Raw genomic sequence first — 55,953 nt, 5'->3', positions numbered from 1 at the left:
GACGCAGGAAATGTACGACGCCCTCGCCGACGCCCTGCTGGCGGCGGCCGGGGACGACGAGGCCCGCGTCGTGCTGCTGGCCGGCACCGACGGCTGTTTCACTAGCGGCAACGACATCGCCAGTTTCCTCAGCGCGCCGCCCCTGAGCGGCGAGGACAACCCCGTGCGCCGCTTCATGCTGGCGCTCGCCGAGTGCCCGAAGCCGGTGCTGGCGGCGGTCACCGGCCCGGCGATCGGCGTCGGCGCCACCCTGCTGTTGCATTGCGACCTGGTCTACGCCGGCGACAGCGCGCGTATCCAGTTCCCGTTCGTGAACCTGGGCATCTGCCCCGAGTTCGCCTCCAGCTTCATCCTGCCGCGCCTGATGGGCCACCAGCGCGCCGCCGAGCTGATCCTGTTCGGCGAGCCGTTCGGCGCCGACCGCGCGGTGGAGCTGGGTATCGCCAACGAAGTGCTGGTGGACGCGGACGTCGAGCGCCGCGCCATGGAACGCGCCCGCACCCTGGCGGCGGGACCGCCCCAGACCCTGCGTACCGCCAAGTCCCTGCTCAAGCGCTGGGACGGCGACCGCACCACCGAGATCATCGACGCCGAGGGCGAAGAGCTCAACACGCTCCTCAACGGCCCCGAGGCGCGCGAGGCCATCACCGCGTTCTCCGAGAAGCGCAAGCCCGACTTCTCTTCGTTCTAGGATGGTCACGGCGGTCGCGGCGGGCGTTTGGGTTACAATGGCGCCCGCTGCGAGCCGCCGTGGTGGAATTGGTAGACACGCCAGGTTTAGGTCCTGGTGCCCGACAGGGCATGGGGGTTCAAGTCCCTCCGGCGGCACCAAGCCACTTTTCCCGCGGGCTCTGGTAGAATTGCGGCCGCTGCGCCGGTGGCGGAACTGGTAGACGCGCTAGGTTGAGGGCCTAGTGGGCCTTGCGGCCCTTGGGAGTTCGAGTCTCCCCCGGCGCACCAATCCCTCGTGATCCCCCGTATGCCCCATACCCGCAATGCAGACCGCTGGCCGCCCGGAATCCGATCCGCGGGCCTGCTGCTGATCGTCTGCGGCATGGCATTGGGCCCCGCCCACGCCGACGAAGGCGAGGAGGAAGCGCCCGCGCCCGTGGCAGAGCCGCCGGCCGTGGCGGCGCCGGCGACGCCCGGACCCGACGCCGAGGTGCCGGATGCCGGCCCGGCCCCCTTCCGGCTGCTCGACGCCGAGGTGCCGCCCGGCGAGACGCGGCGCCTGTCCTGGGTCGCGAGCGAATCCTTCGCGGGCATCGCGGTGCCGACGCCGGTGCTCGTCGCCCACGGCGCCGAGCCGGGCCCGGTGCTGTGCCTGACCGCCGCGGTGCACGGCGACGAGCTCAACGGCATCGAGATGGTGCGGCGCGTGCTCTACGGCCTGGCGCCCGGCAAGCTCGTCGGCACGGTCGTGGGCGTGCCCATCGTGAACCTGTTCGGTTTCCGCCGCAGCTCCCGCTATCTGCCCGACCGCCGCGACCTCAACCGGTATTTCCCCGGCAATCCGGACGGCAGCTCGGCCTCGCGCATCGCCCACGCCTTCTTCAACGACGTGGTCCGGCACTGCGATTACCTGGTGGACCTGCACACCGGTTCCTTCCACCGTACCAACCTGCCGCAATTGCGCGCCGACCTGGACGACCCCGCCGTGCTGGAGCTGACCCGCGGCTTCGGCGCCACGGCGGTGCTGCAGAGCCGCGGGTCGCGCGGCACCCTGCGCCGCGCCGCCACCGAGGCCGGCATCCCGGCGGTGACCCTGGAGGCCGGCGAGCCGATGCGCTTCCAGCCCGAGGAAGTGGAGCACGGGGTCAAGGGCATACGCACCCTGCTCAACAAGCTGGGCATGGTCACCCGGATCAGCCTCTGGGGCGAGCCGCAACCGGTGTACTACGAATCCGTCTGGGTACGGGCGGACACCGGCGGCATCCTGTTCAGCAAGGTGGCACTGGGCGAGCGCGTCACCGAGGGCGACGCGCTGGGCACCGTCACCGACCCGATCACCAACAAGCGGGCGACGCTGACGGCTCCGGCGGGCGGCCGCATCCTGGGCATGGCCCTGAATCAGGTGGTGATCCCGGGATTCGCCGCCTATCGCATCGGCATCGAGAAGAGCAGCGATCAGATCGAGCGCGAGGCCGGCACGATCCGGCAGCGGGACGACGACGCACCCGCGGCGCACGCGGAGGACGACGACAACGGCGACCGGCCCGTGGTCGATCCGCCGCCCGGCGACAACCCGCCGGAGGACGGCGAGCGGCCGGACTGAGGAGGCGCGCCTAGCGCTCGATGACCGCGGTGGTCAGACGGGCGACGCAGACCAGGCGTTCGTTCTCGTCGCTGATGCGGATGTCCCAGACCTGGTTGCGGCGCCCCACGCGCAGCGGCCGCGCCTCCGCGTACACGTATCCCTGGCTGGCGGAACGCAGGTGGCTGGCGTTGATGTCCACGCCCACGCAGTAATGGGTTTCGGGATCCACGCACAACGCCGAGCCCACGCTGCCCATGGATTCCGCCACCACGCAGGAGACACCGCCGTGAAGGAGCCCGTACGGCTGCCGGGTCCGCTGATCCACGGGCAGGCGCGCGCGCAGGTAGTCGTCCCCGATCTCGGTGTATTCCATGCCCAGGTGACTGACCATGTCGCGTTCCAGGAGCGCGTTCAGGCCGTCGACGGTGGGCCGTTGGTGCCATATGGCCATGCGCGGCGGTCTCCGGCTTCGGGCCGCGCCTGCGGCGGCGCCGGGCGCGGCGGGAAAAGGGGATGGCTTGGTGGGCCGTGTAGGATTCGAACCTACGACCAATGGATTAAAAGTCCACTGCTCTACCAGCTGAGCTAACGGCCCCGCCAGGCGCGGAATGATACCGGATCACGGCGCCGATTACAGCGCCGCGCGGTGTTATCGGCGCGCGTAACGGGTGGGATCGGGGATGCCGGCCCCGGCGAAGCCCTCGCGGCGCAGGCGGCAGGCGTCGCAGGTACCGCAGGCCCGCCCTTCCGGATCCGCGCGATAGCAGGACACGGTGGCCGCGTAGTCCACGCCCAGGTCGACGCCCCGGCGGATGATCTCGGCCTTGCTCAGATCGATCAGCGGGGTGTGCACCCGGAACTCGGCGCCCTCTTCCACGCCCGCCTTGGTCGCCAGGCGGGCCAGGCGCTCGAAGGCCTCGATGAAGGCCGGCCGGCAATCCGGGTAGCCGGAGTAGTCCACGGCGTTGACGCCGATGAAGATATCGCGCGCCGCCAGCACCTCGGCCCAGCCCAGGGCCACCGACAGGAAAGTGGTATTGCGGGCCGGCACGTAGGTCACGGGGATGCCCTCGCCGCCGGCATCGGGGACGTCGATGGCGGCGTCGGTCAGGGCCGAACCGCCGATATGACCCAACTCGATGCCGACCCGCTTGAAGGCCACGGCGCCCAGACGCGAGGCCAACGCCTCGGCGGCGGCCAGCTCGGCGTCGTGACGCTGGCCGTAGGCGACGTTCAGGGCGTGGCAACGGTACCCCTGCGCCACCGCCTCGGCCAGGCAGGTGGCGGAATCCAGCCCCCCGGAGAGGAGCACGACCGCGCGACGCTCGCCGCCCATCTCAGCGGCCCGGCTCGTCGCCCCAGAGCAGCTTGTGGAGCTGGAGCTGGAGCCGCACCGGCAGCGCCTCGGCCATCAGCCATTCGGCGAGCGTGGCCGGCGGCAGGGTCTCGTGGCTGGGCGAAAACCACACGGGACAACGGGCCGTCAGGTCGTGCTCGCGCACACGGGCGCAGGCCCAGTCGAAGTCCGCGCGGTCGCAGATCACGAACTTGATCTGGTCGTTGTCGGTCAGCGCCGCCAGATTGTCCCAGCGATTGCGGTCGACCTCGCCGGAACCCGGCGTCTTGAGATCGACGACGCGGCTGGCGCGACGGTCGATCGGACGGATATCCAGCGCGCCGCTGGTTTCCACCGAAACGATATGCCCGGCGTCGCACAGGCGGCGCACGAGGTCCGCGCACCCCGGCTGCGCCAGGGGTTCGCCGCCGGTGACGCAGACGTGCGGTACGCCGTGTGCCGCCACGCGGGACAGGATGTCATCCAGCGTCAGCCGCTCGCCGCCGGTGAAGGCATAGGCGGTGTCGCAATAGCGGCAACGCAGCGGGCAACCGGTAAGCCGCACGAACACCGTGGGATAACCCGCGTCCCGGGCCTCGCCCTGCAGCGAGTAGAAGATTTCGGTGATCCGCAGGCTGTCGGCGCCGCCCGTCCGGCGGCGCCGCGCGGCCGGGGCGACGCGCGCGTCGGCGGTCATTGCCCGCCGCTCTCCTTCAGGGCCTCCAGGCGCTTGCGGGCGAGGCCGGCCGCATCCGAGTCCGGATGCTCGTCGACCACGCCCTGCAGGGTCTTGCGCGCGGCCGCGTATTGTCCCTGCTCGTCCTGGATGACCCCGATCTTGTAGCCCGCGTCCGGGACCTTGTTGCTGTCCGGGAAGTCCTGGATGACGCGCCGGAACGCCGTCAGGGCCTTGTCGTAGGCGCGACCGACGTAGTGCGCCTCGCCCAGCCAATACCAGGCGTTGTCCGTGTAATCGCTGTCCGGATGCGCCTTGACGAAGGCCTGAAAGTCGGCGATCGCGGCTTGCTGGTCACCCTGCTTGAGCTTCTCGAAGGCCGCGAGATAGGCCTTCTCGGCCGCCGCGGGATCACCGCCGCCGGCGCCGCCCCGGTCATCGCCGGCGGCGTCCTGCGAGCCGTCTCCGGCGCTCGTGCCGGGGCCGATCCCGGCGTTTTTCTCCAACGCCTGCAGCCGCGAGTCCAGGTCCTGGTACAGATCGCGCTGACGCTGCTCGCGCTGGCGCGCCCGGTATTGCAGTTCCTCGATCTGGCCGCGCAGCTCGCGGACCTCCTGCTGCAACGCCTGGATGTCCTGGTACAGGGACACCGTGCCCGTTCCCCCGCCGCCGGACTGGGCGACCTGCACGGCCTCGCCCGAGGACAGGGCCGCGACCTTACGCTCGAGGCTCTCGAGCCGATCGACGTCGGGCAGGCGCGCCTCGATCGAGCGCAGGCGCATCTCCAGCGCGGTGCGGTCCTGCTGTGCCGGCAGGGCGGCCGGGAAGGCCGCCGCCACCAGCACCGCGGTTGTCGCTAACAGTCGCATGGCGGTTCCCTGCGGCTCAGTTTTCCACGTAGATCAGCTCGACCCGCCGATTCTTGGCGTAGGCGGACTCGGTCGAGCCCAGCTCGGCCGGGCGCTCCTCGCCGAACGACAGGGTCGTGAGCTGACCGGAATCGGCGCCGTTGAGCACCAGGATCTTCTCCACCGACTCGGCGCGGCGCTCGCCCAGGGCGACGTTGTATTCGCGCGTGCCGCGCTCGTCGGTGTGCCCCTCCAACCGCAGCGTCACTTCCGGATGCTCGGACAGGTAGTTGGCGTGGGCCTTGAGGGCCTCGTTGAACTTGCCCTGGATGCGGCTGCTGTCGAACTCGAAGTAGATGGTCCGGGTGGACAGCGGGTTGGCGGGATCCAGGAACTTGGCCCGGTCTTCCTTCTTGATGCCCAGCAGGCCCCGCTGGTTGAGCTGCTCGGCGGTGAAGCGCGGCTCGCCGTCCCGCTCGCCGCCGGACGTGCCGCCGGCGTAATCGCCGCCCGAGTCCGAGGGCCGCGTGGCCTGCTGACCGCCGGCGCAGGCACTCAGGGTGAGCACCAGCAGCGCGGCGACGAGACCCGTCGTGCGGCGTGGGCGGTTGCAGGGATTATAGGTCGACATTGTTCAACTCCTTCGGGTTGTTACAAGCCGGCGGGCATGCCGGCGCTTTCCGGCATCGCGTCTGGCGACGCCGGGCCCGTCGGTCCCCCCTCATTCAGTACCCGGCCGGCGACCAGGCGGGTTCGCGGACCTCGCCCTGCTGCCGCAGCCGGGTGCGGACCTTGCCGTCGATGGAAACGGTGGCGAGTTCGGCGTCCCCGCCCTGCCGCGCATAGATGATGGTCTGCCCATTGGGTGCGAAGCTCGGACTTTCGTCCAGCGGACCCTTGCTGACGACCCGCACATTATTGGTCTTGAGGTCCAAAACCGCAATACGGAAGCCGTTGGGACCGCCCTGCACCATCGCCATGTGGCGGCCGTTCGGCGAATAGGCGGGGCGTTGGTTGCTCTCGCCGCTGAAGGTCAGCCGTTCCACCCCGCCGCCGTCGCGATCCATGCGATAGATCTGCGGCTTGCCGCCGCGGTCAGACGTGAACGCGATGTGCTTGCCGTCCGGGGACCAGGCGGGCTCGGTATCGATGGCGCCGTTGCGGGTCAGGCGGTCGGTGCGACCGGTGTCCAGGTCATGGACGTAGATTTCGGGATCGCCGGTGTGCGACAGGGTCATCGCCAGTTTGCCGCCGTCCGGGGACCACGCCGGTGCGCCGTTAATGCCGGGACGCGAGGAGATCTCGCGCACCTGCCCCGTAGTCAGGTCGTGCACGCGCAGGCTGGTGCGGCCGCGGGCGACGTCGAAGGCCACGTAGGCCAGCTTCTCGCCGTCCGGGGACCAGGCCGGCGACATCAGCGGGTCGCGCGAGGAGGCCACCGTCTGCGGGTTCTTGCCGTCGTAGTCCGAGACGACCATGCGGTAGCGCAGGTTCCCGCCCTCCTTCTGGGCCGTGACGTAGGCGATGCGCGACAGGAAATAGCCCTTCTCGCCGATGAAATGCTCGTAGATCAGGTTGGCGATGGAATGCGCGGCGCTGCGCAGATTGTCGCTGTCCGCGGTGATCTGGTAACCGGTGAGTACCCGCTCGCGGTAGACATCCAGGATGTTGAAGCTGATGCGGTAGCCGCCGCGCCCGTTCGGGGCCGCGGAACCGACCACCAGGTTGTCCACCTCCACCATGCGCCAGTTGGTGTAGTTCACCTGCTCGCGGCGCGCGGGCGTGGCGATCATGTCCTCGCGCGGGAAGACCTCGAACAGGCCCGTGCCCTGCAGGTCGGATTCCACGATCGCGGCCAGGTCCACCGGCAGGGCGGCCTCGCCCTCGCCGCGGATGGGCGAGATCGCGATCGGCAGCGCGCCGGCCACGCCCTCGGTGATCTCGATGCGCAGGGCCCCCTGGGCCGGCGCGGCGAACAGCGACAGGACGGTCAACGCGGCTAGCAATCGGCGCATGATCGGCTCCGTTACGACTGGGGTTCGAAAGTGAAAATGAGCTCGCGCTCGAAGACGCTACGGTCGGGCGGACGCGGCAACGGGTCGGACTTGATGATCGCCTGCTCCACGGAGCGGTCGACGGCATCGTTGCCGCAGGACTCCAGCAATTCGTAGGACACGACCTGACCGCCCGGCAATTGCTCGACGCGCACCTCGCAGCGGATATCCTCGGCGCCCGGCGGCCGCAGCCAGTTGGCCTCGACGTGGGCCTTGATCGCGGCCACGTAGCGGCGCCGCGCCTCGGAACGCTGTGCCTCGGCGCGGGCGGCACTCTCGGCGGCCATGGCCTCGGCCAACGCCTTGCGACGGGCCTCCTCCGCCTCGCGGGCCTTGCGCGCGGCCTCTTCCCGGGCCCGGCGCTCGGCCTCCGCCTTCGCCTTGCGTTCCGCCTCGGCCTTGCGCTCCGCCTCCTCACGCGCTTTGCGTTCGGCTTCCGCCTTCGCCTTGCGCTCGGCCTCTTCCCTCGCCTTGCGTTCCGCCTCTTCCCGGGCCTTGCGCTCGGCCGCCTCTCTCGCCTTGCGCTCGGCCTCCTGGCGGGCCTCGCGTTCGGCGGCGAGCCGCTCCGCGGCCGCCTCGGAGGCCGACTGATCGATCTGCGGTTCAGGCTCCGGCTTAGGCTCGGGCTCGGGTTCCGGCTCAGGCTGAGGCGCCGGCTCCGGCTCCGGCTCCGGCTCGGGTTCCGGTTGCGGTTCGGGCTGCGGCGCCGGGGCCGGTTCCGGCACCGGCTCCGGCTCCGGCGGCATGTCCTGCGGCGTCACCACCACCGCCTCCACGGCCTCGCCGGGCGCGCCGCCGCTGGGCACGATGCCGCCGAACTGGATGCTGACCACCAGCATGCCGATGATCACGGCATGCAGCAGGCCGGCGCCGAGCAGCGACCGCCAGTTCTCCCGGAGACGCTGCCACACGTCAGCCGTCCTCGTCCTCGGGCCGGTTCTCCGTCAGCAGGCCCACGCGGCCCGCCCCGGCCGCCTGCAGCAGCACCATGCCCCGCACGACATTGCCGTAGGCGCCCTCGGTGGCGCCGCGAACGGCGACGGGCGCATCCGGCCGGCGCTTGAGCACCGACGCGGTCAGGCGCCGTACCTGCTCGCCGCTGATCGGCTGGTCGGGGGTCGGACCGATGTTGAGATACATACTGCCGTCGCGCTTCACCGTGAGGATCACGGGCTCGTTCTCCTCGGCGAAGTCCATGGGCTCCGCGGGCGCCCGCGGCAGGTTGACCTCGACGCCGGTGGTCAACAACGGCGCCGTGACCATGAAGATGATCAGCAGCACCAGCATGACGTCGATGTAGGGGACGACGTTGATCTCGTGGGCCAGGCGCCGCTTGCCGCCGCGTCCGTTCATGTCGGGACCTCTTGCCGGGGATTCATCGTTTGACCTTGTCGGCGTGGACCCCCCGCTCCACGATGCCCGCGAATTCGTCCATGAAGGTCTGGAAACGGCTCTCCAGGCCGTCCACACGGCTGGTGAACAGGTTGTAGGCGATCACCGCCGGGATCGCCGCGAACAGGCCCATGGCCGTGGCGATCAGGGCCTCGGCGATGCCGGGCGCGACCATCGCCAGGGTCGCCTGCTTGACGTTCCCCAGGGCGATGAAGGCGTTCATGATGCCCCAGACGGTGCCGAAGAGGCCGACGTAGGGGCTGGTGGAGCCGACCGTCGCCAGCAGCGGCAGCCCGCGCTCGAGCTGCTCGACCTCGCGCGCCATGGCCACCCGCATCGCCCGCTGTACCGAGGCGACCACCTCGTCGGCCTTGGCGCGGCCGTCGGCGCGCTGGCGGCGGAGTTCCTCGAAGCCGGACTTGAACAGGGCCGCGGCACCGCGCCGGTGGCCGTCGCCCTCGCGCACGACCTCGTTGTAGATGTCGTGCAGGTTGCCGCCGGACCAGAACAGATCCTCGAACCATTCGGCCTCGTCGCGGGTGACCCGTAGCAGCCGGCGCTTGTTGAAGATCACGGCCCAGGAGGCGATGGACGCCGTCAGCAGGCCCAGCATGACCAACTGCACCAGCAGGCTGGCCTCGCTGACCAGGCTCCAGAGCGACATGTCGGTTCCGAGGTTCATGCGGTCCTTTCCTCCAATGCCTTGATGATCGCCGCCGGCAGACGCCGCGGGCGGAAACGTTCGGCGTCCACGCAGACGACGCGGAAGCTCGCGCGTGTCAGACACTCGCCGTCGCGCTCGATCGTCTGACTGAAGACCAGGGTCACGCGCGAGTGTTCCGCGACCGTGGTGACGACCTCCAGGTGATCATCCAACCGTGCCGGCCCCAGGTAGTCGATCGCGGTCGACGCCAGCGTGAACGCGGCGCCCTCCTCCGCGGCGAGCTGGTACTGATCGAAGCCCAGGCACCGCAGCCATTCCGTGCGACCGCGCTCGAAATACTTGAGGTAGTTGGCGTGGTAGACCACGCCGGTGGCGTCGGTGTCCTCGTAGTAGACCCGGACGGGCCAGCGGAAGTTGCTGAGTGTGCTGTTATCCACGGCGCAGGAGTCTACCGTGGCGGCCGCGCAGCGTCATCCGCGCGGGTCACCGGTCGTCGCGGAACAGGTCCGGCGTCGCGTCGGGATCGCCGCGCCGGGGCGCGGGCAGGCCGCAATAGGTGAAGGCCCGGCCGGTGGCCATGCGGCCGCGCGGGGTCCGCATCATGAAGCCCTGCTGGATCAGGTAGGGCTCGATCACGTCCTCCAGGGTCTCGCGGGCCTCGCCAACCGCCGCCGCCAGGCTCTCGACGCCGGTGGGGCCGCCCTCGAACTTGGTGACCAGGGCCTGCAGCAGCTTGCGGTCAAGCACGTCGAAACCGTGCTCGTCCACGTCCAGCATGTCCATGGCGGCGGCGGCCACCTCGCCGCTGATGCGGCCGTCCGCCCGGACCTCGGCGTAGTCCCGCACCCGGCGCAGCAGGCGGTTGCCCACGCGCGGGGTCCCGCGCGAGCGGCGCGCGATCTCGGCGCTACCCTCGCGGTCGATGGCGACCTCCATGATCCCCGCGGAGCGGGTCACGATCGAGCGCAGGTCGTCCTCGTCGTAGAACTCCAGCCGCTGCACGATGCCGAAGCGGTCGCGCAGCGGCGAGGTCAGCGATCCCGCCCGGGTGGTCGCGCCCACCAGCGTGAACGGCGGCAGGTCGAGCTTGATCGAGCGCGCCGCCGGCCCCTCGCCGATGACGATGTCGATCTGGTAGTCCTCCAGCGCCGGGTACAGCACCTCCTCGACCACCGGGCTCAGGCGGTGGATCTCGTCCACGAACAGGACATCATTGGGTTCGAGATTGGTGAGCAGCGCCGCCAGGTCGCCCGGACGCTCCAGCACCGGGCCCGAGGTCTGGCGCAGGTTGACCCCCATCTCGTTGGCGATCACGTGCGCGAGCGTGGTCTTGCCGAGACCGGGCGGTCCGAAGATCAGGACATGGTCCAGGGCCTCGGCACGCCGCCGCGCCGCGGTGACGAAGATATCGAGCTGCTCGCGCACCGGCGCCTGGCCCACGTACTCGGCCAGACGGCGCGGCCGCAGGGCGCGGTCGAAGGCCTCCTCCTCGGGCGCGGCCCGGGCGGTGATCACGCGGTCGGATGCGTGCTCCATCGGCTCCTCCCCCGTCACCGCACGGCCTTCCTGAGGGCCTGGCGGATCAGGCTCTCACTGTCGCCGTCGGGCTCGTCGAGGTCCTTGAGCAGGCGCGTGGCCTCGGCGGGCTTGTAGCCGAGCGCGGTCAGGGCGCGGTGGGCCTCGCCGACCGCGTCCGCGGGCCCGCCTCCCGCCGACGGCGCGGCGCCGCCGGCGGCGGGAGGCGCCGCGCCGATGCGGTCGCGCATCTCCACGATTAGGCGGGCCGCGGTCTTCTTGCCGACGCCCGGCAGACCGGTCAGCTTGTCGGCGTCGCCCTCCTGGACGGTGGTGACGAACTCGTCCACGCCGGTACCCGAGAGGATGGTCAGGGCCATCTTGGCGCCCACGCCGCTGACCTTGATCAGGTCGCGGAACAGGTCCTTCTCGGCGCGGGTGGCGAAGCCGAACAGCAACAGCGCGTCCTCGCGCACCGCGAGATGGGTGTGCAGGGTCGCGGTCTCGCCCGCCGCCGGCAGCGCGAAGAAGGTGGACATCGGCGCCTCCAGCTCGTAGCCGACGCCGCCCACGTCCAGCAACAGGTATGGCGGCCGCTTGTCGGCGACCACGCCGCGCAGCAGCCCGATCACGACGACACCCCGCGGGCCGCCATGCGCGTGGCGGTCTGCCGGTGATGCAGATGGCAGAGCGCGACGGCCACGGCATCGGCGGCGTCGGCCTGCAGGGGCTCGCGCACGTTCAGGAGCATGCGCACCATGTGCTGGACCTGCCGCTTGTCGGCGGCGCCACGCCCGACGATGGCCTGCTTGATCTTGGCCGGGCTGTATTCGGCGATGGGCAGGCCCGCCGCCGCCCCGGCGCAGATTGCGGCACCGCGCGCCTGCCCCAGTTTCAGGGCGCTGGCGGGATTGCGCGATACGAATACGTCCTCCACGGCCATCTCCTCGGGCGACCATTCCCGGATCACGGCCCGCAGGCCGTCGAAAATCCGCGCCAGCCGCTCCGGGAACGGCGCGTCCGGCAACCGCAGGCAGCCGGCCTCGCACAGGCTGGCCCCGCCCTCGGTCTCGATCACGCCATAGCCCGTGATCACGGAGCCGGGATCGATGCCGAGAATCCGGCTCACTTTGCGGACCTGTCGAGCGCGGGACAAAACCACAGAGGCGCACAGAGGCGCACAGAGGGAAATGGATTGTTGTCATCCCGGAAACGTGGCAGCGCTATCCGGGATCCATGGACTCCTTTGCCGCCACGATAAACAAAAAACCTCCGTGCGCCTCTGTGCGCCTCTGTGGTTAATTGCTTGCCGTCGAACATGCCGAGGCGCTCGAGATTGCTCATCCGGCCGCGAGGACCGATTCCGGGAACTCGGCGTTGGAGTAGACGTCCTGCACGTCGTCCAGGTCCTCCAGGGCGTCGAGCAGTTTGAGGCAGGTCTCGGCGTGGTCGCCGTCCACCTCGGCATTGGTCTCCGGCCGCATGGTGACATCGGCGTGGGCGGGCTCGAAGCCGGCCTCGACCAGGGCCGCGCGCACGTCGCTGAAGTCCTCCGGGGCGGTGAGCACGTCGAAGGAGCCGTCGTCGTACTCGGCCATATCCTCGGCGCCCGCCTCCAGGGCGATCTCCAGGACCCGCTCGTCGTCGATATCCGGGCCGAAACTGATCACGCCCTTGCGCTCGAACAGGTAGCCCACGGACCCGTCCGCGCCGAGGTTGCCGCCGTGCTTGGAGAAGGCGTGCCGGACCTCGGAGACGGTGCGGTTGCGGTTGTCGGTCATGCAGTCGACCATGATCGCCACCCCGCCGGGCCCGTAGCCCTCGTAACGGATCTCCTCGTAGCTCTCGCCCTCGGCGTCGCCCGAGCCGCGCTTGATGGCGCGCTCGATGTTGTCCTTGGGCATGTTGTTGGACAGCGCCTTGTCGATCGCCAGGCGCAGCCGGGGATTGGCGTCCGGGTCGCCCCCGCCCATGCGCGCGGCCACCGTGATCTCCCGGATCAACCGGGTGAATATCTTGGCGCGCTTCTTGTCCTGGGCGCTCTTGCGGTACTGGATGTTCGCCCACTTGCTGTGGCCGGCCATAGGGAACGTCTTCGGTGGAGAGTGTGGCTAGATTCTAACGGAAACCGCCGGTCTTTCGGGGTCCGAACTCTAACCACAGAGGCGCATAGAGGCGCACGGAGGCAAGACAGTGGTTATTCGGGCCGGGCGCATTGGGTCCGGAGATATGAGCCGGCCCTCCGAAAACGCTTATTGGCTTATTGATCTCTGTGCGCCTCTGCGCGCCTCTGTGGTTTCTTTTTCCGGCTGCGGCCGGGGCGCGACGGCCGGACTTCCTCCAGGAAGGGCCGGATGCCGCGCCAGAGGCGTTCCGGGCGGGTGCGCAGTTCGAGGATGGAATTGGCTTCCAGCAGGCGCGCGTTCGGCATCTCCGAGGCCAGCGAGCGCGCGTCGCGCTGTTCGTGGAGGGGATCGCGCCCGTGACCGATGATCAGGGTCGGCACGCGCACGCTCCGGCGGTCGCGGGCGGCGGGCACGATCGGCCCGACGACGTAGCCGTGGAGCACGGCCTTGACCATCTCCGGCTCGGTCGAGAGGGCATTGAGCACGCTCGCCGCGGACTCCCAGTCCGGCCGGGGCAGACGCCGGATGCCGCGCGCGAACGGCCGCATCAGCCAGCCGAAGTAGTTGGCCGCCGACAGCGTCGGCAGGAACAGCACGCCCGCGAAGGTGGCGGACCATTCCATCACCGGCATCTCCAGGAACAGCGCGTGACAGCGCTCGGGCGCGAGCACGCCGACGTGCAGGGCGGCATTGGCGCCCAACGAGCAACCGCCGACCAGGGCCTTGTCGATACCGAGATGATCGAGGCAGGCCACGGCCTGGTCGGCCAGGAAATCGATGCGGTGCTCGCGCGGATCCTCCGGCTTGTCGCTGCCGCCATGGCCCAGCAGGTCGAGCAGGATCACGCGGTAACCCTCGCCCGCGAAGCGCCGGGCGAGGTCGCGGTTCATCAGGGAATCCAGCAACAGGCCGTGCATCAGCAGGCACGGCGTGCCGTCCTCACCCCAGATCTCGTAGGTCAGGCGGTGTCCGTGCCAGTCGAAACCGCCGCTTTGGACCGTCGTCGCGGTCACGGCCGGACCCCGGCTCAGGACTTCGCCTTCCGTCGGCGCCGCATGGCGACGTGGATGGGTCGCTCGTCGACCGCCAGCGCGGCCTCGTGCACGGTCTCCGACAGCGTCGGATGCCCGTGGATGATGCGGGCGATGTCTTCGCTGGAGGCGCGGAACTCCATGGCCACCACCATCTCCTGGATCAACTCGGACACGAACGGCCCCAGCATGTGCGCGCCCAGGATCTCGTCGGTCTCCTCGTGGGCGATCAGCTTGACCATGCCGGCCTGCTGCCCCAGCGCCTTGGCGCGGCCGTTCGCGGCGAACGGGATGGTGCCGGTGCGATAGGGCGTGCCCTCCGACTTGACCTGCTCCTCGGTCTTGCCGACCCAGGCGATTTCCGGCGCGGTGTAGACCACCGAGGGCACGGTCAGGTAGTTGATGTGGGGCTTCTGGCCGGCGAGTATCTCGGCCAGCACGCTGCCCTCCTCCATGCCCTTGTGGGCGAGCATGGGGCCGCCGATCACGTCGCCGATGGCGTACACGCCCGGCAGGCTCGTGCGGAAGGCGTCGTTGACCGAGATGAAGCCCTTGTCGTCCAGTTCCACGCGGGCGCCGCTGGCCAGCAGCCCGTCGGTGCAGGGACGGCGGCCGACCGCCACGATCAGCCGGTCGAACTCGGCGGTCTGCTTGTCCTGGCCTTCCTCGTACTCGACCACCACGGTCTTGTTCTTGCCGCGGCCCTTGGTCTTGGCGCTGAGCACGCGCGCGCCGAGGCGGATATCCAGGTCCTGCTTGCGGAACTGCTTGAGGGCCTCGCGCGCGATCTGGCGGTCGGCGATCGGCAGGAAGTCCTCGACCGCCTCCAGCAGCACCGTCTCGCTGCCGAGACGCGACCAGACGCTGCCCAGCTCCACGCCGATGTAGCCGGCGCCGATGATGCCCAGGCGCCCGGGCACCTCGTCGAAGGCCAGCGCGCCGGAGGAATCCACGATGTATTCGCCGTCGAAAGGCGCGATGTCCAGGGCGACCGGCTCGGAACCGCTGGCGATGACGATGTTGTCCGCCTCCAGGGTCTGCTTCTTGCCGCCCTTGTGGGGCTTGAAGGCGACCTTGCCGCTGTCCTGGACCTGCCCGTGCCCCTGCAGCCACTCGATACCGTTGGCCTTGAACAGGGACGCGATGCCGCCGGTCAGCTCGCCGGTGATCTTGGCCTTGCGCTTCTGCATGCGCGGCACGTCGATGCCCAGGTCGCCGATCTCGACGCCGTGCTCGGCGTACTCGTGCTGCGCCCGGTGGAAAATCTCCGAGGACTCCAGCAGGGCCTTGGAGGGAATGCAGCCGACGTTGAGGCAGGTGCCGCCCAGGGACGGCTTGTCGTCCGGGTCCAGCCACTTGTCGATGCAGGCCACCTGCATGCCGAGCTGGGCGGCACGGATGGCGGCCACGTAGCCCGCGGGCCCGCCGCCGATCACCAATACGTCGTACTTGTCACTCATAGGTTGGTCTCTTTTGATTGCTTAACCACAGAGACACAGAGGACACAGAGGCTATAAAAATTAATAAGTTATTTATTTTTCTTAATGTAACTTAAAATTCTCTGTGCGCTCTGTGACTCTGTGGTTAAAACTCAAATCTGGAGCAGCACGCGGGCCGGGTCCTCGATCATTTCCTTGATGGTACGCAGGAAGAGCACCGCGTCGCGACCGTCGATCAGGCGGTGGTCGTAGGACAGGGCCACCATCATGATCGGGCGGATCTTGATCTCGCCGTCGACCACCACCGGCCGCTCGTTGACCGCGTGCATGCCCAGGATCGCGCTCTGCGGCGGATTGAGGATGGGCGTGGACAGCAGCGACCCGAACACGCCGCCGTTGGTGATGGTGAACGTGCCGCCGGTGAGCTCGTCCATGGTGATCTTGCTCTCCTGGGCGCGCTTGCCCAGGTCGCGGATGGTGGACTCCACGTCGGCGTAGCTCATCTGGTCGGCGTCGCGCAGGATCGGCACCAGCAGGCCGCGCGGCGAGGACACGGCGATGCCGATGTCGTAGTACCCGTGGTAGACGATGTCGCCGGCGTCGATGGAGGCGTTGACCACGGGATAGCGCTTCAGCGCCTCGACCGCGGCCTTGACGAAGAACGACATGAAACCAAGGCGAACGTCGTGCTTCTTCTCGAAGCGATCCTTGTAACGGTCCCGCACGTCGTACAGGGCCTGCATGTCGATCTCGTTGAAGGTCGTGAGCATCGCCGTGCTCTGGGTCGCCTCCAGCAGGCGCTCGGCGATGCGGGCACGGATACGGGTCATCGGCACGCGCTGCTCGACGCGCTCGCCCTCGGCGCCCGACAGGGCTTCCCGGTCGGCCGACTCGGGCGATATGGCGGCCTCGGACTTGGCCGTGCTCTCGGGTGCCGGCTCGGGTTTCGTCTCGTCCCCGGCGGGCGCCGCCTTGGCGGCGTCGCCTCCGGACTCGACGGCCTGTTGCACGTCGGCCTTGGTGATGCGCCCGTCCTTGCCGGTGCCCTTCACGTCCGCCGCCTTCAGGTCGTGTTCGTCCATCAGCTTGCGCGCCGCCGGGCTCGCGGCCGGCGCCTCGCCGCCCGCTTCCTCGGTCTCGGCCCCGGCGGGTTCGGACTCGGCCTTGCCGCCGCTCTCGCCGACGGCGGTACTCTCGTCGCCGCCCGACTCGGGCTCGCCGCCGCCCTCGCCTTCCTCAAGGATGGCGATGACATCGCCGGCGGTCACGGTGTCGCCGGCCTGGACCTTGATCTCCTTGAGCACGCCGGCGGCGGTCGCCGGCACCTCCAGCATGACCTTGTCGGTCTCCAGGTCCACCAGATTCTCGTCGCGCTCGACGCGATCGCCCTTGTTTTTCTGCCACTCGCCGACGGTGGCCTCGGCCACGGACTCGGGTAGCTCGGGGACTTTGACTTCTATGGCCATGCTCTCGTCCTGGTTGTTCGGTCTCGTCTCGGGGCGGACGCCCCGCGTGAATTCACTTGCGCCGCTTGCCGCGACGCGACTTGGTCTTGTTGCCGCCGCCGCGCGCCCGGTCGCTGCCCTTCTCGATCAGCTCCAGGCCGCCGGTCAGGCCGGCCTCCACGACTTCTTCCTGCTGCTTCACGTGCAGCTTGTGATAGCCGACGGCCGTGGTGGCCGCGCCCGGCCGCGTGGCGTAAAGCAGCGTGTGGTCGTCGCTCAGCGGCACCTGCAGGCGGTGCTTGATCTGGTACCAGGCGCCCTGGTTCTCGGGCTCTTCCTGGCACCACACCACCTCGGTGGCGTTCGGATAGCGCGCCAGCGTCGCGGCGTACTCGTCCGCCGGGAACGGATAGAGCTGCTCGATCCGGACCAGCGCGACATGATTCAGCTCGCGGTCGGCGCGCGCCTGGTACAGGTCGTAGTAGACCTTGCCGCTGCAGAACACGACCCGGGTAATCGCCTCGTCGTCGATGTCCTCCGGCTCGTCGATCAGGAAGCGGAAACGCCCCTGTGCCAGGTCTTCCAGCGAGGACACCGACAGCCGGTGCCGCAACAGGCTCTTGGGCGTGAGCACCACCAGCGGCATGCGCAGGTCGCGGATCATCTGCTGGCGCAGGAGGTGGAACCACTGGGCCGGGGTCGACGGCACCACGACCTGCATGTGGCGCTCCGCGCACAGTTGCAGGAAGCGCTCCAGACGCGCCGAGGAATGCTCGGGACCCTGGCCCTCGTAGCCGTGCGGCAGGAACATGGTCAGCCCGCACAGCCGGCCCCACTTGGCGCGACCGCTGGCGATGAACTGATCGATGATGACCTGGGCGCCGTTGACGAAGTCGCCGAACTGCGCCTCCCAGATCACCAGCACTTCGGGATCGGCGGTGGCGTAACCGTACTCGAAGCCCAGCACGCCTTCCTCGGAGAGCAGCGTGTCGTTCACGGTGAAGCGCACGCGATCGCTGCCGATGTTCGTCAGCGGCACGTAGGGTTCGCCGTTCTGCTGGTTGTGCAGGACCGCGTGGCGATGGAAGAAGGTGCCGCGGCCCGAATCCTGGCCGGACAGGCGCACGCTGAAGCCGTCGTCGAGCAGGCTGGCGTAGGCCATGGTCTCGGCGAAGCCCCAGTCGATCGGGATCGCGCCCGCGGCCATCTTGGCGCGGTCGTTGACGATCCGCTGCACGCGCTTGTGCAGCTCGAAGCCGTCCGGGATGGTCAGCAGATCCTCGGACAGGCGGCGGATGGTCTTGAGGGGCACCGTGGTATCCACACCCTCGGACCAGTGCTGACGCGTATAGCGGGCCCAGTCCACCGTGTGCTCGTTGCCCACCATGCCCAGCGTGGTGCGGGCGATGTTCTTGCCTTCGTCGAGGCCGTCGCGGTAGGCGTCGGCCAGTTTCTGGGGCTCGTCCTTGTCGACCACGCCCTCCTTGATCAGGCGCTCGGCGTACTGCGCGCGGGTCGTGGCCAGCTCCCGCACCTTGCGGTACATCAACGGCTGCGTGACCGCGGGCTCGTCGGCCTCGTTGTGGCCGTGGCGGCGGTAGCAGATCAGGTCGATGAACACGTCCTTGTCGAAGGTGGCGCGGAAATCCATCGCCAGACGGCTGACGAACACCACCGCCTCGGGGTCGTCGGCGTTCACGTGAAACACCGGTGCCTCGAGCATCTTGGCGATGTCGGTGCAGTACTGCGAGGTACGCGAGAACTCGCCTATCTCGGCGGTGATCGGGTTCTGCATGGTGAACCCGAGCTGGTTGTTCACGATCAGATGCACCGTGCCGCCGGTCGAGTAGCCGCGGGCCTCGGCGAGTTGCAGGGTCTCCATGACCACGCCCTGGCCGGCGAACGAGGCGTCGCCGTGGATCAGCAGCGGCAGCACGCTGTCGCCGTTGACGTCGCGCCGCCGCTCCTGGCGCGCCTTGACCGAACCCTGGACCACGGGGTTGACCGCCTCCAGGTGCGAGGGGTTGAACGCCAGCACCAAGTGCACGCGCTCGTCCTCGATCTCGATGTCGGTGGAAAAGCCGAGGTGGTACTTGACGTCGCCGGACATATCCAGCTCGTCCAGGTTGTACTTGCCCTCGAACTCGGCGAACAGTTCCTGCGGCGACTTGCCCAGGATGTTGACCAGGACGTTGAGGCGGCCGCGGTGGGCCATGCCGATCACGATCTCGTCCATGCGGTGGCGGGCGCCGGTGCGGATGATCTCGTCGATCAGCGGGATCATGCTGTCGGCGCCCTCCAGGGAGAAGCGCTTCTGGCCGACGTACTTGGTGTGCAGGTAGCGTTCGATGCCCTCGGCCGCGGTGAGCTGCCGCAGCACCTCGATCTTGGCCTTGTCGTCCAGGCGCGGCTGGCCGACGCTCGCCTCCAGCCGCTGCTGGATCCAGCGCTTCTGGCGGGTGTCCGTGATGTACATGTACTCGGCACCGATGGTGCTGGTGTACACCCGCTTGCAGATATCGATGATGTCGCGCAGCGGCAGCTCGTCCTCGGCGAACAGGGAGCCGGTGTTGAACACCGTGTCCATGTCGGCCTCGCCGAGCCCGTGGAAGGCCGGGTCCAGGTCGGGCACGGGCGGCGGCTGGTACAGGCCCAGCGGGTCGAGGTCGGCGGCCTGGTGGCCACGCACCCGGTAGTAGTTGATCAGGCGCAGCACGCCGGCCTGTTTCTGGGCCGCCTCGGGCGCCATGCCGGTGCGCGGTCGGGCGCCCTGGCCGGCGCTGGCGGAATGGTCGACGAAGGAGTCCCGGATCGGGCTGTGCGCGATGTCCTGCGCGCTGCCGTCGCCGTTGAGCTTGCGGAAGTAGTCGCGCCAGCTCGGCTCGACGGACTCCGGATCCTTCAGGTACTGCTCGTAGTAGGCTTCGATGTATGCGCCGTTGGCGCCGAAAAGCGGGGAATTCGCGAGGAACTTCTCGTTGAGTTCACTCTTCATCGATGTTTGGCCATGTCAGTGGGACATACGCCCCGTTCGTTTGACGCCACCACGGGTCCGGGTTGCGCCGCTCGTCTTGAATGATAACAAATCCGGGGCGCATGTCTCGACAATTGTAGGACAATTCAGCCGGCCTTTTCCGACTTCGCGGAGGCCGCCGCCCCGCCCGCTTCCCAGTCGTGGGTCAGTTCCGCGAGGTAATCGCGGAACTCCGCGCCGATCTCGGGGTGCTGCAGACCCATCTCGACGTTCGCCTTGAGGTAGCCGAACTTGCTGCCGCAGTCGTAGCGGGTGCCCTCGAACTCGTAGGCCAGGACGGTCTGCTCGCCCATCAGCGCCTCGATCGCGTCGGTGAGCTGGATCTCGCCGCCGGCGCCCGGGTTGGTGCGATCCAGGAGCTTGAAGATGCGCGGGGTGAGGATGTAGCGACCGACCACCGCCAGGTTGGACGGCGCCTTGTCCGGATCGGGCTTCTCGACGATATTCTTGATCTCGGACAGACCCGGACCGATCGGCTCGACCTCGACGATGCCGTACTTGTGCGTCTCCTCCGGCGGCACCCGCTGCACCGCCAGGACGCTGGCGCCGTATTCCTGGTAGACCCGCTGCATCTGCGCCAGGCAGGGCTGGAAGCTGCCGGCGATCAGGTCGTCGGCGAGGAGCACGGCGAAATCCTGGTCGCCCACCGCGGGCAGGGCGCAGGAGATGGCATGGCCGAGGCCCAGGGCCTCGGGCTGGCGGATATAGACGCAGGTGATGCCGGGGGGCAGGACGTCGCGCACGGCGTTGAGCAATTCCTCCTTGCCCTTGCGCTCCAGGGTGGCCTCCAGCTCATAGTCCCGATCGAAGTGATCCATGATCGAGTTCTTGGTATGGCTCGTGATGAACACCATCTCCTCGGCGCCCGCCGCGATCGCCTCCTTCACGGCGTACTGCACCAGGGGCTTGTCGACCACCGGCAGGATTTCCTTGGCGCTGGCCTTCGTGGCCGGGAGGAAACGGGTCCCGAGGCCCGCCACCGGGAATACCGCTTTGCGTATCCGCATGATCCGTCCTTTCGATTTCAAACCGGAGTGGGAAAAACGATCCCCCCGGGGGCCGTCACAGGTAGGTGGCGGCGCCCTGCATATGTGTCGTGTTGCCGTCCGGGTCCGTCAGGACGAACGGGATGCCCTCCCCGCCCGGGCGATACTTGAGCATCAGCGATCCCGGCAACAGGACCGGTCGGCGGAAGGCCACCTCCAGGCGGTAGGCATCCGAATTCAGCTCGTCCTCGATCTCGGCGGCGGTGCGCGCCTTGGACCACATGCCGTGCGCGATCGCGCGCGGGAAGCCGAACAGTTTCGCCGACAACGCCGACAGGTGGATGGGATTGTAGTCGCCGGCCGCGTGGGCGTAGCGCCGTCCGATATCCGCCGGCGCCTCCCAGGTGGCGTAACGGGCATTCTCGACGGCGGATTCGTCATCGCCGCCCTTCTTGCGGCGCTTGCCGGTACCGCCGCCGCGCGACAGCATGGTGCTGGCCGATTCCCAGGCCAACTCGCCGCGCTCGTCGCGCACCCGCGTGACGAGGTCGAACTCGATGCCGTTGTGTACCTGGCGATGACCGCCGACGGCGACATTCAGATCCAGGCGCTCGTCAGCGCCGATACGGCGGTACTGGGTGATCGCGTTGCGCATGTGCACCAGGCCCAGCAGCTTGAGCGGGAACCGCCCGTGCGTGAGCACCGCCATGTGCATCGGAAAGGCCAGGATGTGCGGATAGGTGACGGGCAACGCATCACCCTGCGCGAAGCCGCAGACCCGACGGTACTCTGCTAGGTTCGCCGGGTCCGCGGTCACACCGCCGACCTCCGCCTCGATATCCGGGATGGTGCCGCCCTCGGGCAGCCGGCCGCCGCGCTTGATCAGCGCGCGTACGTACGCCGGCGCCACGGCCGGCAGACGATCGAACTGCAGTCGCGTGTCAACGCTCATCGTGGTCGCTTCTCCCCAAATCCATTCGGTCGGCCCATGCCGCCGTCGGCCGCGGCGACGTTAATCGCTTTCGGCGACGCCGGCAACCGCCGCCGGGCGCCCTGTCCGAGCGCGTCCGGAGGCTCGACGCCCTACCGGGCACCGGCCGGCGGATTGTCGGGCCGCGGCGGCCGTTTCCGCTGGCGCCGCGACCTCCCGTCATGCCGCGCCCGCGGGCGCCGAAACCAGCATACCAAAGGGCCCGACCGCCAGCCGGACCGGTCGCGGCCTTTCCCGCGCCCCGCGCCGTAGGCCGTCCGACGGCAGCCGGGCTCCGCCGGGCGCACCATGTTGGCGCAAGCCGTGCGGCTCCGCCCCGGCATGGATCGGACATCGCATCGCTCCGGCCCGCGGCGGACCGGGCAACGCGGCGCCGGCGGGGCGCCGCCGCTCCGGCCGCCGGATACCGTCAGGCAAGTACGATGCCAGCGCGTGGCCGCAGGGCCGGGGCCGGCGTCCGCCGCCCCGGCGCGGGGATCACATCGTGCCCATTCCCGCGGGCATGCAGGACTGGCCGTCCTCGGTCTGCAACGAGTCGGCGACCTCCTTGGGCATGTAGTTCTCGTCGTGCTTGGCCAGGACCTCGTCGGCGATAAAGCGGCCCTCGCCGTCGAGTCGTCCGTAGGCGACGATCCCCTGTCCCTCGCGGAACAGGTCGGGCAGGATGCCCTTGTAGCGCACCGGCACGCCCGCGGTGCAATCCTCGAGCACGAAGCGTACGGTCAGGCCGTCCTCCGCGCGGCTGACGCTGCCGGACTTGACGATGCCGCCCACGCGGAAGCGGGTATCGGGCGGCACCTCGCCCGCGGCCACCTCGCTGGGGGCGTAGAAATACAGCAAGTTCTCGCTGAAGGCCGTGAGCATCAGGGCGGTGGCGGCACTCAGGCCGACCAGCAGCAGCCCCACCAGCATCAGGCGTCGGCGACGCGTGGGCGTCATGTGTCCTCCCGGGCCGTCTCTCGCGCGATGCGGCGCTCGGTTCGCCGCAGCCGCCAGTAGGGTTCGACCGTGTTCAATAACAATATTACGAGGGCGATGCCGTAGCTGGACCAGACGTAGGCCCCGTAGCCGCCCATATCCCAGAATTCAGCCATTGCCTGCCTCCTCGCCCGCCAGGTAGCGCCGGACCCAGCGGCTGCGGCGCTCGCGCCAGAGCAGTTCGGCGCGCATGCGGACCAGTACCAACCAGCCGAACAGCAGCGTGGCGCCCAAGGCCACGGTCAACAGCGGCCACAGCATCGACCATTCCATCGCCGGCTTGTCGAAGCGCGTCACCGTCGGCCCCTGGTGCAGCGTGTTCCACCACTCCACCGAGTAATGGATGATGGGGACGTTCACCACGCCCACCAGCGCCAGCAACGAGCAGGCTCGCGCCGCGCTGCGGGGCTGCTCGATCGCGTTGTTGAGCGCAATCACGCCCAGATAGAGGAACAACAGGATCAGCTCGGAAGTCAGGCGCGCATCCCAGACCCACCAGGTACCCCACATGGGCTTGCCCCAGACCGAGCCGGTGACCAGTGCCAGGAAGGTGAAGCTGGCGCCCAGGGAGGCGGCCGTGACCACGTAAATCTCGGCCAGCTTCATGCGCCAGATCAGGGCGATCGCGCCCGCCACCGCCATGGAGGTATACACGAACAGCGACAGCCAGGCGGCCGGCACGTGGATGTAGATGATCCGGAAGGCGTCGCCCTGCTGATAGTCGGCCGGCGCCCATACCAGCCCGGCATAGGCGCCCAGCAGGCACAGCGCCACCGCGGGGACCGCCAGGAACGGCTCCAGCCGGCGACTGATCGCCATGAAGTGCGGGGGCGAGCCGAGTTGATGGAACCAGCGCATCATGGGTTTTGCGGACTCGTGCCGGCCGGCCGGTCGAGCACCCCGGCGACTAAAAGTGACATATGTAGCATTTATGCTCGTCCCGCGAAACGTCCGCGCCCCTACTCCAGGCTGATCCGCAGTGCGGCCGCCGCGGCCAGCGGCGCCAGCGTCAGCGCCAGCACCAGCAACGCCGCCAGGAGATAGAGCGGCCCCGCCGTGGGCAGGCCGGTGATCGCCGCGTGCATCGCACCGGCGCCGAAGATCAGCACCGGCACGTACAGCGGGAAGATGAGCAGGCTGAGCAGCAGACCGGCGCGCGGCAGCCCGAGGGTCAATGCCACTCCGATCGCGCCCACCAGACCCAGGACCGGCGTGCCCAACAACAGGGTCAACATGATAACCGGAATCGCGTCCGCGGGCACGCCCAGCGGCACCGCCAGCAGCGGCCCCACGAGCACGAAAACGAGCCCGCTGCCGAGCCAGTAGGCGCCCACCTTGGCGAGCACCAGGGCCGCGAGCGGCCGCGGCGAGATCAGGAGCTGTTCGAGGGTGCCGTCCTCCAGGTCCGGGCGGAACAGACGCTGCAGCGACAGCAGCGCCGACAGCAGCGCCGACACCCAGAGCAGCGCCGGCGTCACCGCCAGCAACAGATCCGGCGCCGGCCGCGTGCCGAGCGGAAACAGGCAGACCACGAGCAGGAAGAACAACACGTGGTGCATGACCTCGCCGCGTTGCCGCAGCAACAGCAACAGATCGCGCTTGAGCAGCGCCCAGAACCCGCTCACGCCGGCAACTCCACGATACGCAGCCCGATCCCCGGCAGGGTCAGGGGCTCGTGCGTGGTGAACAGCACGGTGCCGCCGGCGCCGACGTGATCGCCGATGCAATCCGCGAGCAGACCGCGGGCATCGGTATCCAGGGCGGCCGCCGGCTCGTCGAGCAGCCACAGGGGCGCGCGCGACAGCCGCAGCCGGGCCAGCGCGCTGCGCCGACGCTGTCCGGCGGACAGGCTGCGGCAAGGCAGGTCCGCCCAGGCGTCGGCGCCCATGTCGGCCAGGGCCCGGTCGATCGCCGCCGCGTCCGACCTGTCGCCCATCACCCGTGTCAGGGCGGCGAGGTTCTCGCGCGCGGTCAGGTCGGGATTCAGGGCGTTCTCGTGGGCCAGGTAAAGGCAATTGCCGGCGAAGGCATCCGGATCGCGGCGGATGTCGCGGCCACGCCAGTGGACCGCGCCCGTTTCGGGCCGCTGGAGACCGCATACGGTGCGCAACAGCGTGGTCTTGCCGCGACCGTTGGCGCCGGCGACCTGGACCGCCTCGCCCGCGGCCAGGGTCAGGTCGAGGCCACGGAACAGGAGGCGCTCGCCGCGGCGGCAGGACAGGGATTCGATGTGCAGGAGCACGTCGCTGTTTCGTGTTGCATGTTTCGTGTTGGAAGTCGGCTCGGTCACTAGCGGTGCATCTTTCTGATCACGAAACCTGAAACACGAAACCCGCCACCTGCGCACCGGCGGCGCGCGGATGGTGCCCGGGGCCGGACTCGAACCGGCACGGCCTATGGCCAGGGGATTTTCTTACCCTCTACGGCTTTCGCCGCTGCGTCGCGCACGACGCATTTGTGGTCTGGACTTTCTCTTTGCCGTACCGTGGCGCTCAGCGAACCGCGGCTTAGGCAGGAGCCGTCAAGTCTCTACACTTTCGCCGACGCATGAAGCTACGCAAGTACTCCGAGGCCCAACTGCGGGAAGCGGTCGAACGATCCACCTCCATGCGGCAAGTCCTCCAGAGGCTCGATGTCGCCGCCTACGGAGGCAACTATGATGTGCTGCGCAAGGCTATCGCACACTTTCGCCTGGACACATCACACTTCACGGGCCGGGCCTGGAATCGAGGCCGAAGGTTGCCGCCCAAGCGGCCAATCGACGCCTACCTGAGCAACCAGGTACCGATCCAGTCCCACAAACTGCGTAACCGCCTATTGCGGGAGGGTCTGTTCGAGCAACGGTGCTCGAGATGCGAGAGAACCGAATGGCTTGGTTTCCCCATGCCATTGGAACTCGACCACATCAACGGGGACAACAAGGACAACAGGCTCGCGAACCTGCGCCTCCTGTGTCCCAATTGCCACGCCCTGACCCCCACTTATCGAAACAGAAAACGGCACGTCGGCGCTTAGCTCGGGATTGCCACCACCCTGAGTGCTGAGGTTCCCCCGAATTTGACTCCATTCACATCAGCCGTTTCCGGTCTGAGTGCTCAAAGAACTCAAGTCCCCAGTGTCTACCAATTCCACCACCCGGGCACGGATGGAGCGGTGATCATACTACGTCGGGCGGGACTCTAGAAATCGGGAGCGGCAAAGAAAGAATGGAGGCCCGGGCCGGAATCGAACCGACGTACGCGGCTTTGCAGGCCGCTGCATCACCACTCTGCCACCGGGCCCGGAACGAAAAAAACCTCGACCGTGCCGGCGACCGAGGTTTCGCGCAGACCGGATACCAGCTCCGGCGCTGCTTGACGATCCGAATTTGGAGCGGGAAACGAGATTCGAACTCGCGACCCCAACCTTGGCAAGGTTGTGCTCTACCACTGAGCTATTCCCGCTCGGCAGGTGCGTATTGTAGGCGCCGCCCGCGCTCTGTCAAGGCGGCCCGCCCCCGCCGGGGCCTCCGCCCCGCAGCAACGGCCAGGCCGCGCGCAGGTACATGACCATGGACCAGACCGTCAGGACCGCCGCGATCGCCAGCAGCGTCACCCCGAAGCCGTACAACCGTCCCTGGGTGGGCAGCGCATAGAGCATCACCAGGATGGCGATCATCTGGATGCTGGTCTTGTATTTGCCCGCGGCCCCCACGGCCACCAGACCGCGCTGGCCGATCTCGGCCATCCATTCGCGCAACGCGGATACCGCGATCTCGCGGCCGATGATCAGCGTGGCCGGCAGGGCCACGACGATATGCGGGTCGCGGTAGACCAGGAGCACCAGGACCGCGCAGACGATCAGCTTGTCCGCCACCGGATCGAGGAAGGCGCCGAACCCGGACGTCTGGCCCCAGCGGCGCGCGAGCCAGCCGTCCAGCCAGTCGGTCGCCAGCGCCAGCCCGAAGATCGCGGTGGAGAGGATATTCTGTCCCGGGAAGAACGGCATCATCAGGAGCAGGACCAGCAGGGGCACCAGCACCAGGCGGAACAGGGTCAACCAGGTCGGCAGGTTCAGTTGCATCGCTTTGCGGTCCCTTCCCAGGAAATGTCCCGGCCCGCCGGGACGGCACCGGTCAGGCCCGCTCGTGGAAATGATCGTAGATCCGTTGCGCCATCTCGGCGCTGATCCCCTCCACGCGGGCTAGATCCCGCACGCCGGCCCGGGCCACCTGCCGGGCGCCGCCGAAGGCGCGGAGCAGCCGCTTGCGCCGGACCGGCCCCAGGCCGTCGATCTCGTCCAGCAGCGAACCGCTGCGTGCCTTGGCGCGACGCCCGCGATGGCCGCCGATCGCGAAACGGTGGGCTTCGTCGCGAATCTGCTGGATGAGATGCAGCGCCCCCGAGTCGGGCGGCAGTATAAGCGGCGACCGCCGCCCCGGCAAAAACAACTGTTCCTGTCCGGGTTTGCGGCTCGCGCCCTTGGCCACGCCCACCACCGGCACGTCCGCCACCCCCAGTTCGCGCAGGACCTCGAGGGCCGCGCCGAGCTGGCCACGGCCGCCGTCGATCAACAGCAGGTCCGGCAAGGGCACCTCGCCGCGCCGCACCCGCTTGAAACGCCGCGCCAGGGCCTGGGCGATGGCCGCGTAGTCGTCGCCGGGCTCGATACCCTCGATGTTGAAGCGACGATAATCGCTCTTGTGCGCGGCGCCGCCCTGGAACACCACGCAGGAAGCCACCGGCCGCTCGCCGCGGGTATGGCTGATATCGAAGCATTCCATGCGCATGGGCGGTGCCGGCAGATCGAGCGCCTTCTGCAGGTCCGACAGCCGGGATTCGACCCCCGCGCGGCTGGCCAGATGCGAATCCAGGGACTGGCGCAGGGTGGCGCGGGCGTTCTCCAGCCACTGCGCGCGGTAGCCGCGCACCCGATGCTTGAGTGCGACCCGCCGCCCCGCACGCCGCGCCAGGCTCTCGGCCAGCCATTCCCGCTCCGCCGGCTCGGGGTCGACGACCACCTCGGCGGGCGGCTTGCGCTCCAGGTAGTACTGGCCCAGGAAGGCCTCGATCAACTCCGCCTCGCCGGTGCCCGGCGGCATCGTCGGGAAGTAGCTGCGATGCCCCAGGTGCATGCCGCCCCGAACCGAGATCACGACCACCGCCGCCGCACCGCCCGTGACCGTGCCGCAGACGATGTCGCAATCCGCGCGGCCGCCGCTGGCCTGCGTCTGCTCCTGCAGGCGGCGCACCGCGGCGATCTTCTCGCGGATGCGGGCCGCCTGCTCGAATTCCAGGCGCCCGGCCGCCGCCTCCATCTCCCGGACCAGACGATCGACCAGGCGTTCGTTACGGCCTTCGAGAAGGTCCACCGCGTCGGCCACGTCGCGGGCATAGTCCTCGCGGCTGATGTAACCCACGCAGGGCGCCGAGCAGCGCTTGATCTGGTACTGCAGGCAGGGACGCGAACGGTTGGCGAAATAGCTGTCGTCGCAGTTGCGCAACCGGAACAGCTTGTGGATAGCGTTCTGCGTCTGGCGCACCGCGCCCACGCTGGGGAACGGCCCGAAATAGCGGCCCGGGCGCTTGCGCGCACCCCGATGATAGCCCACGCGCGGATAGTCGTGGTCGCCGGAAAGGAACAGGTAGGGATAACTCTTGTCGTCGCGCAGATAGACGTTGTAGCGGGGCCGCAGCTTCTTGATCAGCGTCGATTCCAGGACCAGGGCTTCGTCCTCGGTCTGGGTCACCGAGACCTCGATGCCGGCGATCTGGTCGACCATGGCCTCGGTCTTGGGATCGCCGCTGGCGCGCAGGAAGTAGCTGGAGACCCGCTTCTTCAGGTTCTTCGCCTTGCCCACGTAGAGCACGTCGCCGGCGGCGTCGAGCATGCGGTACACACCCGGCCGCGAGGTGAGCTGCCGGATATAGGCCCTGGGATCGAACTCGTTGCTCGTCATAGCGGACGATCGGTGTCGGGACGGCCCGTGCGGACCGCGCTCAAGCGGCGAGCAGGCTCCGCGCGCGCTCGAAGACCCGCTCGAACATGGCGGGCGTCAACCGCCGGGTCTGGGTGTTGTAGCGGCTGCAATGATAGCTGTCCAGCAGCGTGCGGCCATCGGCCAGCGGATGCTCGGCGGCATGGCCGAAGGGCCAGTCGCGCTGGCGCAGGCCGAGGGCCTTGACCGTGGCCCGGTGCGCGACACCGCCGAGGGCCAGGATCACCCGCGGCGCGGCCAGTTCCTCGCGCAGGAAGCCGTTGCACTCGTTGACCTCGGCGCCCGTGGGCTTGTTCGCCGGCGGCAGGCAGCGCACGGCGTTGGTGATGCGGCAGTCGTGCAGCCGGAGCCCGTCGTCCGCGTGCCGCGAGACGGGCGCCGAGGCGAAGCCGAAGCGATGCAGGGTCGCGTACAGCAATTCGCCGGCATAGTCACCGGTGAAGGGGCGGCCGGTGGCGTTGGCACCGTGCATGCCGGGCGCCAGACCGACCACCAGCAGGCCGGCGTCGCCGGGGCCGAAGGACGGCACCGGCGCGGCGTGGTAGTCCGGGAAGTCCCGTCGGACCCGTTGCCGCAACTCGACCAGACGCGGACAACGCGTACAGGTCATCCGGTTTCCCGGTGACGTTCCTCCAGGAGACCGTATCGCATGGCCAAGCGGGTCAGCTCGACGTCGTTGTGCACGTCCAGCTTCTCGAAAACGCGGTAGCGGTAGGTGCTGACGGTCTTGGGCGACAGGCACAGGGTATCGGAGATCGCCTGCGTGCCCTGCCCCTGCGTGACCATCAGGGCCACCTGCATCTCGCGCTGGGAAAGCTGGTCGAACGGCGAGCCGCCGCTGCCCTTGATCAGCGAGACCGCCAGGCGGCTGGCAATGCTCGGCGCCACGAAGCTCTTGCCGGCAGCGACCTGGTGGACCGCGGCCACGACTTCCTCGGCGGCGCTGTCCTTGGACAGGTAACCCGCGGCGCCGGCCTCCAGGAGACGGCTCGGGTACGGCTCCTCGTCGTACATGGACACCGCGATGACCTTGACGTTGCGATGCGCGCTGAGCAGGCGCCGGGTGGCTTCGAGACCGCCCATGCCGGGCATGTTCACATCCATGAGGACCACGTCCGGCTCCAGTTCACGCACCAGGCGAAGGGCGTCCTCGCCGCTCGCGGCCTCGGCCACGACCTCGAGATCGTCCTCCTCGTCCAGCAGCCGTTTCAGGCCGCTGCGCACCAGGTGGTGATCGTCAACCAAAAGCAATCGGATCATGCGTACATTCCTGCGTTCTGGTCCGCGCCCGTGTGGCCCCGCGGGCCCACGGCGCGGCGGTATGAATACATTCTAACGGAACCGGCACGCCGCTGGCGTCACGGCCGTCAGCGGGTACAATCCCGGTTATGCGTATTGTTATCGCCCTCTTCGCGCATTTCCTGATAGCCGGGGCCGTAATCGCCGCGAACGGGGACGATGTCGCGCCCGCGCCGGCGGACGATAGCTACCGGGCGGACGTCGATCTGCGGCTGACCCTGGTCTATCAGGGCACCGCCGAGGGCGGTTTCTCCCGCACACTGCGTTTCTTCGGCGGCGGCGGACGCTGCGAGGCCTGGTACGACATCGCCGAGGTCATGACCGCGCCGCCTGGCCACGGTATCGCCGCCGGCGACAGGCTGCGCCTGCAGTACGGCTGCGGCGACGACCGCGCCTTCCGGCCCGGTCCCGGCGGCACCGTGACCTGGGGCCGGCCGGGTCCCCGCCCCCAGGACGCCGTGGCCTGGTTGCGCGCCCGCGACATCGAGCGTGACCGCCACGGCACCTGGCTGGTGCCCAATCCCCACGACTGGTTCGCACCGCTCGCGGTCGACGACGACTGAAGCCGGGGTTAGCCGCACTTGCCGAGACTTGTCGCATCCTTGCTCACGCGTCCGCTCATGTTCAAGGTGAATCCGCGCCGCTCCACCTCGCCGCTACCATCGCAGAGAGTGAAGGTACTTTGATAGCCCGTGGCAAAACCATGGGAATCGTAGATCACGACGCCGCCTTTGGGATTGCCGTTGGCCGATAGCTCCAGGTCGGCGTCGGCACCCTCCGCTCGGTGCAGGATGGTTCCCCCGCCCTTGCAGTCGCCGCTGCCGTCGTCCTGGCAATCGCCGTCCTCGTCGGGATCGGTGAACACCAGCAGGCCCTCGTGCCAGTCGTTGTCGCCCGCGCATTTCTCGGCGTCCGCGCTGGCGCAGACGGCAACGGGCAGCTTGCGCGTCACCGCCTCGTTGCGGGCCAGTCGCAGGGCGTAGACCAGGTCGTTGACGGCGGCGCCGGCCTGGCTCTCCCGCATCAGCCGGGTCATGCCGGGCACCGCCAGGGTGACCAGGATGGCAGCCACCGACAGTCCTATCAGGAGCTCTAGCAGGGTGAACCCCCTGGCTTGTCGGGCCGGATTCAGCATGTGCGCTTCCAGCAGTTCTCGTCCGTGCCGAAGCTGCCGTCGTCGTCGCGGTCCCAGCGGCGCGTGCCGTCGGCCTCGAGCTGCAGGACGCCGTCGTCGGCCTGATGATTCTTGGGCTGGGCCTGGATCGTGTAGTCGTCGACCGACGCCGAGGTCACACGCAGGTCGTAGTATTTGGCGTCGCCGTCCAGGGGGGCCTCGTCGGCGAAGATCTGCGGGACACCCTTCTTGTCCGCGGCGCCCGCGTAGCTCAGGTTCTGGCTGTGGTACCGCTCCATTGCTGCCGCCAGCGACAGCAGTGCCTGCTGGGCGTCCGCCCGCCGGGCCGAGCGGACCTGCTCGAGATACGCCGGGTAGGCGACGGCCGCCAGGATCGCGACGATCACGATCGCGATCAGCAACTCGATCAGCGTAAAGCCCGTTTGCCGGTTGCGGGACATGACCGGGGCGCCATTCATCGTATTTGCTGCCAGGACGCACGGCCCGGCCGCAGGAAGCCTTTCTCGCCCATGACGTCGGTGTTCAGGGTGGAGCCGATGGTCAGCTTCGACTGGTTCCCGTCCTCCTTGTTCAGGATATAGGGGTTCGTCGCCAGGCCGATATCCAGCTCCACGATGCCCGGATACACGCGCGTGTCCCCGCCGTCATCGCCGAAGTCGGCGGTCGTGCTGTCCTCGTCGTCGAACTCGCCGTCGTCGTTGAGGTCCAGGATCGGCTCCTCGAACTGGGTGCCGGTCAGCGGATTGATCTCGAACAACGCGCTGTCGCCGCCGAAACTGCAGGAATCGGCCTGCGGGATGGTCGAGACGAAGATGGCCTTGCCGTCGAATATGTCGACTTCCCGCGTGAGGCGTTCGCGGTCGCGCGCGAAATCGAACGTCCAGCCCCGCTTCCGGCCGCCGTCCTCGTCGTTGTAATTGACACCCTTCCTGCTCAGGACGCGGATCGTGCGATCGCCGACGGTGGTATCCATCAGGATGGTTTCCTGCTCGACGAGATCGCCGGCGGATGCCGCCGTGTCCGGCTGCGAGCTCCCTTGGCGGTCCCAGATGCCGTACATGCTCTGCTCGTCGGCCTGGTCCATGTCGTCCTGCGCGAGATAGCGTCCGGTCCCGAATACGACCATCACGCCCCCGAGCGGGTGCGCTATCGCATCGGGCCGGGCGGTGATCGGCTGACCATCGCCGCTGTCGGCGGTCGCCCGGAACAGCGGATCGCCCCCGTAGGCGACATGCCAACTGGCGCTCGCATTGCCGGACAGGTCGAACTTCCAGAGATTGCCTTTCAGGTCGCCGGCGTAGACCGTGTCGACCGAGCCGTTACGGTCACGATCGATCGCCACCGGTGTGGCGAGTCCGTTGTCATTGCCCGCGCCCGTATCCAACGTCTTGAGGACGTCGCCGGTTTCCAGATCGACGACGACCAGTGCGGCTCGGCCACCCGAGCTGTTGTAGCCGTTGCCCAGGATCGCGACCCAATCGCCGTTCTCCAGGCGCACGATCGCGGCCTGTCCCATGGCATCGCCCAGGTAGCCCGAATCGTTCGCGTCGATCTCCCACAGGACGTCATCGGGGCCGAAATTGGCCGGGTCGGTCACGTCCAGGGCGAACGCACCGCGGCCGCCGCGTCCCAGGGTGGTCACCGCGACCGTGTGCCAGGCGCCGTCCAGGTAGGCATCGGCCACCGCCGGAGAGCCGTCCACATAGTACCTGTGACCGTAATCCTGCTCGGTCAGCTCGCTCACATGGGCGAGAAGCTGGCGCGGCACGTAGCCGAAAAGTTCCGAACCGTCCGCCGCGTCGAAGGCATGCAGCATGCCGTCGTTCGCGCCCAGGAGCACGGCGTCCCGCTTTGACGATTTGCCGTTGACATAACCGGCATAGGCGGCACCCGCGGCCGACGGCAGGATGCTGTAGCCATAGCTCTGATCGCCGACGAAAGCCGGCGCCGAGTAGACGATATCGCCCAGGACGCTGTTCCGCTCGCGGAAGTCGTCGTCGTCCGTGCCTTCCGAGGTCTGGCTGCCCCGGATGTACTCCAGGACCCGGCTGTCGCCACCCAGCGCCTGCCGCGCATCGCTGTCGATTTGCGACCACTGGAACTCGACACCGTCACCGCCCGAGTCGGCGGTATAGATGTCGCGCTGCGACGGTATGGGGAGCTGCTCCGAGGCCCGCCATTCAATCGCACTCTCGTTGCCGACCGCGGTATACGGGTACGAAATCAGCTCGCCGGACCAGTCATCGGTCCTGAAGGAGGCACGGAATACACTGGTCTCGCCCGAAGCCTGAGTCGACGTCGCCGCCAGCGATGCCGCCGTCGTGATCACCCGCTCGATCATTTCGTCCAGGCCCGCCGACAGGTCGCTGGCGAATTCTTCCGGATTCGCCGCGCTGAAGAATCCGCCGCGGCTGTTCAAGCCGGCGTGCAGCAAGTCGTCTATCTTCGCCGCATCCGAGTAGGCGGGGTTGTCCCAATCGATATCCGCACCGGTGTCGATGGCCGCAAAGGCCGCCTCGGGGTCCACGTTGCCGGTCACGCCGAGACCGATGCCATAGGTCACCATGTGCTGCCAAAAGGCCGGATCGCGGTTGGAGGTCGGCACGGTATTGTCCAGGTCGGTGCGCAGGTCGCGCTTCCAGTAGTACATGGCCACGTCGGCGAGCGTGTCCGAATGCCCGTCCTGGAAGGGATCGGAAGCCGTATACCGGTAATCGGCGCCATCCGGCCTCTCGATATTCGGTCCGGCGGTATTGTCGGCATTGCCGATGTCGTCGGGATTGCCGCCACTCCAGTAGCCGTCCGTCATCAGCACCGTGAAGCTCTGGCGACACGGGCTGTGATCGGCGGGATCCTGATACCCGTCATCGCCGTCATCCGCGTCGTCGTCGTCATCCTGACACCACGGCGGGGTCCAGGGCAGGAACGAACAGATGAAATCGAAATCGTTGTCGTCGCCGTTGCCCGGGGCGCCGCCGGCACCAGCCGCCGGCGAATCCGCCCAGGGGCTGCCCTCGTCGTCGCGGCCGAAGTACTCGCCGGCCCCCTGCAGGCCCCGGCGCAACGGCGTTCCCTCGGGATCGATGGTCTGCTTGTAAAGCGTCTCGAAGAAGGCCTCGCGGTCCGAGCCCTTGAACGGCCGGATGCCCCGGATAACCGTGTCGGAGTCCGCACCGTCGATGTCCCGCTCGCCGGCATTGATGGCGCCGAAGCCGACGCGGAGGCTGTCGGGTTGGTCGGAGAACGCCCGGCCGATGCCGGCACGGGCCGCGAAGATACGACTCCGGTAATAGACGTACCAGTTCGCGAAGTTCTGGATTTCCTGCTCGTAGGTGCAGGTGCCGTTGTTGCAATCGGATCGATTGCTGCGCCCGCCTCCGGTATAGCTCTGCCGGGACGACCGGATGACCACGCGGTCGTAGTTGTTCAAGTTCCAGACGGCACTGTTCCCGTCCTCTATCGCCTCCCGGACATTGTCGACTTCCGGCCCGGTGTACTGGAAATAGGTCGCCGGGTAGTAGTTGCGGGATTCCCGGTCCTCGTCGTTGTCGCGATCATCCATCCACTCGGCGTAGGCTTCGTCCACCGCCGTCAGATCGCGGGTGCCGCGATCGGGGAAGGCCGGATTATGGTAAGCGTTCTCGGGGTCCGCGGCCGGCATGAGGCTGCCGTCGGCCCGGGACCAGGGACGGTACGTCACGGCGGGATCGTAGTAGAGCTTGTTGGTATGCGGCGAGCGGTAGACAGCCGCCATCACGCTGCTTGCGCTGAACGACGGTACGCGCCGCGTCGAATAGCTGTCACCGCCGTGCACCCCGCTGACGAACGGGAACATCCACATGATGTAGTCGTCGCAACACGACCGGTTGAACAGGTTGGTGAGTTCGTCCGGCATGCTCTCGAACTGCATGGAACCGGAATCGTCGAGCACGAACAATACGTTCGGTGCCGAGGAATAGCTGACGAACAGGGGTGTCTGGGAGATCGACACCGCGAGGGCGGGCACCGAGACCAGTGCCGCGATCAGGCCCAGCCCGAATGCCGGGCAGTATCGCCGCAATGCAGCGTTCATGCGGTCCATCATCGCGTCGTCTCCAGAGTCATTTCCACAGCACCAAGTCGCTTTGCAGAATCACCGTGGGCCGCGCCGTGCCGGAGTGTCCCTTCGGCACGCGCGACCCGGCCGCCGTCACCCGGTAGCCCACCAAGGCCCCGGCGGCACCGGGCCGGCGCAGGCTGCCGCCGGTTCGGGCCGGGTCGACCGGCCCCGTGAACTCGATCAGACAGCGCAGCTGGTACCCGGTCTCGCCGAGGGCGGTGAGCGCGCTGCCCGGTGTCGGCGTGACACGCTCGGCCCGGTCCGGCGATTCGCTCTCGTCGCCCATCTTGAAGTCCGTCATCTCGTCGGCATCGGCCTCGCCCACCGCATCGCTGTCGCCGGCCATGACCCGGTTGCCGCAGAGCCGCAGCGCCGATTCCACCGCCTCGAACACCTGGGCACTGTCCTGGACGTTGCCGGCCATGCGTTCCTGCAGCACCGTGGCGCTCATCCCGGCGATGCCGACCACGGTCAACACCAGCAGCAGCACCAGCGTCACGATCAACGCCGAGCCGGTGTGCGGGCGTCGGTGCACGCCGATCCGCGTCGCCGCCGGGTGCATGGTCACGGCACCCGGTTGCGCAGGGCGACGGTCGTGGTGAACACCTGGCGAAGCCGGCCATCGTCCGGCACCGTGATCTCGTCGCCGAACATGGTGAGCCCGCCCTGCCCCCCGGCGTCGCCGACCCGGGTCTCGGAGCCGACCACGAAGCCGATGCGCACCGAGACGACATCGTCCCAGGCCGCCCCCGTGTCGACGGTGTCCTCCGTCTCGTACGCGTCCGGCATCTGGTCACCGTCCGCGTCCACGCCGTAACGCACGGTGAGATGGGTCAGGTCGGACACCATCTCGTCCGTCGGCGGCCGCTTCGCGGTCTCGGCGAAATAGCGCCGCCGGAGCAGACCGCCGTCGTCGCCGTCGACGTAATAGACCACCGCGTATGGCTGCAGCACCCGCGCGCCCTCGTCGTAGATCTTGCTCAGCTTGTTGCTCGAATTGGCGCTGTTGGCGTGAGCGATATTGATCCAGGGACCGCCGGTGGATTTGCTCACGCTCGTGGCGTCGAACAGGTCGGCCTGGCGGCAGTCGGTCACAAGCAGGGTATCGCCCGCTTCCCAGCCGGCCGGGTTGCCGGTGACCTTCAGGTTGGCGTTGAGCGAGGCCGCCGGTCCCGTGACCCGCACCCCGTAATCGCGCATGTACGCAAGCCGGATGGCGTCGCTGTCGCCGTCGGCGCTCGCGGGCAACTCGTCGTCGGGCGCAGTGAGGCTGTCGGCGAGCAGATTGGCGGCGGTGACGCCGGTCGCGGCGGCGCTGTTGGAGATCACCCGCACATCCCCGAACGGTGACCTCGATGCCACCGAGGGGGCGTCGCTCTGCGGAGCGGGGCAACCCGTGTAGCCGGCCAGGCGCAGATCGTGGGTGAGCACGTGCATGGCGAAGCGGGCGCCGTCCTGGACCTCGGCGAGCGCCTGGTTGTAGCGGTACGAGGCCCGCGTGCTCAGGAAGACCTGGATCGCCGCGGCCACCAGCAGCAAACCCAGCACCATGGCGATCATCATCTCGACGAGGCCGAAGCCCCGCTGCCGTCGGCGGTTGCGGGATACGGGGCTCATAGGACGGTCTGCAGCTCGAAGACCTGGCGGTCCTCGGCATCATCGGCGGCGGTGCTGCACTTGTCCACCGCTATCTCCTGGGCGCGCTTGGGCTCGGCCCAGCGCACGCAGACCGTGGCGATGCCGGAGGCGGAATCCACCTGCACGCTGCCGGCGCCGTCGGGCAGCGAGGCGGCCAGGGCCTGTTCCCAGGCACACAGGTCGCTTTGGACGGCGGTGGGATCCTCGATGTCGCAGTAACTGCCGGCCTGCTCGTCGTAATCGTCGGCGTAGTCGCCGTCGCGGGCGCTCTCGCGGTTGGCCCGCATGGCGTCGACGATCTGGTAGGCGCGGCTCACGGCCTGGCTCTTGAGATAGGCGCCCTGGGTGTCGCGGATGCTCGCGACCTGCAGGGCCGCGATGCCGAGCAGCCCGAGCGACAGCACCAGCACCGTGACCAGCACTTCGAGCAGCGTGAAGCCGCGGGCACGGCGGATTGTCCGGCACCCGTCCCTGGGTCCTGCTGTGTTCTCGGCGCTCGCGCGACGGATTCGGTTCACCGTATCCCCTCGCTGTCCTTCCCTGGCACTGCCCGCCGATCTCAGACGGCGAAGGTCGTGCCCCCTCGGCGTCATACTATGGAATCGGCGGACACATGCAAGCCCTTAGGCCGGTATCGGCGATCATCCCGGAATACGAACGAAAAAGGCCCGGCGGGGAATATCCCGCCGGGCCCGGTTCCGGAACGCGGATGGCGCGTTTAGAACTGCGCCTCCTCGGTCGAACCGGTCAGCGCGGTCACGCTGGAGGTGCCGCCCTGGATGACGTTGGTGACGTCGTCGAAGTAGCCGGTGCCGACCTCTTGCTGATGGCTGGAGAAGGTGTAGCCGCGATCCTTGGCGGCGAACTCCGGCTCCTGGACCATCTCGACGTAGGCGGTCATGCCCTTCTTCACGTACTCCTGCGCCAGATCGAACATGTTGTACCACATGTTGTGGATGCCGGCGAGGGTGATGAACTGGTACTTGTAGCCCATCGCGCCCAGCTCGCGCTGGAACTTGGCGATCGTGGCGTCGTCCAGGTTCTTCTTCCAGTTGAAGCTGGGCGAGCAGTTGTAGGCCAGGAGCTGACCCGGGTGCTCGGCGCGGATCGACTCGGCGAACTTCTTGGCCTCGTCCAGGTCCGGCACCGCGGTCTCGCACCACAGCAGATCCGCGAACGGCGCATAGGCCAGACCGCGGCTGATCGCCTGATCGATGCCGGCGCGGGTGCGATAGAAGCCCTCGGCGGTACGCTCACCGGTGATGAAGTCCTTGTCGTAGGGATCGACGTCGGACGTCAGCAGGTCGGCGGCGTTGGCGTCGGTGCGGGCCAGCACGATGGTGGGCACGCCCATGACATCGGTGGCCAGGCGCGCGGCGACCAGCTTCTGGACCGCCTCCTGCGTCGGCACCAGCACCTTGCCGCCCATGTGGCCGCACTTCTTGACCGAGGCGAGCTGATCCTCGAAGTGCACGCCGGCGGCGCCCGCCTCGATCATGCCCTTCATCAGCTCGAAGGCGTTGAGCACGCCGCCGAAGCCGGCCTCGGCGTCGGCCACGATCGGGGCGAAGTAGTCGACCCAGTCGGCGTCGCCCGGGTTGCTGCCCTTCTCCCACTGGATCTGGTCGGCGCGGGCGAAGGAGTTGTTGATGCGATTGACCACGTGCGGCACGGAGTTGGCCGGGTACAGCGACTGGTCCGGGTACATGGTCTCGCCGAGGTTGGCGTCGGCGGCGACCTGCCAGCCGGACAGGTAGATGGCCTTGATGCCGGCCTTCACCTGCTGCATCGCCTGACCGCCGGTCAGGGCGCCGAGGCAGTTGACGTAGTCCTCCTCGTTGACCAGCTTCCAGAGCTTCTCGGCGCCGTTGCGCGCATAGGTCGCCTCGGGCACCACCGAGCCGCGCAGGCGGACGACGTCTTCCGCACTGTACGGACGCGTCACGTTCTTCCAGCGCGGGTTCTCGGCCCAATCCTTCTCGATCGCCTTGATCTGCTCGTCTCTCGTCGTCATTTGCGGTCACATCCTCTTGGAACGGGTCGTTTCGGAGGGGGTCCGGAACCTGGGCGCCAAGCCCCTCCCCCTTGCCGCTGGAAGCGCGATTTCCACTCCAGGGCGCAGCACCTTGTCGGAAAAGACGAAATGCGCGGCCGGAGCGCGCGCATCGGGTCTATGTGCACTGCAACAACAGGTGCAGAGGGCGCGTATTATACCGGTTGATTCGTGTTTTAACAGACCCCGATGCCGCATTCGTCCGGAAAGCCCGGCGGAACGGGGTGAAAATGCCTTCGCACGCGGCCGCGGCGGGCGGGAGACGGCGGCGCGGAGCGGCACCCCGCCCCGGCGCCGCGTGGGCCGGACTCAGAGATCGAGTTCGCGGCCCGCGACCACGATGCCGTCGGCGTCGGCGTAGAGCCAGGCGCCCGGCTCGAAGCTGACCCCGGCGAAGCGCACCGACACATCACGCTCGCCGATCCCCTGCTTGTTGGACTTGCGGGGATGGGTCGCCAGCGCCTTGACCGCCACCGGCATCTCCGCGATCTCGGCGCTGTCGCGGATACAGCCGTAGACCACGACGCCGGCCCAATCGTTGTCGATCGCCAGTTGCGCCAGGTTGTCGCCGAGCAGCGCGCAGCGATCCGAGCCGCCGCCGTCGACCACCAGCACCCGGCCCTTGCCGGGCTCCTCCAGCGCTTCGCGTACCTTGGAATTGTCCTCGAAGCACTTGATCGTGCTGATCGGCCCGGCGAAATCGAGCTTGCCGCCGAGGTCGGCGAACATCGGGTCGGCGATCTGGAGCTCGTCGGCGTACTTGTCGCAGAGATCGGTCGTCGGGTAACTCATCGGTTTATTCCTTAATTGACTAACCACAGAGGCACAGAGGACACAGAGAGCGAATCAAGGAAGCGATGGCACGGCTTTGGCAACGCGCGTCGGCCGATTGGCTGTCGCCGAAGTCTCGCAAACAATAGCTGTCTTAGCTCTGTGTCCTCTGTGCCTCTGTGGTTGGCAAGAACAATACCGCGATCGCCCAGAGGGCGAGCGCGACGAAGGCGACCAGGGTCCAGGCCGGCAGGCTCAGGCCCAGGAAGCTGGCGTCGATGTCGGCGCAGGCGGCATCGCCGCGCAGGATGCGGGCCAGGACATCCTGCCAGGGCATGACGTCCAGCAGATAGTCCAGGCCGGGGCCGCAGGCGGGCACCTCGTCCTCGGGCAGGGACTGCAGCCAGACATGGCGGCCGGCGATCGCCGCCCCGGCGCCGGCGGCGAGGGCGGCGAGGGCCGCGTACACGCGCCGCCCGAAGCCGGCGGGCCCGTGCAGGGCCGCAACCAGGAACACCGCCCCGGTCGCCGCCATCGCCACCCGCTGGAAGATGCACAGCGGACAGGGCTCCAGCCCGTGCACGAACTGCAGGTAATAGGCGAAGGCCAGCCCCGCCGCCGAGGCGGCGAAGCCGAGTCCGAATGCCAGGCGTGCGTTCACCGCGCGAATACTCACACAGGGCTACTTGTTGATACCACCCTGGGTGAGCTGTGCCGGGTCCAGCAGCCGGTCGAGCTCGGCCTCGTCCAGATCGGTCTCGGCCAGGGCGACTTCCTTGATCGGCCGGCCCTCGGCGTACGCCTTCTTGGCGATGGCGGCGCCCTTCTCGTAGCCGATCACGGCATTGAGCGCGGTCACCAGGATCGGGTTCTTGGCCAGGGCCTTCTCCAGGTTGCCCTCGTTGACGGTGAAACCCGCCACCGCCTTGTCGGCCAGCACCTGCGAGGTATTCGCCAGCAGCTCGATGCTCTGCAGCAGGTTGTAGGCCACCACCGGCAGCATCACGTTGAGCTGGAAATTGCCGGACTGGCCCGCGACGGTGATGGTGCTGTCGTTGCCGATCACCTGGGCCGAGACCATGGCCGCGGCCTCCGGGATCACCGGATTCACCTTGCCCGGCATGATGCTGGAACCGGGCTGCAGCGCGGTCAGCGCGATCTCGCCCAGGCCGGCAAGCGGCCCGCTGTTCATCCAGCGCAGGTCGTTGGCGATCTTCATGATCGAGACCGCCACCGTCTTGAGCTGGCCGGACAACTCGACCGCCGCGTCCTGCGACGACAGGCTCTCGAAGTAGTCGGGGCTGGGCTCGAAGGCGACGTCCGTGCGCTCGGCCAGGGCCTCGGCGAAGCGGCGGCCGAACTCGGGATGGGCGTTGATGCCGGTGCCGACCGCCGTACCGCCCTGCGCCAGCCGCCGGATGCGCGGCAGGGCCGCCTCGACGCGAGCGATGCCGTTGTCGATCTGGGTCGCCCAGCCGCCCAGCTCCTGGCCGAAGCGCACGGGCATGGCGTCCATCAGGTGAGTACGGCCGGTCTTGGTGACGCCGTTCAGCTCGTCCGCCTTGCCGCGGATGGTGTCGCGGAGGTGTCGCAGGGCCGGCAGCAGACGTTTCTCGACGCCCATCGCCGCGCTCACGTGGATCGCCGTGGGGATGACGTCGTTGGAGCTCTGCCCCATGTTGACGTGATCGTTGGGATGCACCTTATCGCCCGCGGCCTCGCTGGCGAGGTGCGCCACGACCTCGTTGGTGTTCATGTTGCTGGACGTGCCGGAACCGGTCTGGAAGATGTCCACCGGGAATTGGTCGTCGTGGTCGCCCGCGGCCACCGCGTCGGCCGCCCCGACGATGGCGTCGGCGATGCCGCGATCGAGCAGGCCGAGATCGGCGTTGACGGCGGCGGCGCTCGCCTTGATCAGGCCCAGGGCCTCGATGAAGGCCCGCGGCGCGCGCAGGTCCGAGATCGGGAAATTATCCACCGCGCGCTGCGTCTGCGCGCCCCAGAGAGCGTCGGCGGGCACCTGCAGCTCGCCCATGCTGTCCTTTTCGACCCGGTATTGCATCGTCGTGACTCGTGATTGGTGATTGGTGATTCGTGGACGGCGACCCGTCGCTTTGCGGGCCGAAGGATACCGAATCGGGCACGCCGAGGCATGCGTCGTCGCCTCCCGACGGCGGCCAATCACCAATCACGAATCACTAATCACACCCCACTTTCGGTATCATGCGCGCTCCCGAACCCCTGGACACCCGACCCTGGACAACGGCATGGCGATGCAACTGACCGCGCTTTCGGCGATCTCGCCCATCGACGGGCGCTACGCGGACAAGACCTGGGACCTGCGCGAAATCTGCAGCGAGTACGGCCTGATCCGCTACCGGCTGATGGTCGAGATCCGCTGGCTGCAGGCGCTGGCGGCCGAGCCCGCGGTGCCGGAGGTGCCGGCGCTGTCCGCGGACGCATCCGCCACGCTGGATGCGCTGATCGAGGAATTCGGCACCAGCGAAGGGCAGCGGGTCAAGGCGATCGAGGACACCACCAACCACGACGTCAAGGCGGTCGAGTACTACCTCAAGGAGAAGATCCGCAACAACGAGGAGCTGGCCGCGGTCAGCGAGTTCATCCACTTCGGTTGCACCTCCGAGGACATCAACAACCTGGCGTACGCCCTGATGCTCCGCGACGCCCGCCGGCGCAACATCCTGCCGGCGGTGGACGCCATCCTGGAGGCGATCCAGGGACTCGCCCACGCCTACGCCGACCTGCCGATGCTATCCCGCACGCACGGCCAGGCCGCGTCGCCGACCACCGTCGGTAAGGAAATGGCGGTATTCGCGCACCGGCTCAAGCGCCAGCGGGACCGGCTCGCCGAGGTCGAGATCCTGGGCAAGATGAACGGCGCCGTGGGCAACTTCAACGCCCACCTGGCCGCCTATCCGGATGCCGACTGGCCGGGCATCAGCGAGCGCTTCATCCGCTCGCTGGACGTCGCCCCGTGCCCGGCCACCACCCAGATCGAGCCGCACGACTACATCGCCGAGTATTTCCACGCCCTGATGCGGCTCAACACCATCCTGATCGACTTCTGCCGCGACGTCTGGGGCTACATCTCGCTGGGCTATTTCAAGCAGCGCGCGGTGGAGACCGAGGTCGGTTCCTCGACCATGCCGCACAAGGTCAACCCGATCGACTTCGAGAACGCCGAGGGCAATCTCGGGCTCGCCAACGCGATCATGGACCACCTCGCCGCCAAGCTGCCCATCTCGCGCTGGCAGCGCGACCTGTCCGATTCCACCGTCCTGCGCAACCTCGGCGTGGGCCTGGCCCACGGCGCGGTGTCCTACCAGTCGCTGCAGCGCGGCCTGGGCAAGCTGGAGGCCGACCCCGCCCGTCTGCGCGCCGACCTGGAGGACAACTGGATCGTGCTCGCCGAGGCGGTGCAGACGGTCATGCGGGTGCGCGGCATCGAAGGCGCCTACGAGCAGCTCAAGGCCCTGACCCGGGGCAAGGTGCTGGACGCCGACGCCATGCGCGGGTTCATCGACGGGCTGGACATCCCCAAGGCCGACAAGAAGCGGCTCCTGGCGATGCGGCCGGAGGACTACGTCGGCAATGCCGCCGACCAGGCAAGAAAAGCCTGAGCCGCGCCTCGTCGACAGCCGCGCGGCCTACGCCGAGGCGGCGGCCGACATCGCCGGCCGCGCCCGGCGTCGGATCGACCTGCTGTCGTACGATCTCGCGGACTGGGCCTACGGCACGCCCGGATTCTGCGACGCCGTGCGCGACCTGGTCCTGGGGCATCAGCGGGCCCGCGTGCGGGTTCTGGTGCACGACGTGCGCTCCGTGGCGACGCAGGAACATCGGCTGCTGCACCTGCTGCGGCACGTCAGCAGCTTTACCGAGATACGGGTGCTGGCCGAGCACCAGGGCGACAACCGCGACGAGAGCCTGATCGCGGACGAGCGCCACCTGCTCGAACGCGACACGCCCGACTCGCCCACGGCCCGGCTCTGCCTGGACATGCCGGTACGCGCCCGGGCCGCCCGCCACCGCTTCGACGGTCTCTGGGACGCGGCCGGACCCGCGACCGAACTGCGCCGTCTTTACATTTAGCCAATCCAGACAGAGGGTTGAGGCAACCTTTCAACCCTCTGCATCGAATCTCGAAAACCACGCAATGCACGTCTTCGAAGCCATAGAGCAGCGCCGGTCGATCAAGCACTTCGACCCGGACCACGAGATGCCGGAAGACGAGATACGCCGGCTGCGCGAGGCCTGCCTGCTCTCCCCCACCGCCTTCAATATCCAGAACTGGCGCTTCGTGGCGGTGCGCGATCCCGCGATCCGGCGCGGCATCCGGGAGGCGGCCTGGGACCAGCCGCAGGTCACCGAGGCCTCGCTACTGGTGGTGCTCTGCCTGGATCTCAATAGCTGGGATCGCGATCCCGCGCGCTACTGGCGACACGCGCCGCCCGAGGTGGCGGCGCAGTTGGTGCCGGAAATCCGCGCCTTCTATCGCGGCGATCCGCAGCTACAGCGCGACGAGGGCATGCGCTCCTGCGGCATCGCCGCCCAGACCCTGATGCTGGCGGCCAAGGCCTTGGGCTACGACACCTGCGCCATGGACGGCTTCGACTTCGGCCGCGTCGGCGAGCTGATCAACCTGCCCGAGGACCACGAGATCGCGCTCATGATCGCCGTGGGCAAGGCCGTGCGCGGCGCCCACGCCCGCGCCGGGCAATTGCCGCCGGAGGAAGTCTGGTTCCGCGATCGCTTCCCTAGCGGCTATTGACAACTAACCACAGAGGCACAGAGAACACAGAGAGAAGATCTAGATAAAAGCACTTGGGAAAAAGAGCGCCAAGTTGATTGCTGCTTTGGTCTTCTTGCTCTTCCAGCCTCTGTGTGCTCTGTGTCTCTGTGGTTAATTCAGGTCTTTATTCCTCAGGCGCTACGACTTCGACCTCGCGGATGCGCGCCCGCACGTCGTCGGGCACCGGCGCGCTCTTCTGCGCCGCGTAATCGAACCAGACCACGACCGCGTCGTAGGTGGCGACCGGCGTGTCCTCGCCCACCCGGAACAGGGCCTGCTCGACGCGCAGGCTGCTGCGGCCGATGGCGCGGGTCCGGGTGGCGATCTCCACCGAGGCCGGGAAACGAAGCTGCTGCAGGAAACTGCAGCGCAGGTCGGCGAGGATCGGGCCGCTGCCGGAGGTCGTCGGCCCGTCGCCGGCGACACGGCCGATGTAATCCAGGCGGCCGTCCTCGGAGTACCGGTAGTAGACCGTATTGTTGACGTGGCCCAGGGCGTCCATCTCGCCCCAGCGCACCGTGATCGGCATAAAATGCCCGAACTGGTCGCGCGTGATTCCGCTCATCGACTGTCTCGCTCCTCTCGATTACCCGCATCCGCCCGCCATACGCAGGCGTATTGACATAACGGTGACGATGCCGGATAGTACGTCAATACGGTAGCGTATGGAAGAATCTATGGCACCCAGCACAGCGCCCGACCGGACCAGTCTCACCGCCGACGCGTGGGCGGCGGCGGCCCTGGACGCGATCTCGCATCGCGGTCTCGAAGGCGTGGCCGTGGAGCCGCTGGCGCGCGAGCTCGGTGTCACCAAGGGCAGTTTCTACTGGCACTTTTCCAGCCGGGAGGCCCTGCTCCAGCGGGCCCTCGCGCTGTGGGAGCAGCAGGAGACCGACGATGTCCTGCGTCAGGTGGCCCACGAGACCGATCCCCGGCGTCGCATTGAGAGCCTGATCGGCCGGATCAACGCCTCCAAGCGGGCCAGCCGCATCTACCAGGCCCTGTCCTCGGCCGCCCACGACCCCGTCATCGCCGCCTGCGTGCGCCGGGTCTCGGAGCGCCGCATGCGTTTCCTGCTCGATTGCTACCGCGCCCTGGGCCTGAGCGATCATGATGCCCGACTCTGGGCGCGCATGACCTATTCGGTCTATCTGGGCACGCTGCAGATCCGGCGCGACCTGCCCGACGAATGGCCCGCCGCCGACGAGCCGGCGTTCGCGGACTACGTGCAATTCCTGATGGGCGCCCTGATCCCGCCGGAGTCGGCGGACGACGGGGCCCCGGAACGAGACAACCATAACGGCGGGCCGGGTGCGGAGGAGCCGGCACCGACCGCCAACCGGGCCGCGCGCGCGGCCCCCGATAGCTGATCCGGTCACGGAGGCAATACCATGACGATCCTCATCTCCCTTCTCGTCGCGCTCGCCGCGGTTTGGACGCTGGCCTATGTCGGCGCGCCGCTGATCGCCTGGACCGTCGCGGCGGCCGTCTACGTCGGCGGCCTGTACGCCCTCGGCGCCATCGGTCCCACCGGCGCATTGATCGCCGCCGGCATCGGCGTGCCCCTGGCGCTGCTGTTCAACGTCCCGGCCCTGCGCCGCGCGATCGTGAGCAAGCCCATCTTCAAGGGCTTCAAGGCGGTGCTGCCGCCGATGTCCGACACCGAGCGCGAGGCCCTGGAGGCCGGCGACGTCTGGTGGGAAGCCGAGATGTTCCGCGGCAAGCCGGACTGGCAATACCTGCTGGACTTCCAGCGCACCCGGCTGACCGACGAGGAGCAAGGCTTCCTCGAGAACGAGACCGAGCGCCTCTGCGAGATGCTGGACGAATGGCAGATCACGCAGGAACTCAACGACCTGCCCGAGGAGGTCTGGCAATACATCCGCGATAACCGTTTCTTCGCCATGCTCATCCCCAAGGAGCACGGCGGCCTCGGCTTCTCCGCGGTGGCCCAGTCCACCATCGTGTCCAAGATCGCCACGCGCTCGCTGACCGCGGCCGTGACCGTCATGGTCCCGAACTCCCTCGGCCCGGGCGAGCTGCTGGTGCACTACGGCACCGAGGAACAGCAGAAGCGCTGGCTGCCGGGTCTCGCCGACGGCAGCGAGATCCCCTGCTTCGGCCTGACCGGGCCGGAAGCCGGCTCCGACGCCGGCTCCATTCCGGACGTGGGTATCGTCTGCAAGGGCGAGCACGAGGGCAAGGAAACCCTGGGCATCCGCCTGTCCTTCGCCAAGCGCTGGATCACCCTGGCCCCGGTGGCCACGGTGGTGGGCCTGGCGTTCAAGCTGTACGACCCCGACGGCCTGCTGGGCAATAACGAGGAGCTGGGCATCACCTGCGCCCTGATCCCCGCCGACCACCCGGGTGTCGAGATCGGCCGCCGGCACTTCCCCGGCGCCTTCATGAACGGCCCGATCAACGGCCGGGACGTGTTCATCCCGATCGACTGGATCATCGGCGGCCCCGAGAAGGCCGGCGGCGGCTGGCGCATGCTGGTCGAGTGCCTGTCCGCGGGCCGCGGCATCTCCCTGCCCGCCCTGGCCTCGGCGGCGTCCAAGACCTCGTACCGCATGACCGGCGCCTTCGGCCGCCTCCGGCGCCAGTTCAAGACGCCGGTGGGCAAGTTCGAGGGTGTGCAGGAGGCCTCGGCCCGCATCGCCGGCCTCAACTACAAGATGGAGGCCGCGCGCCTGCTGACCGCCTCCGGCGTGGACCATTGCGCGCCGTCGGTGGTCACGGCCATGGCCAAGTACCACATGACCGAGTGGATGCGCGAGATCGTCAACCACGCCATGGACATCCACGGCGGTCGCGGCATCCAGCACGGCCCGCGCAACTACCTGGTCGCCCCCTACCAGTCGATCCCGATCGCGATCACCGTGGAGGGCGCCAACATCCTCACGCGCAGCCTGATGATCTTCGGCCAGGGCGCGATCCGCTGCCATCCCTACGTGTTCCCGGAGATGGAGGCCGCGCGCAACGACGACCTCAAGGCCTTCGACCGCCTGCTCTGGTCGCACGTGGGCTACTCGGTCAACCGCGGCGCCCGCGCCCTGACCCTGGGCCTGACCGGCGCCCGCCTGGCCAAGGCCCCGGTGGACGGCCCGGCCGCGCCCTATTTCCGCGAGCTCACCCGCATGAGCGCGGCCCTGGCCTTCGCGTCCGACGTGACCATGGGCATGCTCGGCGGCGAGCTGAAGCGCAAGGAGCGCCTGTCGGCGCGCCTGGGCGACGTGCTCTCCAACCTGTACTTCGCCTCGGCCACCCTCAAGTATTTCGAGGACGAGGGCCGGCAGGCGGCGGACGTGCCGCACATGGAGTGGGTGCTGCAGGACTGCCTGCACAACATCGACGTGGCGTTCGACAAGTTCTTCCGCAACTTCCCGAACCGCGTCGTCGGCCGCTTCCTGCGGTTCATGGTGTTCCCCACCGGTCGCAGCTACGTCGAGCCCTCCGACAAGCTGGCCAGCGTCATCGCCGACGCCATGTTGGAGCCGGGGGCCTTCCGCGACCGCATGACCGCGGACGCCTACTTCGGCAAGGCCGCGGACGACGTCACCGGCCGCATGGAGGTCGCCTTCGACACCCTGGTCAAGGTGGAACCGCTGTACAACAAGTTCGCCAAGGCCGTCGCCAAGGGCCAGGCCAAGGGCTTCACCGTGGCCGAGCAGCTCGCGAGCTGCGTGGACGCGGGCATCCTCTCGCGCGAGGAGGCCAAGCAGGTCGAGGACTTCGACGCTTTGCGCTACGACGCCATCCTCACCGACAGCTTCACGCACGAGTACCTGACCGACCGCGCCGCCGGCGGCCACGAGGACGTGGCCCAGGAATCGCGGGTGGCCTGAAGATCAACCACAGAGACACAGAGCGCACAGAGGTAGTTAAAGGACCGGAGGACGATCGCAGGGCTGCGCAAACGCCGGATCCCAAGGAGGCTGCCGACGGCGGCTACAAGCAGAAAACCCCATTCTCGCCTGTAGCCTTGGGTTGTAACCTGCAGCTACGGCGCGCTAATGCCCGATTCGCATAGCGAAGCGATACGTCTGAAACCGGTCGTGACTCTCTGTGCCTCTGTGCCTCTGTGGTTCATCAACTAAAAAACGCCTTCGAAGACGCCATCTACCGCGTGCACGCCCCGCGCGGCCCGGTCGATCTGCGCGTCGGCGACGCCGGGGCGGCCCGCCGCCTCTGGGCGCAATTGCCGCGAACGGCGGGCGGCGAGGCCTGGATCATCACCCCCTGCAACCCCGCCGGCCGCCGCGTGGCGCCCTGGATCAACGCCCGTCGCCGGCGCGAACTGGCACGCATGCTGGAACGGCGGGTCCTCCCCCACTATCCGGCGGTCAACCTCGATCCCGACGGCGACTGGCCGGACGAGCCGGGCTTCTGCGTCTGGAATCTGGACACGCGCGAGGCGGCATCGCTCGGACGGCACTTCAACCAGGCCGCACTACTGCATGTCCCCCGGCAGGGCCCGCCCGATCTCGTCTGGATCGATGACTAACCACAGAGGCACAGAGACACAGAGAATAGTGAATGCGCCACCGGCTAAAGCCGGTGGCTTCAGGTTACGGTTCGAAGCCGGATCGGTCGGCCATACGGCCGACATGCCCCTCTCCCCTCTGGGGAAAGGGTTAGGGTGAGGGAAAAGGAACCAAAAAATTACCGCCTAAAGGCGGGGGATTTATCGATCCCCTATCCATGACTTTAAATTCATGAATCCTCATCCTTGATCCGGGCTCTGTGCCCCTGTGGTTAATCAGCACGATCGCTATGCCCCAGGTCTCGACCGGGATCGATGCGGTCGCGCACCAACTGCTTGAGTTCTTTGCTCTCGGGAAAGCGGCCGGCCTCGGCGCGCGAGAACAGCACCTCGCCGTCCAGCCGCACCACGAACGTGCCGCCGGTGCCCGGCACCAACGCCACCTCCCCCAGCTCGCCGTCGAAGGTCGTCAACAACTCCTGCGCCATCCAGGCCGCCCGCAGCAGCCAGCGACACTGCGTGCAGTACTCGATGCTCACCCGGGGTCTACTTGCATTATCCATTCAAGAACTCGAACCACAGAGGCACAGAGAACACAGAGCATAGAAAATTCACCAGAGACAAAACCAGGCGGAAACCCTGTAACACCTTCTCTCTGTGCTCTCCGTGTCTCTGTGGTTAATCTTCAGGACGGGAATCGAGCGCCACAACGTGGCTCCGAACAAGGCCGCGACCGAGCAGGATGCCTGCCAACCCTTTCTTCATTTTTATCTAAATCTCTGTGCCTCTGTGTCTCTGTGGTTAGCCATCTTCCGGATCGAAATCGGGCGTCACGGCATACCCGGTCTTGAATTCCTCCGGCATCCGGCACGGTCGGCCATTGTCCAGGCGGGCGCAGACCCAATGGGTGCGGGCCCGCATCAGGGTCTTGCCGTCGGCCACGCGCACGATCTGGTAGGCACGCCACAGGCTCAGGCGGCCGTCGTTCTCGGTCACCCAGGTCGCCACCGCCAGGTGCTCGCCCTCGAAGGCGGGCCCAAGGTAGTCGATCTCGTGGCGGCGCGCGACGCAGGCCACGCCCAGGCGCTCGTAGGCCCCGAAATCCAGCCCCACGGCCTTGGAATGAGCCCAGGCGGCGGTCTCCAGCCAGCGCAGGTAGGTGACGTTGTTGGCGTGTCCGAGCTGGTCGATATCGTCGGCCGAGACCGTCACTTCGACCACGTGCGCGGGCTTGTGATCCCAGTCGAGAGCGGTCGCCGCGGAGGCGCTTTCGGAAGCTTTGTCTGTGTCGTTCATAGGTGTTGTCTGACAGGGGTTTACGGCTTGCGAGTCAGGGCCCGATCCATTATCCTAGCGCATGAATTCGGACTGTTTCGGTCCCGATTGATCCGCCGCCCCAGGCGCGGGTCGGCGAACGGCCCCGGAGAGTGACGGAGCATGCTGCGCCTGAGCAAGTTGACCGACTACGGCACGGTGGTGATGACCGCCCTGGCGCGCTCGCCGGACGAGCAGCGCAACGCCGCCGAGTTGGCCGAGGGCACGCGCATCGCGGTGCCGACCGTGCGCAAGCTGCTCAAGCGGCTCACGCACCAGGGGCTGGTGGAATCCACGCGCGGCGCGCACGGCGGCTACCGGCTGGCGCGGGCGCCCGAGGACATCTCCATGGCCGACGTGATCGCCGCGCTGGAGGGCCCCATCGGCCTCACCGAGTGCGCCGCGCACGACGGTCGCTGCGGGATCGAGTCCGAATGCAGCCTGCGCGGCAACTGGCAGATCATCAACCATGCGATCCGTGAGGCGCTCGCCGGCGTCACCCTGGCCGAGATGGCCGGGCCGATGACCGATCTGCGCCTGCGGGCCGAAACCCGGCGGGCGGCGAACGCGCCCTCCGCCATCGACCAACTCTAGCGAGCCGAAGACATGGCAGCACGCGAGCAAGACATCGACGAACTGGTCGCCGACCGCGAATACGAGGCCGGTTTCGTCACCGACCTCGAATCCGACACGGTGCCGCCGGGCCTCAACGAGGACGTCATCCGCTTCATCTCCAAGAAGAAGGAGGAGCCGGAGTGGATGACCGAATGGCGCCTGGAGGCCTATCGCGGGTGGCTGCAGATGAAGCACCCGAACTGGCAGCACGTGCACTTCCCGCCGATCGACTACCAGGCGATCTCCTACTACTCGGCTCCGAAGTCGGCCAAGGACAAGCCCAAGAGCCTGGACGAGGTCGATCCCAAACTGCTGGAGACCTACGAGAAGCTAGGCATCCCGCTCAAGGAGCAGGAGGTGCTGGCCGGCGTCCAGGGCGCGCCCAACGTGGCCGTGGACGCGGTCTTCGACAGCGTCTCGGTGGCCACCACCTTCAAGGAGAAGCTGCGCGAGGCGGGCGTGATCTTCTGCTCGATCTCGGAGGCGATCCGCGAGCATCCGGAGCTGGTGCGCAAGTACCTGGGCACCGTCGTGCCGCGCAAGGACAACTTCTTCGCGGCGCTCAACTCCGCGGTGTTCACCGACGGCAGCTTCGTGTACATCCCGGAGGGCGTGCGCTGCCCGATGGAGCTGTCCACCTACTTCCGGATCAACGCCGAGAACACCGGCCAGTTCGAGCGCACCCTGATCGTCGCCGAGCCGGGCAGCCACGTCTCCTACCTGGAGGGCTGCACCGCGCCCCAACGCGACGAGAACCAGCTACACGCCGCGGTGGTGGAGCTGGTGGCGCTGGACGACGCCGAGATCAAGTACTCCACGGTGCAGAACTGGTACCCGGGCGACGAGGATGGCCGCGGCGGCATCTTCAACTTTGTCACCAAGCGCGGCGACTGCCGCGGCGCCCGCTCCAAGATCTCCTGGACCCAGGTGGAGACCGGCTCGGCCATCACCTGGAAGTACCCGAGCTGCGTGCTGCGCGGCGACGACTCGGTGGGCGAGTTCTACTCGGTGGCGGTCACCCGCGGCATGCAGCAGGCGGACACCGGCACTAAGATGATCCACGTCGGCAAGAACACCAAGAGCACGATCATCGCCAAGGGCATCTCCGCCGTGAAGGGCGAGCAGGCCTACCGCGGCCTGGTGCGGATCACGCCCAAGGCCGAGAACGCCCGCAACTACACCCAGTGCGACTCCCTGCTGATCGGCGACAAGTGCGGCGCGCACACCTTCCCCTACGTGGAGGCGCGCAACCCCACCGCCAAGCTGGAGCACGAGGCCACCACCTCCAAGATCAGCGAGGACCAGCTCTTCTACTGCATGCAGCGCGGTCTCTCCGAGGAGGACGCCGTGAACATGATCGTCAACGGCTTCTGCAAGGAGGTCTTCCGCGAGTTGCCGATGGAGTTCGCGGTGGAGGCCCAGAAGCTGCTCAACGTGACGCTGGAAGGCGCCGTGGGCTGAATGGAGAGATATGAACCACGGAGGCACAGAGACACAGAGAATTTAAAGCATGAAGAAGAGCTTGTTCATGCTGTTTCTTGACTCTGTGCCCCTGTGACTCTGTGGTTGGTTTCAACGTAGTACGCATGCTGGAAATGAAGACACGAACCACAGAGGCACAGAGGACACAAAGCTAATAATTCAAAAGAAATAAATATTATTTCTTTTTGTTTTCTTTGTGTTTTTCTCTGTGCTCTCTGTGACTCTGTGGTTAACCAAGAGATGACTATGCTGAAGATCGAGAACCTGCACGCCACTGTCGAGGACACCGAGATCCTCAAGGGCGTGGACCTGGAAGTGAACGCCGGCGAGGTACACGCCATCATGGGCCCGAACGGCTCGGGCAAGTCCACGCTGGCGAGCGTGCTCGCCGGCCGCGAGGACTACGAGGTCACCGACGGCAAGGTGACCTTCGAGGGCGAAGACCTGTTGGAGATGGACGTGGCCGAGCGTGCCTGCGCCGGCCTGTTCCTGGGCTTCCAATACCCGGTCGAGATCCCGGGCGTGTCTAACCTGTACATGCTACGCGCCGCCCTCAACGCCCGCCGCGCCGCCCGCGGCGAGGACGAGATCGACGCCATGGAATTCATGGAGCGCGTCAACGAGAAGATCGCGTTCGTGGACATGAGCCCCGAGATGGCCAAGCGCGGCGTCAACGAGGGCTTCTCCGGCGGCGAGAAGAAGCGCAACGAGGTCTTCCAGATGCTGATGCTGGAGCCCAAGCTGGCGATCCTGGACGAGACCGACTCCGGCCTGGACATCGACGCCCTCAAGACCGTCGCCAAGGGCATCAACGCCCTGCGCTCGCCGGAGCGGGCCACCATCCTGGTGACCCACTACAAGCGGCTGCTGGAGCACGTGGTGCCGGACAAGGTCCACGTCCTGGCCGGCGGCCGCATCGTGCGCTCCGGCGGCCCCGAACTGGCCGACGAGCTGGAGGCCGAGGGCTACGCCGGCATCGCCCGGGACAACCGCGAGCAAGCCACCGCATCATGAGCGCGAACCGCAAGGACATCAGCCCCGGCGTCGACTACTACCTGGCCGAATTCGCCCGGGTCGAACGCGACCTGGCCGGCGGCCGGGCCCTGGAGACGCTGCGCAACGACAGCCTCAAGGCCTTCTCCCGCGCGGGCTTCCCGCACAAGAAGGTCGAGGACTGGAAGTACACCGACGTCGGCGAGATCGAATCGACCCGGTTCGAGGCGGCCGAGAGCGCCGCCGACGTCACCGCGGCCGAGCTGGCGCCCTACCTGCCCGAGGGCCTGGACGCCCATCGTCTGGTCGTGGTCGACGGCCATGTGGTCGCCGGCCTGTCCGATCTCGCGGACCTGCCCGACGGCGTGCGCGTCGAGGGGCTCGCCGCCAGGCTCTCCGCCGCCGAGGACGCGCCGCGCGCCGTGGGCAGCGCCGTCAACGGCTACGCCAGTCCGTTCACCGACATGAACACCGCCTTCATGTCCGACGGCCTGTACCTGGAGACCGCGCCCGACGCGGTGCTGGACAAGCCGCTGCACCTGCTGGTGGTCGCCAGCGGCCGGCACGAGCGGTCGATGGCCCAGGTCCGCAACGTCCTGCGCCTGGGCGAGAACAGCGAATGCGCCCTGATCGAGCACTACGTCGGCCTGGGCGACAAGACCTACTTCACCAATGCCGTGACCGAGGTCGAGGCCGGGCCGGGCGCCAAACTGAACCGCGTGCGCATCCAGCAGGAAGGCGACGGCGGCTACCACGTGGCCAGCTTCAACGCCCACCAGCAGCGCGACAGCTGGATCGTCGACCATGCCGTCGACCTGGGCGGCAAGCTCGCCCGCACCGACACCAACAGCCGGCTGGACGCCGAGGGCGCCGGCATCGAGCTCTACGGCGTCTACGCGCCCACCGGCGAGCAGCACGTCGACAACCACACCCGCGTCGACCACGCCAAGCCCCACGGCACCAGCCGCGAGGCCTACAAGGGCGTGCTCGCGGGCAAAGGCCGCGGCGTCTTCAACGGCAAGGTGATCGTCCACAAGGACGCCCAGAAGACCGATTCCGAGCAATCCTCGGACGCCCTGCTGCTGTCCAAGCGCGCCGAGGTGGACGCCAAGCCCGAGCTGGAGATCTATGCCGACGACGTCAAGTGCGCCCACGGCTCCACCGTCGGTCAGCTCGACGAGGACGCGGTGTTCTACCTGCAGAGCCGCGGCATCGACGAGGAAGGCGCCCGCGCGATCCTCACCTACAGCTTCGCCGACGAGCTGATCTCCAGGATAAAGCCCGAGCCGCTGCGCCGCTACCTGGAGAACGCCCTGCTCGCCAAGCTGCCCGCCGGCAGCCGCTACGCGGGCCTGGCCTGAGGCCGCCATGAGCGAAGCCACCGCCACGGCCGCCCCGCCCGAGCTGGACGTCGCCGCCCTGCGCGCCGACTTCCCGATCCTCGCGCGGCCGGTGCACGACCAGCGGCTGGCCTATCTCGACAACGCCGCCACCACCCAGAAACCGGCGGCGGTGATCGATGCCGTGGCCCGCTACTATCGCGAGGACAACGCTAACGTCCACCGCGGCATCCACGCTCTGTCGCAGCGGGCCACGGAGTCCTACGAGGGCGCCCGCGAGGCGATCGCCGGCTTCGTGAACGCCGCCGACTCGCACGAGATCGTGTTCACCCGCGGCACCACCGAAGCCATCAACCTGGTCGCCCAGAGCTACGCCCGCCCGAACCTCGGCCCGGGCGACGAGATCCTGATCACCGAGATCGAGCACCACTCCAACATCGTGCCCTGGCAGCTTGTCTGCGAGGCCACGGGCGCCGTGCTCAAGGTCGCCGGCGTGAACGACGCCGCCGAGATCGACCTGGAGGTCTTCGAGGGCAAGCTCACCGAACGGACCAAACTGGTCGCCGTGGGCCACATCTCCAACGCCTTCGGCACCGTCCACCCGGTCGCCGAGATCGTGCGCCTAGCGCACGAGCTGAACATCCCGGTGCTGATCGACGGCGCCCAGGCGACGGCGCACACCCCCGTGGACGTGCAGGCCCTGGACGCCGATTTCTACGCCTTCTCCGGGCACAAGATGTTCGGTCCGACGGGCATCGGCGTGCTCTACGGCAAGGCCGCCCTGCTCGACCGCATGCCGCCCTACCAGGGCGGCGGCGACATGATCGAGACCGTCACCCTGGACGGCAGCACCTGGAGCGAGCCGCCCGCCAAGTTCGAGGCCGGCACCCCCAACATCGCCGGCGCCATCGGCCTGGGCGCCGCCGTCCGGTACCTGCAACAGTACGACCTCGGCGCCATCGCCGCCCACGAGGAACGGCTGCGCGCCCGCGCCACCGAGGCCCTGAGCGAAATCCCCGGCCTGCGCGTCATCGGCACCGCCGAGCACAAGGCGGCGATCGTCTCCTTCGTGATGGAAGAGGCCCATCCCCAGGACATCGCCACCATCCTCGACGCCGCCGGCGTCGCCGTGCGCACCGGCCACCACTGCGCCATGCCCGGCATGG

At 68.0% G+C, this 55,953-nt stretch carries 57 protein-coding genes and 5 tRNA genes (1 of these 62 only partly in view); 17 read left to right on the top strand and 45 right to left on the bottom strand.

Annotated features, from left to right (window positions below; all coding sequences use genetic code 11):
• The 4 genes from PC39_RS10195 to PC39_RS10180 all read left to right on the top strand — a co-directional run.
• Positions 1-691, top strand: partial view of an enoyl-CoA hydratase gene (locus tag PC39_RS10195; protein ID WP_353253279.1) — the 3' portion only. It extends 80 nt beyond the left edge of the window; only the last 691 of its 771 coding nucleotides appear in the window; the start codon falls outside the window, past its left edge; it ends in the stop codon at positions 689-691.
• 53 nt (positions 692-744) lie between these two features.
• Positions 745-831: transfer RNA gene (locus PC39_RS10190), tRNA-Leu, on the top strand.
• A gap of 40 nt (positions 832-871) precedes the next feature.
• Positions 872-960, top strand: a tRNA-Leu gene (locus PC39_RS10185).
• 19 nt (positions 961-979) lie between these two features.
• Positions 980-2,275 (top strand): succinylglutamate desuccinylase/aspartoacylase family protein, encoded by a 1,296-nt coding sequence (locus PC39_RS10180; protein WP_353253278.1) that lies wholly within the window; start codon positions 980-982, stop codon positions 2,273-2,275.
• Positions 2,276-2,285: 10 nt separating this feature from the next.
• On the opposite strand, the gene PC39_RS10175 is transcribed toward PC39_RS10180, so the two are convergent.
• From PC39_RS10175 to ccmA, 26 genes are all read right to left on the bottom strand, one after another.
• A complete protein-coding gene (locus PC39_RS10175) occupies positions 2,286-2,708 on the bottom strand; it encodes a hotdog fold thioesterase (RefSeq protein WP_353253277.1) in 423 nt (140 codons plus the stop codon).
• 68 nt (positions 2,709-2,776) lie between these two features.
• Positions 2,777-2,852 (bottom strand) — tRNA-Lys (locus PC39_RS10170).
• A gap of 54 nt (positions 2,853-2,906) precedes the next feature.
• Positions 2,907-3,593, bottom strand: coding sequence for a 7-cyano-7-deazaguanine synthase QueC (gene queC, locus PC39_RS10165; protein WP_353253276.1), 687 nt, complete (start codon positions 3,591-3,593; stop codon positions 2,907-2,909).
• A gap of 1 nt (position 3,594) precedes the next feature.
• Positions 3,595-4,290: a 7-carboxy-7-deazaguanine synthase QueE gene (gene queE, locus PC39_RS10160; protein ID WP_353253275.1), complete on the bottom strand. Its 696-nt coding sequence runs from the start codon at positions 4,288-4,290 to the stop codon at positions 3,595-3,597.
• Positions 4,287-5,138: a tol-pal system protein YbgF gene (ybgF, locus tag PC39_RS10155; RefSeq protein ID WP_353253274.1), complete on the bottom strand. Its 852-nt coding sequence runs from the start codon at positions 5,136-5,138 to the stop codon at positions 4,287-4,289. The genes queE and ybgF overlap by 4 nt, the downstream gene beginning before the upstream one ends.
• A gap of 16 nt (positions 5,139-5,154) precedes the next feature.
• Complete coding sequence (gene pal / locus PC39_RS10150) at positions 5,155-5,748, bottom strand: peptidoglycan-associated lipoprotein Pal (protein ID WP_353253273.1); 594 nt, start codon at positions 5,746-5,748, stop codon at positions 5,155-5,157.
• A 94-nt stretch (positions 5,749-5,842) separates the two neighbouring features.
• Positions 5,843-7,132 (bottom strand): Tol-Pal system beta propeller repeat protein TolB, encoded by a 1,290-nt coding sequence (tolB, locus tag PC39_RS10145; protein ID WP_353253272.1) that lies wholly within the window; start codon positions 7,130-7,132, stop codon positions 5,843-5,845.
• Positions 7,133-7,143: 11 nt separating this feature from the next.
• Entirely contained in the window at positions 7,144-8,082 is a 939-nt protein-coding gene (gene tolA / locus PC39_RS10140) for a cell envelope integrity protein TolA (RefSeq protein ID WP_353253271.1), read from the bottom strand.
• Between the two features lies 1 nt (position 8,083).
• Positions 8,084-8,524 carry an ExbD/TolR family protein gene (locus PC39_RS10135; protein ID WP_353253270.1) on the bottom strand — a complete coding sequence of 147 codons (441 nt, stop codon included), beginning with the start codon at positions 8,522-8,524 and terminating at the stop codon, positions 8,084-8,086.
• 22 nt (positions 8,525-8,546) lie between these two features.
• Entirely contained in the window at positions 8,547-9,245 is a 699-nt protein-coding gene (gene tolQ / locus PC39_RS10130; RefSeq protein ID WP_353253269.1) for a protein TolQ, read from the bottom strand.
• Entirely contained in the window at positions 9,242-9,664 is a 423-nt protein-coding gene (ybgC, locus tag PC39_RS10125; RefSeq protein ID WP_353253268.1) for a tol-pal system-associated acyl-CoA thioesterase, read from the bottom strand. Before ybgC ends, tolQ begins: the two co-directional genes overlap by 4 nt.
• A gap of 46 nt (positions 9,665-9,710) precedes the next feature.
• A complete protein-coding gene (gene ruvB / locus PC39_RS10120) occupies positions 9,711-10,763 on the bottom strand; it encodes a Holliday junction branch migration DNA helicase RuvB (protein ID WP_353253267.1) in 1,053 nt (350 codons plus the stop codon).
• A 14-nt stretch (positions 10,764-10,777) separates the two neighbouring features.
• Positions 10,778-11,374, bottom strand: coding sequence for a Holliday junction branch migration protein RuvA (ruvA, locus tag PC39_RS10115; RefSeq protein ID WP_353253266.1), 597 nt, complete (start codon positions 11,372-11,374; stop codon positions 10,778-10,780).
• On the bottom strand, positions 11,371-11,871 hold the full coding sequence (ruvC, locus tag PC39_RS10110) for a crossover junction endodeoxyribonuclease RuvC (RefSeq protein WP_353253265.1): 501 nt from the start codon (positions 11,869-11,871) through the stop codon (positions 11,371-11,373). Before ruvC ends, ruvA begins: the two co-directional genes overlap by 4 nt.
• 211 nt (positions 11,872-12,082) lie before the next feature.
• Positions 12,083-12,826: a YebC/PmpR family DNA-binding transcriptional regulator gene (locus tag PC39_RS10105; RefSeq protein WP_353253264.1), complete on the bottom strand. Its 744-nt coding sequence runs from the start codon at positions 12,824-12,826 to the stop codon at positions 12,083-12,085.
• A gap of 176 nt (positions 12,827-13,002) precedes the next feature.
• Entirely contained in the window at positions 13,003-13,881 is an 879-nt protein-coding gene (locus PC39_RS10100; protein ID WP_353253263.1) for an alpha/beta fold hydrolase, read from the bottom strand.
• A 14-nt stretch (positions 13,882-13,895) separates the two neighbouring features.
• Positions 13,896-15,359: a dihydrolipoyl dehydrogenase gene (gene lpdA / locus PC39_RS10095; protein WP_353253262.1), complete on the bottom strand. Its 1,464-nt coding sequence runs from the start codon at positions 15,357-15,359 to the stop codon at positions 13,896-13,898.
• A gap of 131 nt (positions 15,360-15,490) precedes the next feature.
• On the bottom strand, positions 15,491-16,804 hold the full coding sequence (gene odhB, locus PC39_RS10090; RefSeq protein ID WP_353253261.1) for a 2-oxoglutarate dehydrogenase complex dihydrolipoyllysine-residue succinyltransferase: 1,314 nt from the start codon (positions 16,802-16,804) through the stop codon (positions 15,491-15,493).
• A gap of 52 nt (positions 16,805-16,856) precedes the next feature.
• Positions 16,857-19,778, bottom strand: a complete 2,922-nt coding sequence (locus PC39_RS10085) for a 2-oxoglutarate dehydrogenase E1 component (protein WP_353253260.1) — start codon at positions 19,776-19,778, stop codon at positions 16,857-16,859.
• Between the two features lie 125 nt (positions 19,779-19,903).
• Positions 19,904-20,824 carry a UTP--glucose-1-phosphate uridylyltransferase GalU gene (gene galU / locus PC39_RS10080; RefSeq protein WP_353253259.1) on the bottom strand — a complete coding sequence of 307 codons (921 nt, stop codon included), beginning with the start codon at positions 20,822-20,824 and terminating at the stop codon, positions 19,904-19,906.
• 55 nt (positions 20,825-20,879) lie between these two features.
• Entirely contained in the window at positions 20,880-21,755 is an 876-nt protein-coding gene (locus PC39_RS10075; protein ID WP_353253258.1) for a MaoC/PaaZ C-terminal domain-containing protein, read from the bottom strand.
• A gap of 516 nt (positions 21,756-22,271) precedes the next feature.
• A complete protein-coding gene (gene ccmE, locus PC39_RS10070) occupies positions 22,272-22,733 on the bottom strand; it encodes a cytochrome c maturation protein CcmE (RefSeq protein ID WP_353253257.1) in 462 nt (153 codons plus the stop codon).
• Complete coding sequence (ccmD, locus tag PC39_RS10065; protein ID WP_353253256.1) at positions 22,730-22,888, bottom strand: heme exporter protein CcmD; 159 nt, start codon at positions 22,886-22,888, stop codon at positions 22,730-22,732. The genes ccmE and ccmD overlap by 4 nt, the downstream gene beginning before the upstream one ends.
• Positions 22,881-23,630: a heme ABC transporter permease gene (locus PC39_RS10060; RefSeq protein WP_353253397.1), complete on the bottom strand. Its 750-nt coding sequence runs from the start codon at positions 23,628-23,630 to the stop codon at positions 22,881-22,883. The genes ccmD and PC39_RS10060 overlap by 8 nt, the downstream gene beginning before the upstream one ends.
• 101 nt (positions 23,631-23,731) lie before the next feature.
• A complete protein-coding gene (gene ccmB, locus PC39_RS10055) occupies positions 23,732-24,397 on the bottom strand; it encodes a heme exporter protein CcmB (RefSeq protein ID WP_353253255.1) in 666 nt (221 codons plus the stop codon).
• Positions 24,394-25,014, bottom strand: a complete 621-nt coding sequence (ccmA, locus tag PC39_RS10050) for a cytochrome c biogenesis heme-transporting ATPase CcmA (RefSeq protein WP_353253254.1) — start codon at positions 25,012-25,014, stop codon at positions 24,394-24,396. Before ccmA ends, ccmB begins: the two co-directional genes overlap by 4 nt.
• 305 nt (positions 25,015-25,319) lie before the next feature.
• On the opposite strand from ccmA, the gene PC39_RS10045 reads away from it, so the two are divergent.
• Positions 25,320-25,787, top strand: coding sequence for an HNH endonuclease signature motif containing protein (locus PC39_RS10045; RefSeq protein ID WP_353253253.1), 468 nt, complete (start codon positions 25,320-25,322; stop codon positions 25,785-25,787).
• Positions 25,788-25,979: 192 nt separating this feature from the next.
• On the opposite strand, the gene PC39_RS10040 is transcribed toward PC39_RS10045, so the two are convergent.
• The 6 genes from PC39_RS10040 to PC39_RS10015 all read right to left on the bottom strand — a co-directional run bounded on the left by PC39_RS10040 (position 25,980) and on the right by PC39_RS10015 (position 30,009).
• Positions 25,980-26,053 (bottom strand) — tRNA-Cys (locus PC39_RS10040).
• An 87-nt stretch (positions 26,054-26,140) separates the two neighbouring features.
• Positions 26,141-26,215: transfer RNA gene (locus PC39_RS10035), tRNA-Gly, on the bottom strand.
• A gap of 37 nt (positions 26,216-26,252) precedes the next feature.
• Positions 26,253-26,834 (bottom strand): CDP-diacylglycerol--glycerol-3-phosphate 3-phosphatidyltransferase, encoded by a 582-nt coding sequence (gene pgsA / locus PC39_RS10030; RefSeq protein ID WP_353253252.1) that lies wholly within the window; start codon positions 26,832-26,834, stop codon positions 26,253-26,255.
• Positions 26,835-26,886: 52 nt separating this feature from the next.
• Positions 26,887-28,710, bottom strand: a complete 1,824-nt coding sequence (gene uvrC / locus PC39_RS10025) for an excinuclease ABC subunit UvrC (protein ID WP_353253251.1) — start codon at positions 28,708-28,710, stop codon at positions 26,887-26,889.
• Between the two features lie 40 nt (positions 28,711-28,750).
• Positions 28,751-29,359 carry a uracil-DNA glycosylase gene (locus PC39_RS10020; protein ID WP_353253250.1) on the bottom strand — a complete coding sequence of 203 codons (609 nt, stop codon included), beginning with the start codon at positions 29,357-29,359 and terminating at the stop codon, positions 28,751-28,753.
• On the bottom strand, positions 29,356-30,009 hold the full coding sequence (locus PC39_RS10015; protein WP_353253249.1) for a response regulator: 654 nt from the start codon (positions 30,007-30,009) through the stop codon (positions 29,356-29,358). The genes PC39_RS10020 and PC39_RS10015 overlap by 4 nt, the downstream gene beginning before the upstream one ends.
• 128 nt (positions 30,010-30,137) lie before the next feature.
• Here PC39_RS10015 and PC39_RS10010 point away from each other — a divergent pair, with 128 nt between their 5' ends.
• Positions 30,138-30,611, top strand: coding sequence for a hypothetical protein (locus tag PC39_RS10010; RefSeq protein WP_353253248.1), 474 nt, complete (start codon positions 30,138-30,140; stop codon positions 30,609-30,611).
• An 8-nt stretch (positions 30,612-30,619) separates the two neighbouring features.
• On the opposite strand, the gene PC39_RS10005 is transcribed toward PC39_RS10010, so the two are convergent.
• The 10 genes from PC39_RS10005 to PC39_RS09960 form a co-directional block, all read right to left on the bottom strand.
• Positions 30,620-31,183 (bottom strand): GspH/FimT family pseudopilin, encoded by a 564-nt coding sequence (locus PC39_RS10005; protein ID WP_353253247.1) that lies wholly within the window; start codon positions 31,181-31,183, stop codon positions 30,620-30,622.
• Positions 31,177-31,623, bottom strand: a complete 447-nt coding sequence (locus PC39_RS10000; RefSeq protein WP_353253246.1) for a type IV pilin protein — start codon at positions 31,621-31,623, stop codon at positions 31,177-31,179. Before PC39_RS10000 ends, PC39_RS10005 begins: the two co-directional genes overlap by 7 nt.
• Before the next feature lie 14 nt (positions 31,624-31,637).
• Complete coding sequence (locus PC39_RS09995; protein WP_353253245.1) at positions 31,638-35,255, bottom strand: pilus assembly protein; 3,618 nt, start codon at positions 35,253-35,255, stop codon at positions 31,638-31,640.
• A 28-nt stretch (positions 35,256-35,283) separates the two neighbouring features.
• Complete coding sequence (locus PC39_RS09990; protein ID WP_353253244.1) at positions 35,284-35,817, bottom strand: pilus assembly PilX family protein; 534 nt, start codon at positions 35,815-35,817, stop codon at positions 35,284-35,286.
• Between the two features lie 29 nt (positions 35,818-35,846).
• Positions 35,847-36,899, bottom strand: a complete 1,053-nt coding sequence (locus tag PC39_RS09985; protein WP_353253243.1) for a PilW family protein — start codon at positions 36,897-36,899, stop codon at positions 35,847-35,849.
• Entirely contained in the window at positions 36,896-37,438 is a 543-nt protein-coding gene (gene pilV, locus PC39_RS09980) for a type IV pilus modification protein PilV (protein ID WP_353253242.1), read from the bottom strand. The genes PC39_RS09985 and pilV overlap by 4 nt, the downstream gene beginning before the upstream one ends.
• A 200-nt stretch (positions 37,439-37,638) precedes the next feature.
• Positions 37,639-38,934: an isocitrate lyase gene (aceA, locus tag PC39_RS09975; protein WP_353253241.1), complete on the bottom strand. Its 1,296-nt coding sequence runs from the start codon at positions 38,932-38,934 to the stop codon at positions 37,639-37,641.
• 348 nt (positions 38,935-39,282) lie between these two features.
• Entirely contained in the window at positions 39,283-39,765 is a 483-nt protein-coding gene (rraA, locus tag PC39_RS09970) for a ribonuclease E activity regulator RraA (protein WP_353253240.1), read from the bottom strand.
• A gap of 133 nt (positions 39,766-39,898) precedes the next feature.
• The gene (locus PC39_RS09965; protein WP_353253239.1) at positions 39,899-40,420 is read right to left on the bottom strand and encodes a disulfide bond formation protein B; all 522 of its coding nucleotides are present in this window, start codon (positions 40,418-40,420) and stop codon (positions 39,899-39,901) included.
• Positions 40,421-40,426: 6 nt separating this feature from the next.
• A complete protein-coding gene (locus tag PC39_RS09960; RefSeq protein WP_353253238.1) occupies positions 40,427-41,806 on the bottom strand; it encodes a class II fumarate hydratase in 1,380 nt (459 codons plus the stop codon).
• 211 nt (positions 41,807-42,017) lie between these two features.
• Here PC39_RS09960 and purB point away from each other — a divergent pair, with 211 nt between their 5' ends.
• From purB to PC39_RS09945, 3 genes are all read left to right on the top strand, one after another.
• A complete protein-coding gene (purB, locus tag PC39_RS09955; protein ID WP_353253396.1) occupies positions 42,018-43,385 on the top strand; it encodes an adenylosuccinate lyase in 1,368 nt (455 codons plus the stop codon).
• Entirely contained in the window at positions 43,357-43,857 is a 501-nt protein-coding gene (locus tag PC39_RS09950; protein WP_353253237.1) for a DUF7931 domain-containing protein, read from the top strand. The genes purB and PC39_RS09950 overlap by 29 nt, the downstream gene beginning before the upstream one ends.
• A gap of 64 nt (positions 43,858-43,921) precedes the next feature.
• Positions 43,922-44,536 carry a nitroreductase family protein gene (locus tag PC39_RS09945; protein WP_353253236.1) on the top strand — a complete coding sequence of 205 codons (615 nt, stop codon included), beginning with the start codon at positions 43,922-43,924 and terminating at the stop codon, positions 44,534-44,536.
• 145 nt (positions 44,537-44,681) lie between these two features.
• On the opposite strand, the gene PC39_RS09940 is transcribed toward PC39_RS09945, so the two are convergent.
• The gene (locus PC39_RS09940; RefSeq protein WP_353253235.1) at positions 44,682-45,122 is read right to left on the bottom strand and encodes an acyl-CoA thioesterase; all 441 of its coding nucleotides are present in this window, start codon (positions 45,120-45,122) and stop codon (positions 44,682-44,684) included.
• Between the two features lie 112 nt (positions 45,123-45,234).
• Between PC39_RS09940 and PC39_RS09935 the strand changes: the two genes are divergently transcribed.
• The 3 genes from PC39_RS09935 (at position 45,235) to PC39_RS09925 (ending at position 49,064) form a co-directional block, all read left to right on the top strand.
• On the top strand, positions 45,235-45,927 hold the full coding sequence (locus tag PC39_RS09935) for a TetR/AcrR family transcriptional regulator (protein ID WP_353253234.1): 693 nt from the start codon (positions 45,235-45,237) through the stop codon (positions 45,925-45,927).
• A gap of 21 nt (positions 45,928-45,948) precedes the next feature.
• Positions 45,949-48,405, top strand: coding sequence for an acyl-CoA dehydrogenase (locus PC39_RS09930; protein ID WP_353253233.1), 2,457 nt, complete (start codon positions 45,949-45,951; stop codon positions 48,403-48,405).
• Between the two features lie 236 nt (positions 48,406-48,641).
• A complete protein-coding gene (locus PC39_RS09925) occupies positions 48,642-49,064 on the top strand; it encodes a DUF3293 domain-containing protein (protein ID WP_353253232.1) in 423 nt (140 codons plus the stop codon).
• A 251-nt stretch (positions 49,065-49,315) separates the two neighbouring features.
• Here PC39_RS09925 and PC39_RS09920 read toward each other — a convergent pair whose 3' ends face one another.
• Both PC39_RS09920 and PC39_RS09915 read right to left on the bottom strand, forming a co-directional pair.
• Entirely contained in the window at positions 49,316-49,606 is a 291-nt protein-coding gene (locus tag PC39_RS09920; RefSeq protein ID WP_353253231.1) for an Rdx family protein, read from the bottom strand.
• A gap of 238 nt (positions 49,607-49,844) precedes the next feature.
• On the bottom strand, positions 49,845-50,339 hold the full coding sequence (locus tag PC39_RS09915) for an acyl-CoA thioesterase (RefSeq protein WP_353253230.1): 495 nt from the start codon (positions 50,337-50,339) through the stop codon (positions 49,845-49,847).
• A 141-nt stretch (positions 50,340-50,480) separates the two neighbouring features.
• Here PC39_RS09915 and PC39_RS09910 point away from each other — a divergent pair, with 141 nt between their 5' ends.
• The 5 genes from PC39_RS09910 to PC39_RS09890 all read left to right on the top strand — a co-directional run.
• A complete protein-coding gene (locus tag PC39_RS09910) occupies positions 50,481-50,951 on the top strand; it encodes an SUF system Fe-S cluster assembly regulator (RefSeq protein WP_353253229.1) in 471 nt (156 codons plus the stop codon).
• A 12-nt stretch (positions 50,952-50,963) separates the two neighbouring features.
• On the top strand, positions 50,964-52,433 hold the full coding sequence (gene sufB / locus PC39_RS09905) for a Fe-S cluster assembly protein SufB (protein ID WP_353253228.1): 1,470 nt from the start codon (positions 50,964-50,966) through the stop codon (positions 52,431-52,433).
• A gap of 267 nt (positions 52,434-52,700) precedes the next feature.
• The gene (sufC, locus tag PC39_RS09900; protein WP_353253395.1) at positions 52,701-53,468 is read left to right on the top strand and encodes a Fe-S cluster assembly ATPase SufC; all 768 of its coding nucleotides are present in this window, start codon (positions 52,701-52,703) and stop codon (positions 53,466-53,468) included.
• Positions 53,465-54,808, top strand: a complete 1,344-nt coding sequence (gene sufD / locus PC39_RS09895; protein WP_353253227.1) for a Fe-S cluster assembly protein SufD — start codon at positions 53,465-53,467, stop codon at positions 54,806-54,808. Before sufC ends, sufD begins: the two co-directional genes overlap by 4 nt.
• Positions 54,809-54,815: 7 nt before the next feature.
• Positions 54,816-55,953, top strand: a 1,138-nt coding sequence (locus PC39_RS09890) for an aminotransferase class V-fold PLP-dependent enzyme (protein ID WP_353253226.1), incomplete at its 3' end; no start/stop codon positions are given.

Source organism: Salinisphaera sp. PC39 (assembly GCF_040361335.1).
Lineage (GTDB): Bacteria > Pseudomonadota > Gammaproteobacteria > Nevskiales > Salinisphaeraceae > APNM01.
This window is presented reverse-complemented; position numbering and strand designations above follow the sequence as displayed.

Excerpts from the sequence above, each read along its gene's own strand:
- queC (WP_353253276.1), bottom strand. The coding sequence starts at position 3,593 with ATGGGCGGCGAGCGTCGCGCGGTCGTGCTCCTCTCCGGGGGGCTGGAT.
- tolB (WP_353253272.1), bottom strand. The coding sequence starts at position 7,132 with ATGCGCCGATTGCTAGCCGCGTTGACCGTCCTGTCGCTGTTCGCCGCG.
- PC39_RS10105 (WP_353253264.1), bottom strand. The coding sequence starts at position 12,826 with ATGGCCGGCCACAGCAAGTGGGCGAACATCCAGTACCGCAAGAGCGCC.
- pal (WP_353253273.1), bottom strand. The coding sequence starts at position 5,748 with ATGTCGACCTATAATCCCTGCAACCGCCCACGCCGCACGACGGGTCTC.
- PC39_RS09960 (WP_353253238.1), bottom strand. The coding sequence starts at position 41,806 with ATGCAATACCGGGTCGAAAAGGACAGCATGGGCGAGCTGCAGGTGCCC.
- queE (WP_353253275.1), bottom strand. The coding sequence starts at position 4,290 with ATGACCGCCGACGCGCGCGTCGCCCCGGCCGCGCGGCGCCGCCGGACG.
- sufB (WP_353253228.1), top strand. The coding sequence starts at position 50,964 with ATGGCAGCACGCGAGCAAGACATCGACGAACTGGTCGCCGACCGCGAA.
- PC39_RS10010 (WP_353253248.1), top strand. The coding sequence starts at position 30,138 with ATGCGTATTGTTATCGCCCTCTTCGCGCATTTCCTGATAGCCGGGGCC.
- aceA (WP_353253241.1), bottom strand. The coding sequence starts at position 38,934 with ATGACGACGAGAGACGAGCAGATCAAGGCGATCGAGAAGGATTGGGCC.
- ybgF (WP_353253274.1), bottom strand. The coding sequence starts at position 5,138 with ATGCGACTGTTAGCGACAACCGCGGTGCTGGTGGCGGCGGCCTTCCCG.
- tolQ (WP_353253269.1), bottom strand. The coding sequence starts at position 9,245 with ATGAACCTCGGAACCGACATGTCGCTCTGGAGCCTGGTCAGCGAGGCC.
- PC39_RS09935 (WP_353253234.1), top strand. The coding sequence starts at position 45,235 with ATGGCACCCAGCACAGCGCCCGACCGGACCAGTCTCACCGCCGACGCG.
- PC39_RS10000 (WP_353253246.1), bottom strand. The coding sequence starts at position 31,623 with ATGTCCCGCAACCGGCAAACGGGCTTTACGCTGATCGAGTTGCTGATC.
- PC39_RS10060 (WP_353253397.1), bottom strand. The coding sequence starts at position 23,630 with ATGCGCTGGTTCCATCAACTCGGCTCGCCCCCGCACTTCATGGCGATC.
- ccmE (WP_353253257.1), bottom strand. The coding sequence starts at position 22,733 with ATGACGCCCACGCGTCGCCGACGCCTGATGCTGGTGGGGCTGCTGCTG.
- PC39_RS10075 (WP_353253258.1), bottom strand. The coding sequence starts at position 21,755 with ATGAGCGTTGACACGCGACTGCAGTTCGATCGTCTGCCGGCCGTGGCG.
- odhB (WP_353253261.1), bottom strand. The coding sequence starts at position 16,804 with ATGGCCATAGAAGTCAAAGTCCCCGAGCTACCCGAGTCCGTGGCCGAG.
- ruvB (WP_353253267.1), bottom strand. The coding sequence starts at position 10,763 with ATGGAGCACGCATCCGACCGCGTGATCACCGCCCGGGCCGCGCCCGAG.
- PC39_RS10020 (WP_353253250.1), bottom strand. The coding sequence starts at position 29,359 with ATGACCTGTACGCGTTGTCCGCGTCTGGTCGAGTTGCGGCAACGGGTC.
- PC39_RS09995 (WP_353253245.1), bottom strand. The coding sequence starts at position 35,255 with ATGAACGCTGCATTGCGGCGATACTGCCCGGCATTCGGGCTGGGCCTG.
- lpdA (WP_353253262.1), bottom strand. The coding sequence starts at position 15,359 with ATGAGTGACAAGTACGACGTATTGGTGATCGGCGGCGGGCCCGCGGGC.
- PC39_RS09910 (WP_353253229.1), top strand. The coding sequence starts at position 50,481 with ATGCTGCGCCTGAGCAAGTTGACCGACTACGGCACGGTGGTGATGACC.
- PC39_RS09930 (WP_353253233.1), top strand. The coding sequence starts at position 45,949 with ATGACGATCCTCATCTCCCTTCTCGTCGCGCTCGCCGCGGTTTGGACG.
- purB (WP_353253396.1), top strand. The coding sequence starts at position 42,018 with ATGCAACTGACCGCGCTTTCGGCGATCTCGCCCATCGACGGGCGCTAC.
- PC39_RS09945 (WP_353253236.1), top strand. The coding sequence starts at position 43,922 with ATGCACGTCTTCGAAGCCATAGAGCAGCGCCGGTCGATCAAGCACTTC.
- PC39_RS09985 (WP_353253243.1), bottom strand. The coding sequence starts at position 36,899 with ATGAGCCCCGTATCCCGCAACCGCCGACGGCAGCGGGGCTTCGGCCTC.
- PC39_RS09920 (WP_353253231.1), bottom strand. The coding sequence starts at position 49,606 with ATGGATAATGCAAGTAGACCCCGGGTGAGCATCGAGTACTGCACGCAG.
- PC39_RS10045 (WP_353253253.1), top strand. The coding sequence starts at position 25,320 with ATGAAGCTACGCAAGTACTCCGAGGCCCAACTGCGGGAAGCGGTCGAA.
- PC39_RS10005 (WP_353253247.1), bottom strand. The coding sequence starts at position 31,183 with ATGCTGAATCCGGCCCGACAAGCCAGGGGGTTCACCCTGCTAGAGCTC.
- sufC (WP_353253395.1), top strand. The coding sequence starts at position 52,701 with ATGCTGAAGATCGAGAACCTGCACGCCACTGTCGAGGACACCGAGATC.
- pgsA (WP_353253252.1), bottom strand. The coding sequence starts at position 26,834 with ATGCAACTGAACCTGCCGACCTGGTTGACCCTGTTCCGCCTGGTGCTG.
- PC39_RS10015 (WP_353253249.1), bottom strand. The coding sequence starts at position 30,009 with ATGATCCGATTGCTTTTGGTTGACGATCACCACCTGGTGCGCAGCGGC.
- galU (WP_353253259.1), bottom strand. The coding sequence starts at position 20,824 with ATGCGGATACGCAAAGCGGTATTCCCGGTGGCGGGCCTCGGGACCCGT.
- PC39_RS09950 (WP_353253237.1), top strand. The coding sequence starts at position 43,357 with ATGCCGCCGACCAGGCAAGAAAAGCCTGAGCCGCGCCTCGTCGACAGC.
- PC39_RS09915 (WP_353253230.1), bottom strand. The coding sequence starts at position 50,339 with ATGAACGACACAGACAAAGCTTCCGAAAGCGCCTCCGCGGCGACCGCT.
- ccmD (WP_353253256.1), bottom strand. The coding sequence starts at position 22,888 with ATGGCTGAATTCTGGGATATGGGCGGCTACGGGGCCTACGTCTGGTCC.
- rraA (WP_353253240.1), bottom strand. The coding sequence starts at position 39,765 with ATGAGTTACCCGACGACCGATCTCTGCGACAAGTACGCCGACGAGCTC.
- PC39_RS09940 (WP_353253235.1), bottom strand. The coding sequence starts at position 45,122 with ATGAGCGGAATCACGCGCGACCAGTTCGGGCATTTTATGCCGATCACG.
- PC39_RS10085 (WP_353253260.1), bottom strand. The coding sequence starts at position 19,778 with ATGAAGAGTGAACTCAACGAGAAGTTCCTCGCGAATTCCCCGCTTTTC.
- sufD (WP_353253227.1), top strand. The coding sequence starts at position 53,465 with ATGAGCGCGAACCGCAAGGACATCAGCCCCGGCGTCGACTACTACCTG.
- PC39_RS10175 (WP_353253277.1), bottom strand. The coding sequence starts at position 2,708 with ATGGCCATATGGCACCAACGGCCCACCGTCGACGGCCTGAACGCGCTC.
- PC39_RS10180 (WP_353253278.1), top strand. The coding sequence starts at position 980 with ATGCCCCATACCCGCAATGCAGACCGCTGGCCGCCCGGAATCCGATCC.
- PC39_RS10135 (WP_353253270.1), bottom strand. The coding sequence starts at position 8,524 with ATGAACGGACGCGGCGGCAAGCGGCGCCTGGCCCACGAGATCAACGTC.
- uvrC (WP_353253251.1), bottom strand. The coding sequence starts at position 28,710 with ATGACGAGCAACGAGTTCGATCCCAGGGCCTATATCCGGCAGCTCACC.